At 68.6% G+C, this 57671-nt stretch carries 45 protein-coding genes and 1 tRNA gene (2 of these 46 cut by a window edge); 35 read left to right on the forward strand and 11 right to left on the reverse strand.

Annotation, left to right across the window (positions count from 1 at the left end):
* The 3 genes from VGN58_RS03560 to VGN58_RS03570 form a co-directional block, all read left to right on the forward strand.
* Positions 1–37 carry the final stretch of a hypothetical protein gene (locus tag VGN58_RS03560; protein WP_327481685.1) on the forward strand. Its footprint begins 1547 nt before the window's first position, so 37 of the gene's 1584 nt are visible here — the last part of the coding sequence; its start codon lies off the left edge, out of view; the stop codon is at positions 35–37.
* 164 nt (positions 38–201) lie between these two features.
* Positions 202–2787 (forward strand): ATP-dependent chaperone ClpB, encoded by a 2586-nt coding sequence (gene clpB / locus VGN58_RS03565; protein ID WP_327481687.1) that lies wholly within the window; start codon positions 202–204, stop codon positions 2785–2787.
* 137 nt (positions 2788–2924) lie between these two features.
* Positions 2925–5195, forward strand: a complete 2271-nt coding sequence (locus VGN58_RS03570; protein WP_327481689.1) for a bifunctional diguanylate cyclase/phosphodiesterase — start codon at positions 2925–2927, stop codon at positions 5193–5195.
* Positions 5196–5202: 7 nt separating this feature from the next.
* On the opposite strand, the gene ybaL is transcribed toward VGN58_RS03570, so the two are convergent.
* Together ybaL and VGN58_RS03580 are read right to left on the reverse strand one after the other, a co-directional pair.
* Positions 5203–6891, reverse strand: a complete 1689-nt coding sequence (gene ybaL, locus VGN58_RS03575; protein WP_327481692.1) for a YbaL family putative K(+) efflux transporter — start codon at positions 6889–6891, stop codon at positions 5203–5205.
* 169 nt (positions 6892–7060) lie between these two features.
* Positions 7061–9460, reverse strand: a complete 2400-nt coding sequence (locus tag VGN58_RS03580) for a TonB-dependent receptor (protein ID WP_327481694.1) — start codon at positions 9458–9460, stop codon at positions 7061–7063.
* 205 nt (positions 9461–9665) lie between these two features.
* On the opposite strand from VGN58_RS03580, the gene VGN58_RS03585 reads away from it, so the two are divergent.
* Genes VGN58_RS03585 through VGN58_RS03595 form a run of 3 tightly spaced genes read left to right on the forward strand, consistent with a single transcriptional unit; the run spans position 9666 to position 12572 of the window.
* Positions 9666–11516, forward strand: coding sequence for an ABC-F family ATP-binding cassette domain-containing protein (locus VGN58_RS03585; protein ID WP_327481697.1), 1851 nt, complete (start codon positions 9666–9668; stop codon positions 11514–11516).
* A gap of 57 nt (positions 11517–11573) precedes the next feature.
* Positions 11574–11909, forward strand: a complete 336-nt coding sequence (locus VGN58_RS03590) for a zinc ribbon domain-containing protein (RefSeq protein WP_327481699.1) — start codon at positions 11574–11576, stop codon at positions 11907–11909.
* 45 nt (positions 11910–11954) lie between these two features.
* Positions 11955–12572, forward strand: a complete 618-nt coding sequence (locus tag VGN58_RS03595) for a hypothetical protein (RefSeq protein ID WP_327481701.1) — start codon at positions 11955–11957, stop codon at positions 12570–12572.
* A 340-nt stretch (positions 12573–12912) separates the two neighbouring features.
* Here VGN58_RS03595 and VGN58_RS03600 read toward each other — a convergent pair whose 3' ends face one another.
* On the reverse strand, positions 12913–13836 hold the full coding sequence (locus VGN58_RS03600) for a DUF3011 domain-containing protein (protein ID WP_327481703.1): 924 nt from the start codon (positions 13834–13836) through the stop codon (positions 12913–12915).
* Between the two features lie 151 nt (positions 13837–13987).
* On the opposite strand from VGN58_RS03600, the gene aspS reads away from it, so the two are divergent.
* From aspS to VGN58_RS03615, 3 genes are read left to right on the forward strand one after another with little or no spacing between them, the layout of a single operon-like run.
* Positions 13988–15739: an aspartate--tRNA ligase gene (gene aspS / locus VGN58_RS03605; protein ID WP_327481705.1), complete on the forward strand. Its 1752-nt coding sequence runs from the start codon at positions 13988–13990 to the stop codon at positions 15737–15739.
* A 16-nt stretch (positions 15740–15755) separates the two neighbouring features.
* Entirely contained in the window at positions 15756–16076 is a 321-nt protein-coding gene (locus VGN58_RS03610) for a DNA primase (RefSeq protein WP_327481707.1), read from the forward strand.
* Positions 16073–16600: a GNAT family N-acetyltransferase gene (locus tag VGN58_RS03615; protein ID WP_327481709.1), complete on the forward strand. Its 528-nt coding sequence runs from the start codon at positions 16073–16075 to the stop codon at positions 16598–16600. Before VGN58_RS03610 ends, VGN58_RS03615 begins: the two co-directional genes overlap by 4 nt.
* Positions 16601–17564: 964 nt before the next feature.
* Here VGN58_RS03615 and VGN58_RS03620 read toward each other — a convergent pair.
* Together VGN58_RS03620 and VGN58_RS03625 are read right to left on the reverse strand one after the other, a co-directional pair.
* Complete coding sequence (locus tag VGN58_RS03620) at positions 17565–18506, reverse strand: alpha/beta hydrolase (protein WP_327481711.1); 942 nt, start codon at positions 18504–18506, stop codon at positions 17565–17567.
* A gap of 40 nt (positions 18507–18546) precedes the next feature.
* A complete protein-coding gene (locus VGN58_RS03625; protein ID WP_327481713.1) occupies positions 18547–18975 on the reverse strand; it encodes an organic hydroperoxide resistance protein in 429 nt (142 codons plus the stop codon).
* 122 nt (positions 18976–19097) lie between these two features.
* Here VGN58_RS03625 and VGN58_RS03630 point away from each other — a divergent pair, with 122 nt between their 5' ends.
* The 22 genes from VGN58_RS03630 (at position 19098) to VGN58_RS03735 (ending at position 41117) form a co-directional block, all read left to right on the forward strand.
* On the forward strand, positions 19098–19925 hold the full coding sequence (locus VGN58_RS03630; protein WP_327481715.1) for an AraC family transcriptional regulator: 828 nt from the start codon (positions 19098–19100) through the stop codon (positions 19923–19925).
* A 43-nt stretch (positions 19926–19968) separates the two neighbouring features.
* Positions 19969–20607: an alpha/beta hydrolase gene (locus VGN58_RS03635; protein ID WP_327481717.1), complete on the forward strand. Its 639-nt coding sequence runs from the start codon at positions 19969–19971 to the stop codon at positions 20605–20607.
* A gap of 57 nt (positions 20608–20664) precedes the next feature.
* On the forward strand, positions 20665–21396 hold the full coding sequence (locus VGN58_RS03640) for a YebC/PmpR family DNA-binding transcriptional regulator (protein WP_327481719.1): 732 nt from the start codon (positions 20665–20667) through the stop codon (positions 21394–21396).
* Positions 21397–21516: 120 nt separating this feature from the next.
* Complete coding sequence (gene ruvC / locus VGN58_RS03645; protein ID WP_327481721.1) at positions 21517–22038, forward strand: crossover junction endodeoxyribonuclease RuvC; 522 nt, start codon at positions 21517–21519, stop codon at positions 22036–22038.
* A gap of 196 nt (positions 22039–22234) precedes the next feature.
* A complete protein-coding gene (gene ruvA, locus VGN58_RS03650; protein WP_327481723.1) occupies positions 22235–22822 on the forward strand; it encodes a Holliday junction branch migration protein RuvA in 588 nt (195 codons plus the stop codon).
* A 58-nt stretch (positions 22823–22880) separates the two neighbouring features.
* The gene (locus VGN58_RS03655) at positions 22881–24809 is read left to right on the forward strand and encodes a potassium transporter Kup (RefSeq protein ID WP_414710734.1); all 1929 of its coding nucleotides are present in this window, start codon (positions 22881–22883) and stop codon (positions 24807–24809) included.
* A gap of 60 nt (positions 24810–24869) precedes the next feature.
* Complete coding sequence (locus VGN58_RS03660) at positions 24870–26024, forward strand: DUF418 domain-containing protein (protein WP_327481725.1); 1155 nt, start codon at positions 24870–24872, stop codon at positions 26022–26024.
* 41 nt (positions 26025–26065) lie between these two features.
* The gene (gene ruvB / locus VGN58_RS03665; protein ID WP_327481727.1) at positions 26066–27106 is read left to right on the forward strand and encodes a Holliday junction branch migration DNA helicase RuvB; all 1041 of its coding nucleotides are present in this window, start codon (positions 26066–26068) and stop codon (positions 27104–27106) included.
* 51 nt (positions 27107–27157) lie between these two features.
* Positions 27158–27610, forward strand: coding sequence for a tol-pal system-associated acyl-CoA thioesterase (ybgC, locus tag VGN58_RS03670; RefSeq protein ID WP_327481729.1), 453 nt, complete (start codon positions 27158–27160; stop codon positions 27608–27610).
* Between the two features lie 39 nt (positions 27611–27649).
* Positions 27650–28423, forward strand: coding sequence for a protein TolQ (gene tolQ / locus VGN58_RS03675; protein ID WP_327481731.1), 774 nt, complete (start codon positions 27650–27652; stop codon positions 28421–28423).
* Positions 28424–28435: 12 nt separating this feature from the next.
* The gene (locus tag VGN58_RS03680; RefSeq protein ID WP_296279778.1) at positions 28436–28864 is read left to right on the forward strand and encodes an ExbD/TolR family protein; all 429 of its coding nucleotides are present in this window, start codon (positions 28436–28438) and stop codon (positions 28862–28864) included.
* A gap of 6 nt (positions 28865–28870) precedes the next feature.
* Positions 28871–29911, forward strand: a complete 1041-nt coding sequence (gene tolA, locus VGN58_RS03685; RefSeq protein ID WP_327481737.1) for a cell envelope integrity protein TolA — start codon at positions 28871–28873, stop codon at positions 29909–29911.
* A gap of 101 nt (positions 29912–30012) precedes the next feature.
* Positions 30013–31332, forward strand: coding sequence for a Tol-Pal system beta propeller repeat protein TolB (gene tolB / locus VGN58_RS03690; RefSeq protein ID WP_327481739.1), 1320 nt, complete (start codon positions 30013–30015; stop codon positions 31330–31332).
* A 67-nt stretch (positions 31333–31399) separates the two neighbouring features.
* The gene (gene pal, locus VGN58_RS03695) at positions 31400–31915 is read left to right on the forward strand and encodes a peptidoglycan-associated lipoprotein Pal (protein ID WP_327481741.1); all 516 of its coding nucleotides are present in this window, start codon (positions 31400–31402) and stop codon (positions 31913–31915) included.
* Positions 31916–31930: 15 nt separating this feature from the next.
* Positions 31931–32755, forward strand: coding sequence for a tol-pal system protein YbgF (ybgF, locus tag VGN58_RS03700; protein ID WP_327481743.1), 825 nt, complete (start codon positions 31931–31933; stop codon positions 32753–32755).
* A gap of 64 nt (positions 32756–32819) precedes the next feature.
* Positions 32820–33503 carry a 7-carboxy-7-deazaguanine synthase QueE gene (queE, locus tag VGN58_RS03705; RefSeq protein ID WP_327481745.1) on the forward strand — a complete coding sequence of 228 codons (684 nt, stop codon included), beginning with the start codon at positions 32820–32822 and terminating at the stop codon, positions 33501–33503.
* A gap of 98 nt (positions 33504–33601) precedes the next feature.
* Positions 33602–34267 (forward strand): 7-cyano-7-deazaguanine synthase QueC, encoded by a 666-nt coding sequence (gene queC / locus VGN58_RS03710; protein ID WP_327481747.1) that lies wholly within the window; start codon positions 33602–33604, stop codon positions 34265–34267.
* A 74-nt stretch (positions 34268–34341) separates the two neighbouring features.
* A tRNA-Lys gene (locus VGN58_RS03715) sits at positions 34342–34417 on the forward strand.
* A gap of 67 nt (positions 34418–34484) precedes the next feature.
* Positions 34485–35597: a PLP-dependent cysteine synthase family protein gene (locus tag VGN58_RS03720; RefSeq protein WP_327481749.1), complete on the forward strand. Its 1113-nt coding sequence runs from the start codon at positions 34485–34487 to the stop codon at positions 35595–35597.
* Positions 35598–35622: 25 nt separating this feature from the next.
* Positions 35623–37650, forward strand: a complete 2028-nt coding sequence (locus tag VGN58_RS03725) for a M3 family metallopeptidase (protein WP_327481751.1) — start codon at positions 35623–35625, stop codon at positions 37648–37650.
* A gap of 119 nt (positions 37651–37769) precedes the next feature.
* Positions 37770–39950, forward strand: a complete 2181-nt coding sequence (gene bglX, locus VGN58_RS03730; protein WP_327481753.1) for a beta-glucosidase BglX — start codon at positions 37770–37772, stop codon at positions 39948–39950.
* 6 nt (positions 39951–39956) lie between these two features.
* A complete protein-coding gene (locus VGN58_RS03735) occupies positions 39957–41117 on the forward strand; it encodes an MFS transporter (RefSeq protein ID WP_327481755.1) in 1161 nt (386 codons plus the stop codon).
* A gap of 5 nt (positions 41118–41122) precedes the next feature.
* Here the strand turns inward: VGN58_RS03735 and VGN58_RS03740 are convergent, their stop codons facing one another.
* The 3 genes from VGN58_RS03740 to VGN58_RS03750 all read right to left on the reverse strand — a co-directional run bounded on the left by VGN58_RS03740 (position 41123) and on the right by VGN58_RS03750 (position 45115).
* On the reverse strand, positions 41123–41575 hold the full coding sequence (locus VGN58_RS03740) for a hypothetical protein (RefSeq protein ID WP_327481757.1): 453 nt from the start codon (positions 41573–41575) through the stop codon (positions 41123–41125).
* 103 nt (positions 41576–41678) lie between these two features.
* Positions 41679–43472 (reverse strand): DNA helicase RecQ, encoded by a 1794-nt coding sequence (gene recQ / locus VGN58_RS03745; RefSeq protein WP_327481759.1) that lies wholly within the window; start codon positions 43470–43472, stop codon positions 41679–41681.
* 1085 nt (positions 43473–44557) lie between these two features.
* Positions 44558–45115 (reverse strand): Dps family protein, encoded by a 558-nt coding sequence (locus VGN58_RS03750; protein WP_327481761.1) that lies wholly within the window; start codon positions 45113–45115, stop codon positions 44558–44560.
* An 89-nt stretch (positions 45116–45204) separates the two neighbouring features.
* Here VGN58_RS03750 and hrpA point away from each other — a divergent pair, with 89 nt between their 5' ends.
* Positions 45205–49317 (forward strand): ATP-dependent RNA helicase HrpA, encoded by a 4113-nt coding sequence (gene hrpA / locus VGN58_RS03755; protein ID WP_327481763.1) that lies wholly within the window; start codon positions 45205–45207, stop codon positions 49315–49317.
* A gap of 15 nt (positions 49318–49332) precedes the next feature.
* Here the strand turns inward: hrpA and VGN58_RS03760 are convergent, their stop codons facing one another.
* Positions 49333–49821: a hypothetical protein gene (locus VGN58_RS03760; RefSeq protein ID WP_327481765.1), complete on the reverse strand. Its 489-nt coding sequence runs from the start codon at positions 49819–49821 to the stop codon at positions 49333–49335.
* Positions 49822–49837: 16 nt separating this feature from the next.
* Positions 49838–50344, reverse strand: coding sequence for a hypothetical protein (locus VGN58_RS03765; RefSeq protein ID WP_414710735.1), 507 nt, complete (start codon positions 50342–50344; stop codon positions 49838–49840).
* 71 nt (positions 50345–50415) lie between these two features.
* Between VGN58_RS03765 and VGN58_RS03770 the strand changes: the two genes are divergently transcribed.
* Together VGN58_RS03770 and VGN58_RS03775 are read left to right on the forward strand one after the other, a co-directional pair.
* A complete protein-coding gene (locus tag VGN58_RS03770; RefSeq protein WP_327481769.1) occupies positions 50416–52572 on the forward strand; it encodes a bifunctional (p)ppGpp synthetase/guanosine-3',5'-bis(diphosphate) 3'-pyrophosphohydrolase in 2157 nt (718 codons plus the stop codon).
* A 221-nt stretch (positions 52573–52793) separates the two neighbouring features.
* Positions 52794–54182 (forward strand): hypothetical protein, encoded by a 1389-nt coding sequence (locus VGN58_RS03775; RefSeq protein WP_327482070.1) that lies wholly within the window; start codon positions 52794–52796, stop codon positions 54180–54182.
* 91 nt (positions 54183–54273) lie between these two features.
* On the opposite strand, the gene VGN58_RS03780 is transcribed toward VGN58_RS03775, so the two are convergent.
* Entirely contained in the window at positions 54274–56385 is a 2112-nt protein-coding gene (locus tag VGN58_RS03780) for a glycosyltransferase (protein WP_327481771.1), read from the reverse strand.
* Positions 56386–56481: 96 nt separating this feature from the next.
* Here VGN58_RS03780 and mrcB point away from each other — a divergent pair, with 96 nt between their 5' ends.
* Positions 56482–57671, forward strand: partial view of a penicillin-binding protein 1B gene (gene mrcB / locus VGN58_RS03785; protein ID WP_327481773.1) — the 5' portion only. It continues 1222 nt past the right edge of the window; 1190 of the gene's 2412 nt are visible here — the first part of the coding sequence; its start codon is at positions 56482–56484; its stop codon lies beyond the right edge, outside the window.

Consider the following 57671-nt stretch of genomic DNA (forward strand, 5'->3'; position numbering starts at 1 on the left):
GCTGCTGGGTCTGCTGTCCCTGCAGAAGAAGCCGTAGGGCGGGCCTCGGCCCGCCGTTTCCGATACATGCGCGAAAGCGGTGGGCCAGGGCCCACCCTGCGTGAACTCCGGTCGTTGCCGGACTTGAAACACCGCCGCTTAACCGCATCTGGGTAGCATCGACTGGCGTTCGCCGGCCCCACTTCCCTTGAGGTTCTCCCGATGCGGATGGACAAACTGACCTCGCGTTTCCAGCAGGCGCTGGCCGACGCGCAGTCGCTGGCCGTGGGCCGCGACCACACCATGATCGAACCGGTGCACGTGCTCACCGCATTGCTGGAACAGCAGGGCGGCAGCACGCGTCCGCTGCTGGCGCAGGCCGGCGTCAACGTGCCCGTGCTGCGCGAGCGGCTGGGCGAAGCACTGGAGAAGCTGCCGAAGGTCACCGGCCAGGCCGGCAATCTCTCGATCGGCAACGACCTGTCGCGCCTGCTCAACGTCACCGACAAGCTGGCGCAGGACAGCGGCGATACCTACATCGCCAGCGAGTGGTTCCTGCTGGCCGCTTTGGACGACAGCGGCGCCGCCGGCCAGGAACTGAAGGCCAGTGGTGCAGACAAGCAGAAGCTGCGCGCCGCCATCGAGCGTCTGCGCGGGGGTGAGAAAGTGCAGTCCGAGAATGCCGAGGACCAGCGCCAGGCGCTGGAGAAGTACACCATCGACCTGACCGAGCGCGCCGAGATCGGCAAGCTGGACCCGGTGATCGGCCGCGACGAGGAAATCCGCCGCACCATCCAGGTCCTGCAGCGCCGCACCAAGAACAATCCGGTGCTGATAGGCGAGCCCGGCGTGGGCAAGACCGCCATCGTGGAAGGCCTGGCGCAGCGCATCGTCAACGGCGAGGTACCGGAAGGCCTGCGCGGCAAGCGCGTGCTGTCGCTGGACATGGGCGCGCTGATCGCCGGCGCCAAGTTCCGCGGCGAATTCGAGGAGCGCCTGAAGGCCGTGCTCAACGACCTGGCCAAGAACGAAGGCCAGATCATCCTCTTCATCGACGAGCTGCACACGATGGTCGGCGCGGGCAAGGCCGAGGGCTCGATGGACGCCGGCAACATGCTCAAGCCTGCGCTGGCGCGCGGCGAGCTGCACTGCATCGGCGCCACCACGCTGGACGAATACCGCAAGTACGTCGAGAAGGACGCCGCGCTGGAGCGCCGCTTCCAGAAGGTGTTCGTCGGCGAACCCAGCGTCGAGGACACCATCGCCATCCTGCGCGGGTTGAAGGAGAAGTACGCCGTGCACCACGGCGTTGAGATCACCGACCCGGCCATCGTCGCTGCCGCGACGCTGAGCCATCGCTACATCGCCGACCGCCAGTTGCCGGACAAGGCCATCGACCTGATGGACGAGGCCGCCAGCCGCATCCGCATGGAGATCGACTCCAAGCCGGAGGAAATGGACCGCATGGAGCGCCGGCTGATCCAGCTCAAGATCCAGCGCGAGGCGCTCAAGAAGGAGAAGGACGCGCAGTCGAAACAGCGCCTGGCCGACCTGGAAACCGAGATCGAATCGCTGCAGCGCGAGTTCAACGATCTCGAGGAAATCTGGAAGGCCGAGAAGGCCACGCTGACCGGTGCGACCAAGATCAAGGAGCAGATCGAGCGGGTGAAGCTGGAACTGGAGGCCGCGCAGCGCAAGCAGGACTACGCGCGGATGAGCGAACTGCAATACGGCCAGCTGCCGGAGCTTGAAAAGCAGCTGGCGGCCGCGCAGGAGGCCGAGCAGAAGGGCTTCCGCCTGCTGCAGGACAAGGTCACCGACGAGGAGATCGCCGAGGTCGTCAGCCGCTGGACCGGCATCCCGGTCAGCAAGATGCTGGAGGGCGAGCGCGAGAAGCTGCTGCAGATGGAGCAGTCGCTGCGCGGCCGCGTGATCGGCCAGGAAGAGGCGATCAAGGTGGTGTCCGACGCGGTGCGCCGTTCGCGCGCCGGCATTTCCGATCCCGACCGCCCCAGTGGCTCGTTCCTGTTCCTGGGCCCGACCGGCGTCGGCAAGACCGAGCTGTGCAAGGCGCTGGCCGAATTCCTGTTCGACAGCAGCGACGCGATGGTCCGCATCGACATGAGCGAGTTCATGGAGAAGCATGCGGTGAGCCGCCTGGTCGGCGCGCCCCCGGGCTACGTGGGCTACGAAGAAGGCGGTTACCTGACCGAAGCCGTGCGTCGTCGCCCGTACAGCGTGATCCTGCTGGACGAGGTCGAGAAGGCGCATCCGGACGTGTTCAACATCCTGCTGCAGGTACTGGACGACGGTCGCCTGACCGATGGGCAGGGGCGCACGGTGGACTTCCGCAACACGGTCATCGTGATGACGTCCAACCTCGGCTCCAGCCTGATCCAGGAACTTTCCGACGACACGCCCGAGAGCTACACGCAGATGAAGGCCGCGGTGATGGGCGTGGTGCAGGCGCACTTCCGCCCCGAGTTCATCAACCGGCTGGACGACATCGTGGTGTTCCATCCGCTGGACAAGGCGCAGATCTGCGAGATCGCCCGCATCCAGACACGGTACCTGGCCAAGCGCTTGGCCGAGCGCCAGATCGTGCTGGAACTCGACGACTCGGCGCTGATGCTGCTGGGCAACGTCGGTTTCGATCCTGTCTACGGCGCGCGGCCGTTGAAGCGCGCGATCCAGGCGCAGCTGGAGAATCCGCTGGCGCAGAAGATCCTCGCCGGCGAGTTCGGTACCGGCGACACGGTACGGGTACGCGCCGAGGGCGGGCAGCTGGCGTTCGAGGTGGTCCGCTGACGGACGGTTGTGGCGGGCATGTCCTGCTTCCGTCCCTCAGTGCGTGGTAGTACGTTAAGGGGCGGCCTGCACTTGGGCAGGCGCGCGTCGTGCGGTCTCCGCTCCGGCGGAGCGCGTACAGCGGCAAGGACGGACCGATGGCCGACGATGCAGGGCAGCCGGTGCGTGGCCTGGGCGGGAGCATGCAAGTGCTCCTGCTGGGCGGCATGTGCCTGCTGCTGCAGCAGATCGCGGTGCGTTACCGCATCGACTTCTTCGGCGAGGTCGCCGACGCCTCCCTGATCCATCTCCATACCGGCCTGTTGCTGGCCATCGCCATGCTGGCGCGGGACGCGCGCGTGGTGGCCGGCTGCTTCGTGGTGACGTTCGTCGGCTGGACGTTCCGGCAGATGTACCTGTTCGATGGCGGGCGTCCCACCTGGATGCTGGCGTGGGGGGCGGGGAGCTATCTGCTGCAGTACGCCTGGACGCTGCTGTGCGTGCGCTGGATGGGATGGCCGCGCAGGCGCGGCGCGCGCGTGCAGCGCGATGACCTGATCCGTTTCGCGGGCATCGGCCTGCTGCTCTATCCGCTGGTGACGGCCGTGCTGGGCCTCAGCGTCGTGCTGCTGTCCTCGCCGGCCGACGCGGTGAGTACGGCGTTCCAGATGTTCTTCGCCAAACAGTTCGGCGTGGTGGTCGTGACCCTGCCGCTGGTGATCGGTTGGCAGGAGCGCGCCGCCCTGGCCCCGCGCGCCGACGCCGGCCGGCACTGGGTGTGGCCGGTGGCCTTGGGGCTGGGGCTGGGCATCAGCCTGTGGGCGGCGGTGACGGTGCGGCAGGCGTTCAGCGGTGCGTCCTTCCTGTCGGCGCCGGTGCTGATGGACTACCGGTTCGCCCTGCTGGTCGTGCTGGCCTGGTGCATGCTGCGGCTGCCGCCGCGCTGGGCCATGCTGTCGCTGTCGCTCACCCTGCTCCTGCTGGTCGGCATGGTGGCCGGCACGGCCGAATACGCCAACACCCCGGTCGGCTTCTTCAACCTGCTGCACATCGCGGTGGAGATGAACATCCTGCTGCTGGCGATGCTCTATCTCTGGCTGACCAACCGCGACCGGTCCGCGCTGGCCGACCAGCTGTCCGAGGAAACGCTGCGCGACCAGGTGACCGGCCTGCCCAACCTGAAGGCGATGCGCGAGCGGATGGACCGGCCGCTGCCGCGGCGGGAACTGGGATACCTGCTGCTGGACCAGACCGACACGCTGGTGGCCGGGTTCGGCCTGGATACGCAGGCGCAGGCGATGAATGCCACGGCGCGCCGGCTCGAGGATCTGGTCGAAACCTATTACGTGGGCACCGGCCAGTTCGCGCTGCTGCCGCGTCCCGGGCGCGACGCCGACCTGTGGGAGCGCGTGATGGCGCGCGTGGAGCATGCGGAGATCGATGTCGGCGGCGAACCGATCCGGCTGCTGCCTTACCTCGGCGTCGCCGCGTTCAACGGTACCCATCCCAGCATGATCGACGGCGCGGTGCTGGCGGCCTCGCATCTGGCCTTCGAGGCGCGCCAGCACGGCGAGCTGCGTCCGCGCTACAGCGATGTCGGCGACACCCAGGTGCGGCGCACGCACCGCCGCCAGCTGCACGATGCCACCGAAGCACTGGCCAGCCTGCGCAGCGAGCGCGTGGCGCTGTACTTCCAGCCGATCCGCGAGCTGGTGCCGGACATGCGGGACGAACCGCGTTCGCTGGCGGGCGAGGTGCTGTGCCGGTTGGTGGACGAGAAGGGCGAGATCATGTCGCCGGCCCGCTTCATGGCCCCGCTGGAAGCCGCCGGTCGCGGTGCCGAACTGGATCTTGCGGTGGTGCGCGCGCTGTTCCGGCTGCTGCGGAAGAATCCGGGCGCGCTGCCGTACTGCCGGGAGATCGCGATCAACCTGACCGGACAGAGCCTGGCGTCGATGAGCTTCCAGGTGGAACTGCGCACGTTGCTGGCCGGTTCGCCGCTGCCGATGAGCGCGCTGTGCTTCGAGGTCACCGAGACCGCCGCCATTTCCAACACGGCCGCCGCCAGCCATCTGCTCACCGACCTGCAGGCGCTGGGCTGCCACATCGCCATCGACGATTTCGGCACCGGCATGCAGAGCTTCGCGCGGCTGCGGGAACTGCCGGTCGACGTGATCAAGATCGACGGTTCGTTCGTGCGCAACGTCGCCCAGCTCGGCAAGGACTATGCCGTGGTGCAGGCCTCGGTGGCGGTGGCCAAGGCGTTCGGCGCGACCACCGTGGCCGAATTCGTCGAGGACGAGGACACCGAATTCTGCCTGCGTCGCCTGGGCGTACACCGCGTGCAGGGATACCTCTACGGCGCGCCGCGTCCGCTCGCCGACGTGCTGGCGGAAACGGCCGCCGAAGCCGCCGCCTCCCGCGAATGACGTCGACTCAGATGGCCACGCGCTGGGGACGGTAGGGCGGCGTGGACATCACCATTTCGGCCAGCGAGAACGCCAGTTCGCGTTCGGCCAGTACCGCGCCGTCGGCGCCATGCTCGAGCAGATGCTTCACCTCGCCCTCGCTGTGCGCGCGCGCCAGCAGGGTCAGGCCGGGGTTGATCGCGCGCAGCTTGGCCAGTGCTTCGCCGGCTTCCAGCGGCTGCGGAATCGCCAGCACCGCGATCTTGGCGCGTTCGGGGTGCGCCTCGGCCAGCACCCGGTCGGCGGCGGCGCTGCCGCGGATCGCCGGAATGCCGGCATCGTGCGCGCGGGCGACGTGGTCGCCATTGTCGTCGATGACGATCAGCGGCACGCCGCGGTCGCGCAGCACGCGGGCCAGTTCGCTGCCCACCCGGCCGTAGCCGATGATGATGGCGTGGCCGGTGACGTCCAGCGACGGCCCGGGCCGCACCTCCGGCTCCGCCGGCACCGGTGCCAGCGCTTCCTGCCTCTTCTGCCAGCGGTCCAGCCAAGTGAACAGGAACGGATTGGCGATGATCGACAGCAGCGAGCCGGCCAGGATCAGGTCGCGGCCTTCCGGCGGCAGGATCTTCAGCGCCACGCCCAGCGCGGCGAGGATGAAGGAGAACTCGCCGATCTGCGCCAGGCTCACCGAAATGGTCAGCGCCGTGCCGGTGGGGTGCTTGAACGCCTTGACGATGTAGTAGGCCGCCACCGACTTGCCCAGCACGATGATGGCGAACGTGGCCAGCACCTGCCACGGATGCGCCACCACGATCGCCGGGTTGAACAGCATGCCGACCGACACGAAGAACAGCACCGCGAAGGCATCCCGCAGCGGTAGCGAATCGTTGGCCGCCTTGTGGCTCAGTTCGGATTCGTTGAGCAGCATGCCGGCGAAGAACGCGCCCAGCGCGAACGATACGCCGAACATCGTGGCCGACCCGAACGCCACGCCCAGGGCGATGGCCAGCACCGACAGGGTGAACAGCTCGCGCGAGCCGGTCGCCGCGATCTTTTCCAGCGTCCAGGGAATCGCCCGGCGGCCGACCAGCAGCATGAAGGCCACGAACGCGCCCAGCTTGATGAAGGTCCACGCGATGGCGACGGCGAACGTGCCGAAACTGGCGCCTTCCGTGCCGCTTTCCGGGCCGAAGGTCTCGGCCAGCACCGGCAGCATCACCAGTGCCAGCACCATCACCAGGTCTTCGACGATCAGCCAGCCCACCGCGATGCGGCCGCGCTGCGTCTCCAGCAGGCGGCGCTCCTCCATCGCCCGCAACAGCACCACCGTGCTCGCCACCGACAGCGCCAGGCCGAACACGAAGCCGTTGAGCGGCGTCCAACCCATGCCCCAGGCCAGCGCCCAGCCCAGGCCGGTAGCGACGGCGATCTGCACGATCGCGCCGGGAATGGCGATCGCCTTCACCTCCAGCAGGTCTTCCAGCGAGAAGTGCAGGCCCACGCCGAACATCAGCAGCATCACGCCCAGTTCGGACAACTGCGTGGCGAGTTCCTGGTCGGCGACGAAGCCCGGCGTGAACGGGCCGACGAAGATGCCTGCAAGCAGATAACCGACCAGCGGCGAGAACCGCAGCTTGTGGGCGATCGCACCCAGCACGAAGGCCAGGCCCAGGCCCACCGCGATGATGTTGATCAGGTCGGTGTCATGCGGCATAGATGGCGGCTTTCCTCGTCATGGGGATCGAGTGTCGCCGATGCGAGCGCCCTGCGGCAAACGAAAACTAGCCGCGGGTGCACGCGCGCTCGTGCGCACCTCACTGCGCGCAAACGGAAACGCCCCGCGCGGGGCGGGGCGTTCCGGATGGATCAGGCGATGACGCCCATCACCACTTGTAGGCGATGCGCCCGTAGACATACGCGCCGTTGAACCCGCCCGGTGACTGGCTGCTGTAGGGGAACTGCCCGCTGTTAGAGTTCGGGAAGATCGTCCGGTCAGGGTACTCGTCCAGCAGGTTGTCCGCACCGAGCGTCAGCGTCCAGTTCTCGCTGGGACGGAAACTGGTGGACGCATCCAGGATCCACTTCGCCCCATAGGTCTGGTCGTTGACGGGGTTGCCGGTCTCGCTGACGCGCGTGGTGAACTCGCCATAGCGGGTCGCGCCGAAGGTGAAGTCCCAGCGGGCCAGCTTCCAGGCCGCGGTCAGCGTGGCCTTGTCGCGCGGATAGCCTTCCTCGATGCGGCCCTGCTCGTCGCGGCCGACGCGGAAGAGATTGGCGCCCAGCGCGGTCAGCTCCTGCGGATTCGGCGCGATGCGCTGGATCTCGGTCTTGTTGTAGTTGTAGCCGGCGGTCAGGGCGAGGCTGCTGTTCTCGAACGGCACCGTGTACTGTGCGATCACGTCGACGCCGCGCGTGCGGGTGTCGGCGGCATTGGTGAAGTAGCGCGCGCTGGTGACGCCGTTGACGCCGAGGCTTGCCAGCAGCGCCTGCGCCGCCGCGTTGCCGCCCAGCAGCAGGTTCGACGACAGCACGATGCGGTCGTCGATGTCGATCTGGTAGGCGTCGATGGTGACGTACAGGCTGTCCACCGGCCGCAGCACCAGGCCCAAGCCGTAGGACAGAGAGGTTTCCGCGGTCAGCGCTTCGGCACCGAGGGCCTGCGCGACCGGGCCGGTCGCGGGGAAGGTGCCGGATTCGAAGAAGCGGTCGAGCGACGCGTTGTACTGCGAGGTCACCACCTGGTAGTACTGCTGTGCGAGCGCCGGTGCGCGGAAGCCGCTGGCCACGGTCGCACGCAGGGCCACCGCATCGGTGAAGGCGTAACGCGCGGACAGCTTGCCCGACACCTCGCTGCCGAAGTCGGAGTAATCCTCGTAGCGCCCGGCGATGCCGGCGGAGAACTTCTCGGTCAGATCGGCTTCCAGGCCGATGTACGCCGCATAGCTGTCGCGGTCCGAATGCACCGCATTGACAGGAGTGAAGCCGGCGAATCCCTGCGCGCCGCTGCCGGTGTACGAGTTGAGTTCGCCCGGCGACTGGTTCCACTTCTCCTGCCGGTATTCGGCGCCGAACGACAGCGTTGCCGGGTAGGCCAGGCCGATCTCCAGCGGCTTGCTGACATCGGCATTCAACACGTTCTGGGTGTACTCCAGCGCGCCGTCGTAGAAGCGGTGCGGGCTGCTCGCGCCCAGGCTGTAGTTGATGCTGTTCTGGGTGTAGAACTTAAGGTGGTTGTAGCCGTAGTTGTAGCTGACGTCCCACTTCCAGCCGCTCTCGGTGTCGCCCTTGATGCCTGCGACCAGCGAACGGTCCTGTGACAGCTGGTTGATCTCGGGCACGTAGCCGTCCGGGTAGACCTGGGCCAGCAGCGCGCCCTGGCTGCTGTGGTTGCGCGAGCGATAGAAGGCGAAGGACACAATGTCGCGATTGCTGGCGATCGCGGTGGCGTACGCGCTGACGTTGTCGCTAAAGTCGAAACCGGCATTGGCCGAGACGGCGCCGGCATCGACCTGGGGATCGCCGTAGACGAAGGCGACCTGGCCCACCGCGGGATTGTTGCCCGTGTTCGGTGCCGTGCCCTGGTACGGGCCGGCGCGGTTGGTTTCGTCCTGCTGGGTCAGCTGCCCGGCGACATGGACGAAGCCGCGGCCGTCGCCGAACGACACGCCGGTATCGCCGGAGAGTTGTGTATTGCCGCCGTCACCGGCGGAGTAGCCGCCCACGTCGATCGCCAGGCTGCCGCCCTTGCCGGCGCCCTTCAGCACGATGTTGACCACGCCGGCGATGGCGTCGGAGCCGTATTGCGCAGAGGCGCCGTCGCGCAGCACCTCCACGCGCTCGATCGCCGACACCGGGATGGCGTTGAGGTCGACCGCCGACGAGCCGCGGCCGATGCTGCCGTTGACGTTGACCAGCGCCGAGATGTGGCGGCGCTTGCCGTTGACCAGGATCAGGACCTGGTCGGGCGACAGGCCGCGCAGCTGCGCCGGGCGCACGCCGCTGGTGCCGTCGGTGACGGCGGGACGCGGGAAGTTCAGCGAGGGCAGCGCGCGGGCCAGCGCCGTGGCCAGCTCGGTGGTGCCGGTCGATTGCAGGACTTCCGGCGTGATGATGTCGATGGGCGACTGCGATTCGGCCACCGTACGGTCGGAGACGCGGGTGCCGGTGACGATCAGGGTATCGAGAGTGCGGGCCTCGGCGGGGGCCGACTCCTGCGCGAACGTGGCGGGGGTGACCAGGGCCAAGCTGATGGCGAGGGTCAGGGGGGACAGCGAACGGGTCATGGGGGAAGCTCCGGGAAGGACAGCGAAGTACGACTTCAAGTGGATCAGGGCTTGCAAAGTTTCCTTTGAAACCATGGACTTAGGTGCTACCTGTTCTGGTTACAGGGGCGGGAAGGGCGTGTCAATGCTTTGTTAACAAGTGTGAGCGGGTGCGCTATCGATAAACTACGTGGCCGCTTCCGCCCAAATCCCCTTAGGTTGTTTCTTGATCTCCCTTCGTAATTTCGCGCTCCGTCGTGGCGAGCGCCTGCTGCTGTCAAATGTCGACCTCACCCTGCATGCGGGCTATCGCGTGGGCGTGGTGGGCCGCAACGGCGCGGGCAAGTCCAGCCTGTTCGCCGCCGTGCAGGGCGAACTGGAAGCCGACAAGGGCGACCTCGACCTGCCGGGCAAGGTGCGCATCGCCAGCGTCGCGCAGGAGACTCCCTCGCTGCCCGATCCGGCGCTGTCGTTCGTGCTGGGGGGCGACACCGAGGTCGCGGCGGTCCTGCAGGCCGAGGCCGACGCCTCCGCGCGCGAGGATTGGGAAGCCGTGGCCAACGCGCACCAGAAGATGGCCGAAATCGGCGCCTACGACGCCGAAGCGCGCGCCGGCAAGCTGCTGCACGGCCTGGGCTTCCCGGCCGATACGCACCACCGTCCGGTGTCGTCCTTCTCCGGTGGCTGGCGCGTGCGCCTGAACCTGGCGCGCGCGCTGATGATGCCCAGCGACCTGCTGTTGCTCGACGAACCCACCAACCACCTCGACATGGACGCGGTGCTGTGGCTGGAGCAGTGGCTGCTGAAATATCCCGGCACGCTGCTGCTGATCTCGCACGACCGCGAATTCCTCGACAACGTGGCCACGCATACGCTGCACCTGCACGGCGGCGGCGCCAAGCTGTACCCCGGCGGTTACACCGACTTCGAGCGCCAGCGCGCCGAGCAGCTCCGCCAGCAGCAGATCGCGCACGAGAAGGAGCAGGCCGAACGCGCGCACCTGCAGAGCTTCATCGACCGCTTCAAGGCCAAGGCCTCGAAGGCGGCGCAGGCGCAGAGCCGCATGAAGCGACTGGCCAAGCTGGCCGGTACCGAGGCGGTGCGTGCCGAGCGCGAATTCCGCATCGAGTTCGCCCCGCCGGCCAAGCTGCCGTTTTCGCTGATCCGCCTGAACCACGTGGAGGCCGGCTACGGTCCGGACGCGGTGATCCTGCACAACGTCGGCTTCGGCCTGGAGGCCGGCCAGCGCATCGGCCTGTTGGGCCCCAACGGCGCCGGCAAGACCACACTGGTGAAGTCGCTGGTCGGCGAACTGCCGGTGCTGGCGGGCGACCGCATGGCGCATCCGGACCTGCGCATCGGTTACTTCGCCCAGCACACGGTCGAGTCGCTGCACGAGGGCCAGTCGCCGATGGACCACTTCCGCGACCTGTCGCCGGACGCCAGCAACCAGTCGTTCCGCGATTTCCTGGGCAAGTGGAATTTCCCCGGCGATCGCGCGTTCGAGCCGGTCGACGGCTTCTCCGGCGGCGAGCGCGCGCGACTCGCGCTGGCGCTGATCGCCTGGCAGCAGCCGAACGTGCTGTTGCTCGACGAACCGACCAACCACCTCGATCTGGAAATGCGCGAAGCATTGGCCGAAGCGCTCAGCGACTTCGATGGCGCCATCGTCATGGTCTCGCACGACCGCCACCTGATCGGCCTGGTCTGCGACACGTTCTGGCGGGTGGCCGACGGCAAGGTCGAACCGTTCGCCGGCGACCTGGACGAATACGCGGCCTGGCTGCGCACCCGCTCCACCGCACAGGGCAGCAAGCCGCTGCGCAGCGAACCGGCGCCGGCGCCCAAGCCTGCCCCCGCACCCGCGAAGAAGGTCAATCCCGTCAAGCTGGCCGCCGCCGAGGCCAAGGTCGCCGAACTGGAAGCCAAGCTGGCCGAGGTGGACGCGCAGCTCGCGGACCCGTCCAGCTACGCCGATGCCGATCTCGCCGCACGCCTGGGCCGCGACCGGGAGGCGCTGCAACAGCAGCTCGCCAAGGCCGAAGAGGCCTGGTCGGCGCTGTACGACGAGGCTTGATTCTCGCCTTTCCCGACCCCAGACACGTGCCGGTTCACTCCGCTTCCCAAACCTGTCATGCCCATCTACGCCTTCGAATGCACCCAGTGCGGCCACAGTTTCGACCGGCTGCAGAAGCTGTCCGATCCGGATCCCGACACCTGCCCGGCCTGCAGTGCGCAGGCGGTGAAGCGGCAGGTGACGGCGCCGTCGTTCCGGCTGGCCGGCAGCGGCTGGTACGAGACCGACTTCAAGAAGGACGGCGACAAGAAGCGCAACCTGGCCGACGGTGGCGAGGGCGCCAAGCCGTCCAGCGAGGCCAAGCCGGCGGAGTCGTCGCCCGCGAAAGCCGAAAGCGCGCCGGCGAAGACCGAGTCCAAGCCGGCGGCCCCGTCCTCGACATCCTCGACCTGAGGCCAGCGGTGTAAGGTGCATCCCTTCCTGCCACGAAGGGATGCCATGAAGAAGACCCTGATCGCGTGTGCGGCGTTGCTCGCCGCCGGCTGCGCCACGTCGACTGCGGATGTGCCGGCGTCGACGCCGGCCGATGCGTTCCTCGCGTCGCTGGCCGATCACTGCGGCAAGGCCTACGCCGGCCGCATCACCGCCAACCAGCCCGCCTCGACCACGCCCGATCCGTTCGAGGGCAAGGCCTTGGTCATGCATGTGCGCGGTTGCGACGACCCGACGCGCGAGATCCGCGTGCCGTTCCATGTCGGCGACGACCACTCGCGGACGTGGGTGCTGACGCGGACAGGATCGGGTCTGCGGCTGAAACACGACCACCGCCACGAGGACGGCAGTCCGGATGCGGTGACGATGTACGGCGGCGACACGGCGGTCGCGGGGACGGCCCAGCGACAGGCGTTTCCGGTGGATGCGGAATCCATCGCGATGTTCCGGCGCGGGGGTCTGACAGCCTCGGTGACCAATACCTGGGCGATGGAACTGGTGCCGGCGGAGACCTTCGTCTACGAACTCAGCCGCCCGAACGGGCGCTTGTTCCGCGTGGAGTTCGACCTGACCACGCCTGTCGCGCTGCCGCTGGCGCCGTGGGGCAGCAGCGAGGACGGGTGAGGGAGAGGCCTCACTGCGTTGCGCTTGCGAGCAACAGCCGCAATGGGTCCCAGCGTTCGCTGGGACGACGAAAGTCAGCGCCAATTCAACGCCGTCGTCCCGGCGAACGCTGGGACCCAAGCGGACGTTGTATGCCCTTCCTGTCGTGCAACGCCGTCAAAGCAAGTCGCTGGGTCCCGGCGTTCGCCGGGATGACGGGTCCGGGTCGGCTCCGGCGTTATCGATCGGTAGCGTGCGCCGTGCGCACGACGCCGTATCGTACGGTTCCGTCAAAGCGGGTCCCTGGATCCAGGCCTGCGCCGGGATGACGGGCACGGGCCCCAGCGCTCCCTCACCGGACTCAGCGTGGCCCGAAGCGGCCGCGGCAGCCGCGGTCCACCCACACCTGGGTGCCCGTGTAGCCCCAGCTGTAGCCCTCGCGGCAGCTGTTGTTCGAGAGTTGCTGCTGCAGGATCGGCCGGCCCTGGCGCGGGTCGTAGGCGCAGGTCCTGCGGCGGTTGTCGTCGCTGCTGCAGGTGATGGTGTAGCCGCTGTTGCCGCCGCCGCCCCCGCCATTGCCCGAGTCGCGGAACTCCGCCCGGCAGCCGCCGCGCACCCAGATCATGCCCTGGCGCTGGCCCCAGTTCTGGTTCTCGCTGCAGCGGGTCGATGACAGGTTGCGCTGCACCACCGCGCGTCCACGGAAGGGGGTGCGGCATTCGCGATAGGCATTGTTGGCGCTCTCGCACACCACCGTGGAGCCGCTGCCGCCGCCCCAGCCGCCTCCCGAGCCCTCCGCGAACCGGCCGCGGCAACCGCGGTCCACCCACACCACCCCATTGCCGCTGCCCCAGTTCTGACCCTCGACGCAGCGCGTGCCGGACAGGTTCTGTACCAGGACCGCATGCCGGCGGAACCCGGTCGTGCATTCCCGGCGGCGGTTGTCCTTGCTCTCGCAGGTGACCTGGCCGCCGGAAGGCGGCGGGTTCGGGTTCCAGCCCCCGGTGTTGCCGCCGAGCGACTGGGCGATGTCCTGCTTGATGCGGCTGAAGGTCCAGTTGGAGCGGTTGACCTGGTCCAGGTAGAACCGCAGTTGGTCGTCCGGAATGCGGCGGCCGCGCGACTGTTCGGAGTACTCCAGGCTGATCACGCGGGTCTGGTCCTGCACCGACAGCGTGCGCAGGTTCTCGGGCGCGTAGGCCCTGGGCGCGATCTGGGCGAAGGCACTGCCGGCCGCCAGGGCCAGCAACAGTACGAAAACGGACTGCAACAACGGCTTCTTCATGGCGGCACCCTCCTGGGGAGGCGCCAGCATACGCCGGGAATGTTAATCCGGAGCAGAGGCCGGTCGGGGGAGCAGGTAAACTAGCCGGCTAGGACGGCCGACGGCCGTTGCACCCCTTCCGGCGATGTCCGGATGACCCCCTGGAGTTCCCATGCGTACCCATTTCTGCGGCCTCGTCGACGAGGCCATGATCGGCCAGACCGTGACCCTCTGCGGCTGGACCGACGTCGCCCGCAACCTCGGCGGCGTCTGCTTCATCGACCTGCGCGACCACGAAGGCATCGTGCAGGTGACGGTGGACCCGTCCAATGCCGAGGTGTTCAAGGTGGCCGCATCGCTGGGTTACGAGGACGTGCTGCAGGTCGAGGGCGTCGTGCGTACGCGCGAGGCCGTCAACACCAAGATCCGTACCGGCCAGGTGGAAGTGATCGCCACGAACATCACCGTGCTCAACAAGGCCGAGCCGCTGCCGTTCCACCACCACGAGAACCCGGGCGAGGACATCCGCCTGAAGTACCGTTACCTCGACCTGCGCAGCGCCGACATGCAGCGCAAGCAGCGCACGCGCATCCGCCTGGTGCAGGCACTGCGCCGCTGGCTGGACGCGCGCGGTTTCCAGGACATCGAGACGCCGATCCTGACCAAGGCCACGCCCGAGGGTGCGCGCGACTTCCTGGTGCCGGCGCGCATGCATCCGGGCGAGTTCTACGCGCTGCCGCAGTCGCCGCAGCTGTTCAAGCAGATCCTGATGGTGGCCGGCTTCGACCGCTACTACCAGATCGCGCGCTGCTTCCGCGACGAGGCGTTGCGCGCCGACCGCCAGCTGGAATTCACCCAGCTGGACATGGAGTTCGCCTTCGTGCGCGAGCGCGACGTGCAGGACGCCGTGGAAGGCATGATCCGCGACATCTTCAAGGGCGTGATGGACGTCGAGCTGGCCAACCCGTTCCCGCGCATGACGTGGGCGGAGGCGATGCGTCGCTACGGCTCGGACAAGCCGGACCTGCGCATCGCGCTGGAACTGGTCGACGTGGCCGAGCTGGTGAAATCCAGCGAATTCGCGGTGTTCACCGCCGCGGCCAGCGATCCGGACGGACGCGTCGCCGCGCTGCGGATCCCCGGCGGGGCGTCGCTCAGCCGCAAGCAGATCGACGAGTACGCCGCGCACGCCGCCAAGTACGGTGCCAAGGGCCTGGCCTACATCAAGATCGACGAGGCTGGCGAAATCTCCTCGCCGATCCGGAAGTTCTTCGCCGAAGACGCTTTCGCGGCGCTGGTGAAGCACGTCGGCGCCGGCAACGGCGACATCGTGTTCTTCGGTGCGGGCGGCTACAACAAGGTCAGCGACTTCATGGGCGCGCTGCGCCTGAAGGCCGGCAAGGACTTCGGCCTGGTGCAGGACGGCTGGAAGCCCCTGTGGGTCACCGACTTCCCGATGTTCGAATGGGACGACGAGGCGCAGCGCTATGTCGCGCTCCACCATCCCTTCACCGCACCCGCGGTGGACGACATCGACGACCTGCGTGCGAACGCGAAGACGGCGGTATCGCGCGGTTACGACATGGTGTTGAACGGCAACGAGATCGGTGGTGGTTCGATCCGTATCCACCGCCCCGACATGCAGAGTGCGGTGTTCGAGCTGCTCGGCATCGGTGCGGAAGAGGCGGAAGCCAAGTTCGGCTTCCTGCTGGACGCGCTGCGCTTCGGCGCGCCGCCGCACGGCGGCATCGCGTTCGGCATCGACCGCATCGCCGCGCTGATGGCGGGTACCGAGTCGATCCGCGACGTCATCCCGTTCCCCAAGACCACCAGCGCCCAGTGCCTGATGACCGGCGCGCCGTCGCCGATCCCGGATGAGCAGCTGGCGGAAGTGCACATCCAAGTGCGTCCGAAGAAAGACTGATCGAGAGAACCGCGCAATGACCGAGTTTGCTTTTTCGCTGGAGTGGGAACGCCTGGGCAATGAAGGCGCCGATGCGGGCCTGGTGACGGAACGCGCGCGCGTGTTCGGTGGCTGGCTGGTGCGTGTCGGCACGTCGCCGGCGTCGATGGCGGTGACCTTCGTGCCGGACGGCCAGGGCCGCTGGGACGGCGAGGACTTCGGCGAAGACGATTACGAGGAAGAAGACGAAGAAGAGTACGAAGAGGAAGAGGACGAGGATTCCGACGAGGAGGACGAGTCCGAGGAAGGGGACGAGGAAGGGGACGAGGAAGGGGACGAGGAAGAAGAGGACGCGTGAGCGTGGGGATCCGCCGCGCCACCGTCGAGGACGCCGCGCTCCTGTCGGACTTGGCGTCTCGCACGTTCACCGAGACCTTCGGGCATCTGTATCCGGCCGAGGATCTTGCGGCCTTTCTTGCCGATGCCTATGCGGTCGAGAAGCAGCGGGTCATCCTGGCCCACTCGGATTACGCGGTGTGGCTGCTGGAGGATGATGGCGTCGCGGTCGGCCATGCGGCGGCCGGGCCGTGCGGGCTGCCGCATCCGGATGTGCAGTCCGGCGATGGCGAGCTGAAGCGGCTGTATGTGCTGGCGTCGCACCAGAACGGTGGCTGGGGCGGGAAGCTGTTCGCAGAGGCCGAGCGGTGGTTGTTGAAGGACGGGCCGCGGACGGTGTGGATCGGGGTGTGGTCGGAGAACTTCGGTGCGCAGCGGTTCTATGAGCGGCAGGGATTCGTACGGGTGGGGGAGTACAAGTTCCCGGTGGGGAAGACGCTGGATGATGAGTTCATCCTGAGGCGTGCGGCTTCTGCCGATGTCTGACCGACAAGAGCGTTCCGCTGGCCCTTCGGGTCAGCGTGTAATTTTTATTTGTCTGGCCGCGCCCCGCGTTAAGCAGCTACCTCGAATCGTCGCGCGCCGCAGCGCGTCCAAAAGTTTCCGGCAATGGGCTTCCGCTTGCCCTTCGGGCCAGCGGGTAACTTTTCTTTGTCTGGCCAAAGAAAAGTCACCAAAAGAAAGGCCATTCCCCGACGAAGCAATCCCACCGTGTCATTGCTAACGGGATTTTCCGACTCGCCATCCTGGCGAGGCGGAAAACGGCGGACATCCCTGTCCGCCGCCCTCCGGGTCTGTTGGGCTTGTGGGTGCATTGGGGGCGCAGCAAGCGGAGCAGCTACCGTCATCCCCGCGAAGGCGGGGACCCAGCGACTTCCGGCTATGGAAAGCAAAGACACTGGGTTCCCGCCTTCGCGGGAACGACGAACAACCGCCGGATTGTCCGGAAGATCGTTGATGGTTTGCGGAAAACGGCGCAGCCGAATCCGCCTCCTTTCAGGTTTAACGGGCCAGCTGGCGCGTGGGGTGGCTAAGTGGTGCTTGAACAACAGCCGTCTTCCCCGCGAAGGCGGGATCCAGCGACTTCAGGCCACTGAAGGCAAAGACACTGGGTTCCCGCCTTCGCGGGAACGACGAGCGAAAGCCGGGTTGTTCGGAAAGTCGCTGATGGTTTGCGGAAAACGGTCGGCAGTCTTGTCCGTCCCCTTTCCGGTCTGGCGGGTCCACTGGGGCATCGACTTGGCGAACGTATCGGTCTCACCGAGAGTCCGGGCAACGGCCGTCATCCCCGCGAAGGCGGGGATCCAGCGACTTCCGGCCATGGAAAGCACCGGCACGGGGTTCCCGCCTTCGCGGGAATGACCAGCAGAAGCTGGCTGTTTAGAGAGTCACCGAAGATCAAAAGCGAACGGCCGCATGTGCGGCCGTTGCTTTGTCTTCGTGTCCGAACTTACTTCTGGAGGAAGTCGAGCAGGTCCTGGTTGACGCGATCCTTGTGCGTATCCGTCAGGCCGTGGGGTGCGCCGGAGTAGACGATCAGCTTGGCGTTCTTGATCAGGGCGGCCGAGGCCTTGCCGGAGGCGTCGATGGGGACGATCTGGTCGTCGTCGCCGTGGATGACCAGGGTCGGGATGTCGAACTTCTTCAGGTCGCTGCGGAAGTCGGTGGCCGAGAACGCGGCGATGGAGTCGTACGTGTTCTTGTGACCGGCCTGCATGCCCTGCGCCCACCAGCTGTCGATCAGGGCCTGCGAGACCTTCGCGCCGGGGCGGTTGAAGCCGTAGAAGGGGCCCGACGCGATGTCCAGGTAGAGCTGCGAGCGGTTCGCCAGCGAGCCGTTGCGGATGCCGTCGAACACCTCGATCGGCAGGCCGCCGGGGTTGTCGGCGGTCTTCAGCATCAGCGGCGGCACGGCGCTGATCAGCACGGCCTTCCTGACGCGGCCGGTGCCATGGCGGCCGATGTAGCGCGCCACTTCGCCGCCGCCGGTGGAGAAGCCGACCGCGGTGACGTCCTTCAGGTCCAGCGTGTTGATCACGGTGGCCAGGTCGTCGGCGTAGTGGTCCATGTCGTTGCCGTCCCAGGGCTGGCTGGAGCGGCCATGGCCGCGGCGGTCGTGGGCGACCACGCGGTAGCCCTTGGAGGCCAGGAAGATCATCTGCGATTCCCAGCTGTCCGAGGACAGCGGCCAGCCGTGGCTGAAGGTGACGACCGGGCCGTCCTTCGGGCCCCAGTCCTTGTAGTAGAGCTGCACGCCGTCGGCGGTGGTCAGGGTGCTGGCGGTGCGTTCGACGGCGACCGGCGCGGTCGCCGGTGCGGCATGGGCGGTGAGGCTGGCCTGGGTGGCGACGGCCAGCAGCGTGGTGGCGATAGTGCGGGTCAGAGCGTTCATCGGTGCGGTTCCTGCGAAAGGTGGTGGGTCAGGAAAGAGGTCAGTCGGCGAGCACCAGCGTCACGTCGATGTTGCCGCGCGTGGCGTTGGAGTACGGGCAGACGATGTGGGCGGCGTCGACGAGGGCCTGCAGCTGTTCGCGATCCACGCCCGGGGCGGCGATGGTCAGTTCGGCCTGGATGCCGAAGCCGGTGGGGATCGGGCCGATGCCGACCTTGCCGGTGATGGTGGTGGACGCGGGCAGGGCGACCTTCTGCTTGCCGGCCACGAACTTCAGTGCGCCCAGGAAGCAGGCCGAATAACCGGCCGCGAACAGCTGCTCCGGGTTGGTGCCGTCGCCGCCGGCGCCGCCCAGCTCGCGCGGGGTGGTCAGCTTGACGTCCAGCGCGCCGTCGGACGAGGTGGCCTGGCCTTCGCGGCCGCCCGAGGCGGTGGCGGTGGCGGTGTAGAGGATCTTTTCGATGGACATGGCGGTTTCCTTGGGTGGGTTGGGGTGGTCCGGCGGGTGGCCGTCCGGTGAGGTGTACTTTGCGCCGTCGTCCTGTACGCATGGTGATGTAGAATCCTGAAAACTTGATCAGGAGTTTCGCCATGGTGGACCGCCTTGCCGTCCTGCTGGACCGGTTCTCGGTCAGCGCGCAGGTGTTCAATGCCGGTGCGCTGTGCGGCATCAACACGCTCGAGGCCGAGCCCGGGGCGGGCCAGTTGCATCTGATCCGGCGCGGGCCGCTGGAGGTCTTCCATGGCAGCACCTCGCTGCGGATCGACGAACCCAGCCTGCTGCTGTTCCCGCGCGCGCTGACGCACCGGTTCGTCAGCGACGACGTGCGCGGCGCCGACATGACCTGCGCCACGCTGCGGTTCGAGGGCGGCGAGCAGAACCCGATCTGCGCCGCGCTGCCCGAGGTCGTCTGCCTGCCGCTGGACCAGCTGCACGGTGCGCAGGACGTGCTGGCGTTGCTGTTCGAGGAGGCTTTCACCCAGCGCTGCGGACGCACGGCGCTGGTCAACCGCCTGTTCGAGGTGGTGATGATCCAGGTGCTGCGCCAGCTGATGGAAAGCGGCGAGGTGAAGGGCGGCATGCTGGCCGGCCTGGGCCATCCGCGCTTGCGCAACGCGATCGTCGCCATGCACGAAGCGCCGGCGAAGGAGTGGACGCTGGAGGAACTGGCGCGCGTGGCCGGCATGTCGCGCAGCGTGTTCGCCACGCAGTTCCGCGAGGCGCTCGGCATCACGCCGGGGCAGTACCTGCAGGGTTGGCGCGTGGGCCTGGCGCAGCAGGCGCTGCGTCACGGCAAGCCGTTAAAGGTGGTGGCGTCGGACGTGGGTTACGGCAGCGAGGCGGCGCTGTCGCGCGCGTTCAAGGCGCACACCGGCGCGTCGCCACGCGAGTGGAAGCGGCAGCAGGTCGTGCACTGAACCACGCTGGCGCATGCATGCCGCTTCGCAGACACTGCGTCACATGAAAGCGAACCGGGAATCTCCGCCGCGCGTCGTGCTGGTACATGGCATCTGGAATGCGAAGTCATGGCTGACGCCGTTGGCCCGGCGCCTGCGTCAGGAGGGCTTCGAGGTCGAGGTCTTCGGCTATCCCAGCATCCTGGGCGGGCCGGAGCCCGCCATCGCCGCGCTCATCGCCCAGCTCAGGGACGGCCCGCCGGTGCACCTGGTCGGGCACAGCCTCGGTGGACTGATCGGGCTGGAGGCGCTGCGTCGGTGCCCCGATCTGCCCGTACAGCGGATGGTCTGTCTCGGCTCGCCCCTGTGCGGCAGCCGCACCGCCCGCAGTCTAGGGCGCTGGCCGTGGACGGCGCCGGTGCTGGGGCGCAGTGGCCCGTTGCTGCAGACGGGGTGTCCGCCCTGGGAGGGCGGCGTGGCGGTCGGCATGGTGGCGGGCAACGTCGCGCGCGGTGTCGGGCGCCTGCTGACGCGGTTCGAGGGTGCGTCCGACGGCACGGTGGGGCTCGACGAAACCCGCTTGCCCGGGTTGGCGGCGCACTGCGTGGTGCCGTCCAGCCATACCGGCCTGGTGTTTTCCGCCGAGGCCGCGCGCCAGGCGGCGCGTTTCCTGCGGGATGGCCGGTTCGATGGCCAGGACTGACGGCTGCATGCGGGCGCGTATAATCCGCGCCCTTGTCAGTGCACTCCGGAATCCCCCATGGGCAGAGGCCCGTCGATCGAAGCCCGCAAGAACGCCACCGACGCCAAGCGCGGCAAGATCTTCACCAAGATCATCCGCGAGATCGGCGTGGCGGCCCGCGCCGGCGGTGGCGAGCCGGCCAACAACCCCCGCCTGCGCGCGGCGGTGGACAAGGGCCTGTCGGCGAACATGTCGAAGGACGTAATCGAGCGCGCCATCAAGAAGGCGACCGGTGAGCTGGAAGGCGTGGTGTTCGAGGAGATCCGCTACGAAGGCTATGCGCCCGGCGGCGTCGCGGTGATCGTCGACTGCCTGACCGACAACCGCGTGCGCACCGTGGCCGAAGTGCGCCACGCCTTCGGCAAGCACGGCGGCAACATGGGTACCGAAGGCTCGGTGGCCTTCATGTTCAAGCGCCTCGGCGTGCTGAGCTACGCGCCCGGCGCCGACGAAGAGAAGATCACCGAAGCCGCCATCGAGGCGGGCGCCGACGACATCGTGGTGTATCCGGACGATGGGTCGATCGATGTCGTCACCACGCCCGACGCCTTCCAGGCGGTGAAGGACGCGATGACCGCCGCCGGCCTGGCGCCGGACCATGCCGAGACCACCTATCGCGCCGACAACGACATCCGCGTCGAGGGCGAGACGGCCCTGCAGGTGAAGAAGCTGCTGGACATGCTGGAAGACCTGGACGACGTGCAGAACGTCTATTCCAACACCGACCTGGGCGCGGATGCGTATGCCTGACGGATGGGATTGGGGATTCGGGATTGGAGATTCGCAACAGCGTTCTCCCCTGGCCCTGGCGTCGAGTTCCGCGTCCGCCGGTTTCGAATCCCGAATCTCGAATCCCCAATCCCGGCTCCCATGACCCGCATCCTCGGCATCGATCCTGGTTCGCAGCGCACCGGCATCGGCATCATCGATGTCGACGCGGCGGGCAAGACCACGCATGTCTACCACGCACCGCTGGTGCTGCTGGGCGAGGGCGACTTTCCGTTGCGGTTGCGTCGTTTGCTGGACGGGCTGGGTGAGATCATCGCCACGTGGGCACCTGACGAAGTGGCGATCGAAAGAGTGTTCATGGCCCGCAATCCGGATTCGGCACTGAAGCTGGGGCAGGCGCGGGGCGCCGCCATCAGCGCGGTGGTGCTGCGCGACCTGCCGGTGCACGAGTACGCCGCCACCGAAGTGAAGCTGGCCGTGGTGGGCCGCGGCAGCGCCGAGAAGGCGCAGATACAGCACATGGTCGGCCTGCTGCTCAGCCTGCAGGGCAAACTGCAGGCCGATGCCGCCGACGCACTGGCCGTCGCCATCACCCACGCGCATGTACGCGCCACCGCCAAACGACTGGGTGTGGGGTCGCAACTGGCCTGGAGCAGGAAATGATGGGGCGGCGGCCGCAGAGCGAGCCCCTCTCCCGGCGGGAGAGGGGTTGGGGAGAGGGCAGCCGGAGTCTGGATGGCACCCGATCCGTGTCGTTGGCCGCGTTCCGCTGTTCGCCGCTGCGAACTCGGCTCGGCCCTCATCCGGCGCGTTGCGCCACCTTCTCCCGGTGGGAGAAGGGAAACGCAGGAGCTTTTCCATGATCGGACGTCTGCGCGGCATCCTAGCGTACAAGTCGCCGCCCTGGCTGGTGATCGACGTGGGTGGCGTGGGCTACGAACTGGAAGCGCCGATGAGCACGTTCTACGACCTGCCGGATGTCGGTCGCGAGGTGCTGCTGTTCACCCACTATGCGCAGAAGGAAGACAGCGTGTCGCTGTACGGTTTCCTGCGCGAGGGCGAGCGGCGGCTGTTCCGCGACGTGCAGAAGGTCACCGGCATCGGCGCGAAGATCGCGCTGGCCGTGCTGTCCGGCGCCAGCGTGGACGAGTTCGCGCGCATGGTGCAGGCCGGCGACATCACCGCGCTGACGCGCATCCCCGGCATCGGCAAGAAGACCGCCGAGCGCATGGTGGTGGAACTGCGCGACCGCGCGGCCGACCTGATGGGCACCGGCGTGGGCGGCATCACCGCGCTGCCGGCCGATCCGCAGTCCGAAGCCACCATCGCCCTGCAACAGCTGGGTTACAAGCCGGCCGAAGCCACGCGGATGGCGCGCGACGCCACCGCGCCCGGCGACGATGCCGCGACGATCATCCGCAAGGCCCTGCAGGCCGCGCTGCGCTGACCGTCGTCCTCGTCCTAGAGCATCCCTTCACTTTCCCAGCGCTACCCTGCCGGCCGCCATGTCCACCCCACATCCTTCCCCCGCCGAGTCCGGCAGCGCCGGCCCGCACGGTCATTCGCAGGCAGGCATGGTCGCGCTGGTGGCTGGCGCGGTCGGCGTGGTGTTCGGCGACATCGGCACCAGCCCGCTGTACACGATCAAGGAGATGTTCCACCCGCACTTCGGCCTGACGCCGGATCCGGACACCGTGCGTGGTCTCCTGTCGCTGGGCTTCTGGTCGCTGCTGCTGGTGGTGACGCTCAAGTACGTCATCGTGATCATGCGCGCCGACAACGAAGGCGAGGGCGGCATCATGGCGCTCACCGCGCTGGCCCAGCGCAGCCTGGCCAAGGGCTCGCGCATGAGCTACACGGTGGGCATCCTGGGCATCTTCGGCGCGGCCCTGTTCTTCGGCGACGGCATGATCACGCCGCCGATCACGGTGCTGGGCGCGGTCGAAGGACTGGAGGTGGTGTCGCCCGTCTTCAAGCAATGGGTGGTGCCGATCAGCCTGCTGATCCTGACCGGCCTGTTCGCCTTCCAGCGCTTCGGGACGGCCAAGGTCGGCAAGGCCTTCGGTCCGGTGATGATCACCTGGTTCATCGTGCTGGCCGGGTTCGGGCTGTACAACATCGCCCACAATCCGTCGGTACTCGCGGCGCTCAATCCGTACTGGGCGTGGCACTTCTTCACCACCCACGACTGGCATGCAGTACTGATCCTGGGCGCGGTGGTGCTGACCGTGACCGGCGGCGAGGCGCTGTACGCGGACATGGGGCATTTCGGCAAGCGTCCGATCCGCTGGGGCTGGTTCGGCTTCGTGCTGCCCGCGCTGGTACTGAACTACTACGGCCAGGGCGCCGTGCTGCTGCGCCATCCCGAAGCGGTGGCCAATCCCTTCTATCTGTCCATTCCGGACTGGGCGCAGATCCCGATGCTGGTGCTGGCCACGACCGCCGCTGCAGTGGCCTCGCAGGCCGTGATCACCGGCGCGTTCTCCGTGACGCGTCAGGCCATCCAGCTCGGCTATCTGCCGCGCCTGCACATCAAGTACACCTCCAAGGACACCATCGGCCAGATCTACGTGCCGTCGGTCAACCTGGTGCTGTATCTGGCGGTGATCGTGCTGGTGCTGAGCTTCCAGAGTTCCGGGGCGCTGGCCACGGCCTACGGCCTGTCGGTGACCGGCACCATGCTGATCGACACGCTGCTGCTGGCGATCGTGGCGTATACGCGCTGGCCCGACTCGCGCAAGTGGGTGTTGCCGTTGTGCGCGGTGTTCCTGCTGATCGACTTGGCGTTCCTGTTCGCCAACGGGGCGAAACTGCTGACCGGTATCGGTGCCTGGGTGCCGCTGTTCATCGGCATTTCCGCCTTCACCATGATGCGTACCTGGCGCCGCGGCCGCGAACTGCTGCATGGCGAAGTGCAGAAGGAAGGCATCCGGCTCGATACATTCCTGCCCGGCCTGATGCTGGCGCCGCCGGTGCGCGTGCCCGGCACGGCGATCTTCCTGACCGCCGACAAGGGCGTGGTGCCGCACGCGCTGCTGCACAACCTCAAGCACAACAAGGTGCTGCACGAGCGCAACGTGTTCCTGACGGTCGAGACGCTGACCGTGCCGTATGCGCCGAAGAAGAAGCGGCTGAAGATCGATCCGATCGGCGACGACTTCTACCGCGTGGTCATCAGCTATGGCTTCGCCGAAACGCCGGATGTGCCGCAGGCGCTGATGAGCTCCTGCGATCAGGGAGGCGTGTACTTCGATCCGATGGAAACCACGTACTTCGCCAGCCGCGAAACCGTGGTCGCGCGGCGCCAGGGCGGCATGCCGTTCTGGCGCGACAAGCTGTTCGCCGCGATGCACCGCAATGCCGCGCCGGCGACCGGGTTCTTCCGCATTCCCGGCAACCGGCTGGTGGAACTGGGCGCGCAGGTCGAGATCTGACCGCGCGGAAAGGCGCGGGATCGGCCGTAAACTCGGCTCTCGCCCACGCAAGGACGCAGGATGCTGCCGCATGACCGCCTGACCGTGCTCGACGTGCTGCGGGGCATCGCCATCCTCGGCACGCTGGGTACCAACATCTGGATCTTCATGTACCCGGGCGGCCTGCTTGGTTACCTGGAGACCGGCTGGGGCCAGTCGGACGGCATGCACTGGGGCACGCTGGCGCTGCAGCAGCTGACCCAGGGCAAGTTCCTCGGCCTGCTGGCGCTGATGTTCGGCATGGGCATCGCCCTGCAGCAGCGATCGGCGATCGCGGCCGGCATCCGCTGGCCGGGTCCTTACCTGGTGCGCGCAGCGTTGCTGTTCGTCGATGGCGTGCTGAACTATCTGTTCGTGGTCGAGTTCGACGTGCTGATGGGCTATGCACTCACCTCGGTGGTCGTGGCCTTCATGCTGCGTCTGGGAAGCCGTGGCAGGACTGCCTGGCTGGCGGCTGCCGCCGCTGTGCATTTCCTGCTTCTGGGCCTGATCGTGCTGGCACTGGCGATCTTCGGTGGCGACATCTCGAGTGGAGTGACCGCTGTCGCGTCGACGGGCTGGTGGGACATGGTGCGCTCGCGCATCGACAATGTCTGGCTGTTCCGCGAAGAGATGTTCTTCATCGCGCCGATGAGCGTGGCGTTGTTCCTGCTGGGTGCGCGGCTGCTCGACGCGGGCGTGTTCGAGGCGCGCGGTGCGCGCCTGCGCCGCTGGCTGATGGGGATGGGGCTGGGCATCGCATGGCCCCTCGACATGGCGCTGGGCGTGTTCGGCGGCGACGCCGGCATCATGGCCGGTCGCTACGGCACGGCGCCGATCGTCGCGATGGGCCTGCTCGCCGCGGTGGCTGAGGCCTTCCACCACCGTCCGCAGCCGGGTGTAGGGGGGCGCCGCCTTGCCGAGGTGGGTCGCATGGCCCTGACCGGATATGTGCTGCAGAACCTGCTTGCGTCGGCGCTCTGCTACGACTGGGGTCTGGGGCTGGCGCGACGCGTGCCGGATGCCTGGGCGGTGTCGGCCACCGTGGGAATCTACCTGCTGGTCGCGGCCTGCGTGATGCTGTTCTGCCACATATGGCAGCGGCGCTGGAAGCGGGGGCCGCTCGAGTGGTTGTGGCACGTGTCGTACCGCCGGCTGACCCGCAGGTCGGGCACGAGTGGCAACGTGGCGGCCTGATCGAAGGGTCGCGGGACGGATCCGTCCGTCATAATGGCCGCATGACCGCCGACCGCATCATCACTTCCTCCGCCACGCGCGAAGACGACGCCATCGAGGCCAGCATCCGGCCCAAGCGGCTGGACGAATACCTGGGCCAGAAGCCGGTGCGCGAGCAGCTGGACATCTATATCCAGGCGGCGAAGGGACGCGGCGAAGCGCTCGACCACGTGCTGATCTTCGGACCGCCGGGCCTGGGCAAGACCACGCTGAGCCACGTGATCGCCAACGAGCTGGGCGTGAACCTGCGCGTCACCTCCGGTCCGGTGATCGAGAAGGCCGGCGACCTGGCCGCGCTGCTGACCAACCTGCAGCCGCACGACGTACTGTTCGTAGACGAGATCCATCGCCTGTCGCCGGTGGTCGAGGAAGTGCTGTACCCGGCGATGGAGGATTTCCAGATCGACATCATGATCGGCGAGGGCCCGGCCGCGCGGTCGATCAAGCTGGACCTGCCGCCGTTCACCCTGATCGGCGCCACCACCCGCGCCGGCCTGCTGACCGCGCCGCTGCGCGACCGCTTCGGCATCGTGCAGCGGCTCGAGTTCTACTCGCCCGAAGAGCTGACCCGCATCGTGCAGCGCTCGGCGCGCATCCTGGGCATGGACTGCGTGCCGGAGGGCGCCGCCGAGATCGCGCGCCGCGCCCGCGGCACGCCGCGCATCGCCAACCGCCTGCTGCGGCGTGTGCGCGACTACGCCCAGGTCAAGGCCGACGGGCACATCGACGTCGAGGTCGCGCGTGCGGCGATGCAGATGCTCAAGGTCGACCCCGAAGGCTTCGACGAACTGGACCGCCGCATGCTGCGCACCATCATCGACAGCTTCGACGGCGGGCCGGTCGGCGTGGAGTCGCTGGCGGCGGCGCTCAGCGAGGAGCGCGGCACGCTGGAAGACGTGATCGAGCCTTATCTGATCCAGCAGGGCTTCCTGATCCGTACCGCGCGTGGCCGCATGGCGACCCGTAAGGCCTACCTGCACCTCGGACTGACGCCGAAGGGCAGGGTGCCGGACGCGAACGACGCGTCGGGCGATCTCTTCTGAGCGCCACTGGTTTCCGGTTGGTATGCATCACAACGTGCGGGAGTGCGCGCTTTGACGACTGAATCGAAGACGATCGCCGGGGATGCGGCGCCGTTCATCTTTCCGACACGCGTCTATTGGGAAGATACCGACGCCGGTGGCGTGGTGTACCACGCGCAATACGTCGCTTTCCTGGAACGGACCCGCACCGAATGGCTGCGGGCCCAGGGCTACGCCCAGGAGCGGCTGCGCCAGACCCACGACCTGGTGTTCGCCGTCCGCGCGATGCGTCTGGATTTCCTGCGCCCCGCCCGGTTGGACGATCTGCTGCACGTCAGCGCGCGCATCCACCAGTGCAAGCGGGCCAGCGTGGTCTTCGCCCAGTCCATCGAACGGGACGGCGAAGTCCTGCTGACCGCCGAGGTGAAGGTGGCCGCGCTGAGCGCGTCCGGATTCAGACCCGTCGGGTTGCCCGAGACGTTGTACGAAGCATTCCGCCGGCTCGAGCATCCGCGCCAGCACTGACCCGATACGCAACACGAACCGAAAGACGAGGAACGACGGATGATCGCAACGCTGCTGGCCTTCCAGGAAGTCGTGACGGAGGCGCTGCCGCCGGAGGCCGCCGCTGCCGCCGCCGAGGCCTCGGCCGCCACCGTGCACAGCGGCATCAACTACATCGACCTGATGCTCAAGGCCAGCCTGCCGGTGCAGTTGATCGTGCTGCTGCTGCTGGCCGGGTCGCTGATCAGCTGGGTGATCATTTTCCGCAAGGGTCGCGTCTTCAAGAATGCCAACCGCGATGCCGACGAGTTCGAGGGTCGCTTCTGGTCGGGCGCCGAGCTGCACAAGCTCTACGCCGGCGCCGCCGACCGCAACCGCGTGGTCACCGGACTGGAAGCCATTTTCGAAGCCGGCTTCCGCGAATTCACCCGACTGCGCGACAAGCGTGGTCTCGATGGCCGCGCGCAGCTGGAAGGCGCCCAGCGCGCGATGCGCGTGACCTACACGCGCGAGGTCGACCAGCTGGAACGCAACCTGGAACTGCTGGCCAACATCGGCTCCACCGCGCCCTACGTGGGCCTGGTCGGCACGGTGTTCGGCATCATGGTGACCATGCACGACATGCTCAACAGCGGCGAGCAGGCGGGCATCGCCGCGGTGGCGCCGGGTATTTCGGAGGCCCTGTTCGCCACCGCCATCGGCCTGTTCGTGGCGATTCCCGCTGTGTGGGCCTACAACCGCTTCACCACCCGCGTCGAGCGGCTGGCCGTGCGCTACGAGAGCTTCGCCGAGGAGTTCAGTTCCATCCTGCAGCGCCAGAACGCGGCCGAGTAAGCGGAGCCCACCATGGCCGGAAGCATCGTCCACCGCAAGCGGCGCAAGCTGAAATCCGAGATCAACGTCGTGCCTTACATCGACGTGATGCTGGTGCTGCTGATCATCTTCATGGTGACCGCGCCGCTGCTCACGCTGAGCGTGGACGTGAAGCTGCCGTCGTCCACGGCCAAGGCCGTGGAAACCAAGAACGACCCGATCATCGTCGTCGCCTACCCGGATGGCCGGCTGGGCCTGCAGCTGCCCGGCGACAAGGCGCCGCGCACCGTCGACGCGGCGCAGCTCGAGGCCATGCTGGCGCCGATCAAGGCCGAGCAGGGCAACGAATTGCGCGTGTTGCTCGCAGGCGACGCGGATGCGCCGTACCAGCGGGTGATCGACGCCACCGAGGCGCTGAAGAAGGCCAAGGTCACCAACGTCGTGCTGTGGACCAAGCAGTAACGCGCCATGCACGCTGAAGCCTTCCAGCGACAGACGCCGACGCAGGACGACGGGCTGGGCCGGGCGGTCGCGTGGGCCATCGGCCTGCACGTGCTGCTGCTCGTGGTGCTGCTGGTGTCGCCGTACTTCAAGTGGGACCGCGAGCGCCTGAATGCCGCAGGCTCGCAATCGATGGAGGCCACGCTCGACGTGTCGTCTTCCGATGCGCGCGCGGTCGAACGGGCGCTCGATTTCCAGCCGCCGCCGATGCCCGAGCCCGTGCAGGAGCCGGCGCCTGAAGACACCATCCCGCCGCCCCAGCCAATCCCCGAGCCGGCGCCGCAGGACGCTCCGGTCGAACGCCAGGCCCAGGCACAGGAGCGCATTCCCGTCCCGGACGAGGTCGACCAGGACGAAGCGCGTCGCGAGGCCATCTCGCAGGAAAAGGCGCTGCAGGAACAGGAGGCCAAGCGTCGCCAGGAACAGATCGACCTGACCGAACGCAAGCGGCAGGAGCAGGCCGAGCAGCAGCGCCGGCTGGCCGCCCAGCAGGAAGAAGACCGGCAGAAGCGCATCGCCGCCGAGGCCGCGCAGAAGGCGGAGGCCGACAAGAAGCGGCTGGAGGACATCCGTCGCCAGCGTGCCCAGGCGCAGCGTGAGCAGCAACTGGCCGAGCAGAAGCTGCGCCAGCTCGCGGATGCGCGTGCGCGCCAGGCGGCGGCATCGGCCAACCAGGCCCAGTACGGCGCGCCTGCCGGACCGGCCGGCGCCGGCGGCACCGACGAAGACCTGCGGGGCCGCTATGCCGCCGCCATCCAGGAGGCGGTGCTGCGCCAATGGACGCGACCGGAATCCGTGCCCGTCGGCACCCGCTGCCGCGTGGTGATCCGCCAGTTGCCGGGCGGCGACGTGGTCAGTGCCGAAGTGCAGCCGGGCTGCGCCATGGATGCGGCCGGCCAGGACTCGATCGAACGCGCGGTGCTCAAGGCGCGTCCCCTGCCGTATCGGGGGTTCGAGCCGGTGTTCGCCCGCACTCTCACCCTGAATTTCGAGGCGCGGGACCGCTGATTTCACATCGCGTTTCGCCGGCTTCCGTTCACAATTGTTAAAACGTTCACGCGCGGGCTGGTATCCCTTTGCCGCCCCGTTCAACTCCAGAGCCGTTGCCCATGAAGAAACCGCTGCGCTGGTTTGCCCTGCTCCTGTTCACCCTCGCCCCGGTCCTGGCCTCGGCCCAACAACAGGGCCTGGAAATCGACATCATCGGCGGCAACGCGTCGGCGCTGCCGATCGCCATCGTGCCGATGCCCTACCAGGGCAGTGCCGGCACCCCGCCGACCGATGTCTCCGCCGTGGTCCGTGCCGACCTGGAGCGCTCCGGCGCGTTCCGTACGCTGCCCGAAGCCCGCATCACCGAGCGCCCGACGCGCGGCGGTGAGATCCAGTACCCCACCTGGCAGGCGTTGCGGCAGGACTACATCGTGGTCGGCCGCGTGGTCGATGCCGGCGATGGCGGCTACCGGGTGGAGTACGAGCTGTTCGACGTGGCCAAGCAGGAACGCATGCTCGGCCTGGCGATGACCGCCCGCTCCAACGCGCTGCGCGATGTCGCCCACCAGATGGCCGATGCCATCTACGAGAAGATCCTCGGCGTGCGCGGCGCGTTCTGGACCCGCATCGCCTACATCACCGCCGCCGGCACCGGCAAGGCCACGCGGTATGCGCTGATGGTCGCCGATTCCGATGGCTTCAACCCGCAGACCGTGGTGCGCTCGGCCGAGCCGCTGCTGTCGCCGTCGTGGAGTCCGGATGGCCGCAAGCTGGCCTACGTCAGCTTCGAGGGCGGCAACTCGGCCATCTACATCCAGGACATCTCGACCGGGGCACGCGAGAAGGTCGCCAGCTTCCGCGGCATCAACGGTGCGCCCGCGTTCTCGCCCGACGGCCGCCAGCTCGCGCTGACCCTGTCGCGCAGCGGCAACCCTGAGATCTACGTCATGGACCTGGGCAGCCGCTCGCTGCGCCAGCTGACCAACACCTCCGCGATCGACACCGAGCCGGTCTGGAGTGCGGACGGCGGCACGATCTACTTCACCTCCGACCGCGGCGGCCGCCCGCAGATCTACCGCGTGCCGGCCGCCGGTGGCAGCGCCAGCCGGGTGACCTTCGAGGGCAACTACAACGCCACCGCCAGCGTGTCGTTCGACGGCAAGAAGATCGCGGTGGTGCAGGGCAGCGGCAACAATTACCGCATCGCCCTGATGGACAGCAGCCTGGGCGGCGCCCGGTGGACCTCGCTGTCGCCGGGCTCGCTGGACGAGTCGCCGAGTTTCGCCCCCAATGCCAGCATGGTGCTATACGCCGCCCGCGAAGGCGGGCGGGGCGTGCTGTACGCCGTCTCGGCCGATGCGCGCGTCCGCCAGCGCCTGGTCGTGGCCAACGCCGACGTGCGCGAGCCGGCATGGTCGCCCTACCGTACCGCCCGTTAAGTTTCTGTCTACAATGTGACCCCTCGCTCCACCTGTCTCCCCTGTTCCAATGACGCAAGGAATGACCATGAACAACACCACCCGTGTTCTGATGCTGTCCCTGATGTCCGTCGCCGTGCTGGCGGGCTGCAAGAAGGACGTCAAGCCGACCCCGCCGGCTGACACCACCACCACCGCGCCGACCACCCCGACCGGTCCGACCACCTCGGGCATGTACGGTCCGGGCGACCTCGACACCGATGCCTGCCTGCGCCAGCGCGTGGTCTACTTCGACCTCGACCAGGACGCCCTGAAGCCGGAGTTCCAGGCCATCATGGGTTGCCATGCCAAGTACCTGCGCGACCGTCCGTCCTCGCGCATCACGCTGGAAGGCCATGCCGACGAGCGCGGCAGCCGCGAGTACAACCTCGGCCTGGGCGAGCGTCGCGGCAACGCCGTGAATTCGGCCCTGCAGGCCAACGGCGGTTCGGCCAGCCAGCTGACCGTGGTCAGCTACGGCGAAGAGCGTCCGGTCGCCACCGGCTCGGACGAAGCGTCCTGGTCGCAGAACCGTCGCGTCGAGATCGTCTACACGGCGAAGTAAGCCGACATCGTCACGATGATCGCGAAGAAGACGTACCTGCTGGTTCTCGCGGCGGCCCTCGTGGCCGCCGCTCCCGCGCACGCGCAGCGCGTCAGCCTGGCTGATCGCGTGGCCGCGTTGGAAGCGAAAGCCAATAACCCGCAGCAGAACCTGGACCTGCTCAACCGCGTCACCCAGCAGGAAGCGGAACTGCGTGAGCTGCGCGCGCAGCTCGAGCAGCTGCAGAACGAGAACGAGCAGCTCAAGCAGCGCGGCCGCGACCAGTACCTCGACCTGGATGGTCGCCTCAACCGCCTGGAAGGTGGCACGGCCCCGGCTCCGGCCGCTGCACCGCCGCTGGGCAATGCCCCCGTCGCCGCGCCGGCCACCGTGCCGGCGCCCGTCGTGGCGGCCGCAGCGGACGAACGTCCGCCAGCAGTCCACGGCGACATGGGCGCCCTGTCCGCCGCCGGCGACGAGCGCACCGCGTACAACGTGGCCTTCGACAAGCTCAAGGCCGGCGATTACGCCGATGCCGCGCAGCTGTTCACCAGTTTCCTCCAGCTCTATCCCAGCGGCGTGTACGCGCCCAATGCGCTGTACTGGCTGGGCGAGAGCTATTACGTCACCCAGAATTACGCGCTGGCCGCGGACCAGTTCCGCGCGCTGCTGGCGCAGTATCCGACCCACGACAAGGCGCCCGGGGCGCTGCTGAAGATCGGCCTGTGCGACTACGGCCTGGGCAAGCTGCCGGAGGCCGAGCGCACGCTGGGCGAGGTCATCGCCAAGTACCCCGGCACCGATGTCGCCCGCACCGCCGACGACCGCCTGCGCGCCATCCAGCTCGGCCGCCTGCGCTGAGTCCAGGACGTCCGGCGCTCCGTAGCGGAGGCGCCGGGCCGGCAGGGCGTATCATGCGCACCCCATGAACGACGCCGCCCGCCCCAGCGAGATCGTCCAGTCCCCGCTGGAACGCCTCAAGATCACCGAAATCTTCCTGTCCCTGCAGGGCGAGGCGAACACGGTCGGCTGGCCCACGGTCTTCGTCCGCCTGACCGGCTGCCCGCTGCGCTGCCAGTACTGCGACACCGCCTACGCCTTCCACGGCGGCGAGTGGCGCGAGATCGACGACATCGTCGCCGAGGTGGTCCGCCATGGCGTGCGCCATGTCTGCGTGACCGGCGGTGAACCGCTGGCGCAGAAGCGCTGCCTGCTGCTGTTGAGGAAGCTCTGCGACGCCGGGCTCGACGTCTCGCTCGAAACCTCCGGTGCGCTCGACATCGCCGACGTCGACCCGCGCGTGTCGCGCGTGGTGGACCTGAAGACGCCCGACTCGAAGGAAATGGCGCGCAACCGGCTGGAAAACCTGCCGCTGCTCACCGCGCGGGACCAGGTGAAGTTCGTGCTCTGCGGCCGCGCCGACTACGAGTGGGCACGCGGCATGGTCGCCGAACACCGGCTGGCCGAACGCTGCGACGTGCTGTTCTCGCCCAGCAAGTCCGACCTGTCGCCGCGCGAACTGGCGGACTGGATCGTCGAGGACCGCCTGCCGGTGCGCTTCCAGATGCAGCTGCACAAGCTGCTGTGGAACGACGAGCCGGGGAGGTGAGGCAGTGATTGGTCATTGGTGATTCGTGATTCGGAAAATCGGTCTTCATTGGCCGGAACCCGAATCACGAATCACGAATCACGAATCACGACCATCCAATGAAAAACGCCGTTGTCCTTCTTTCCGGTGGCATGGACTCCGCCGTCGTCGTCGCCATCGCCCGTGAGCAGGGTTTCGCGGTGCATGCATTGAGCGTGCGTTATGGCCAGCGCCACACCTCCGAACTCGACGCCGCCGCGCGCGTGGCCGCCACGCTCGGCGTCGCCGCGCACAAGACCGTGCACGTGGACCTGCGCAGCATCGGCGGCTCGGCGCTGACCGACGATATCGACGTGCCGGAAGCCGGCGGCCCGGGCATCCCGGTGACCTACGTGCCGGCGCGCAACACCATCATGCTGTCGGTGGCGCTGGGCTGGGCGGAAGTGCTGGGCGCCAGCGACATCTTCTGCGGCGTCAACGCGGTGGACTATTCGGGGTATCCGGATTGCCGGCCCGAATTCATCGAGGCGTTCGAGCGGCTGGCCAACGTGGCGACCAAGGCCGGCGTGGAAGGCGCGGGCCTGCGCATCCACGCGCCGCTGCTGCGCATGAGCAAGGCCGACATCGTGCGCGAGGGCGTGCGCCTGGGCGTGGACTTCGCCCAGACCGTGTCCTGCTATCGCGCCGACGAGCAGGGCCGCGCCTGCGGACACTGCGATGCCTGCCGCCTGCGCGCTGCCGGCTTCGCCGATGCCGGCGTGCCGGATCCCACGCACTACGCGTGAGCCGGGCGGATTTCGCCCCCTCGCGGACGATGCGCTAGAATGCACACCCCGGCGCAAGGCCGGGATGCGTTTCCGGGCCGTTAGCTCAGTCGGTAGAGCAGAAGACTTTTAATCTTTTGGTCGAAGGTTCGAATCCTTCACGGCCCACCACGCACATCCCGACGACGCGCCATCACTGCGCCGCGTTCGCGTCGGCGCCCGGCAGGGAATCCCACGAGTGACCACGGCAGCGCGTGACTGGACGGCGCAGGCGATCCAGCGCATCGAAGCGGACTTCAACCGGTCCGCCGACACCCACCTGATCCCGCTGCCGCTGCCCGGCTTTCCCGGCATCGATGTCTACCTCAAGGACGAATCCAGCCATCCGACCGGCAGCCTGAAGCACCGGCTGGCGCGCTCGCTGTTCCTGTACTCGCTGGCCAATGGCTGGCTGCGCGAGGGCGCGCCGGTCATCGAGGCGTCCAGCGGTTCGACGGCCGTATCCGAGGCGTACTTCGCGCGCCTGCTCGGTCTGCCCTTCATCGCCGTGATGCCGTCGTCCACCTCGCCCGACAAGATCGCGGCCATCCAGTTCCAGGGTGGGCGTTGCCACCTGGTCGAGCAGGCGGCGGAGATCAACGAAGTCTCGCGGCGGCTGGCGCAGGAAAGCGGCGGCCACTTCATGGACCAGTTCACCTATGCCGAGCGCGCCACCGACTGGCGGGCGAACAACAACATCGCCGAATCGATCTTCAAGCAGATGGAGGCCGAACCGCATCCCGTGCCGGCGTGGATCGTCTGCAGCCCCGGCACCGGCGGGACCAGCGCCACGCTGGGGCGCTACGTGCGCTATCGCCGCCATCCGACGCGGGTGCTGTGCGCCGATCCGGAGCACTCGGTGTTCTTCGACCAGTATCGCGGCGCCTGCGACGGCTGCGACGACACCACGCTGACCTGCGCACGCGGCTCGGGCATCGAAGGCATCGGCCGGCCGCACTGCGAGCCCAGTTTCATCCCCGCCTGCATCGACGCGATGGTGAAGGTGCCGGATGCGCTGAGCCTGGCGGCCATGCGTCACGTCAGTGCGGTACTGGGGCGACGCGTGGGCGGATCCACCGGCACCAACTTCGTCGGCATCCTGGCGGCGGCCTCGCGCATGCGCGAGGCCGGCGAATCCGGTTCCATCGTCAGCATCCTGTGCGACAGCGGTGAACGCTACGCACACAGCTACTACAACCGGGACTGGTATCTGCAGCGCGGCATCCCCATCGTGGAAAGCGACGACGCCATCGCCACGGCGGTGGCCGGGCGCGGCCTCCCGCCGCTGACCCAGGCCGACTGGCCGAACTGAACCCCTTTCCGAACGAGGCACGCCCATGACCAATCCGCTGCTCGACTTCTCCGGACTGCCGCATTTCGATGCCATCCGCCCCGAGCACATCGCGCCCGCCATCGACCGGTTGCTCGCCGAGGCCGAGGCGGCCGTGAAGACGGCGGAAACCGTGGCGCCGGTGACGTGGGAGACCTTCGTCGTGCCGCTGGACGACGCCACCGAGCGCCTGGCGCGCGCCTGGAACCAGGTGGTCCATCTGGAAGCGGTGACCAACACGCCTGCATTGCGCAGCGCCTACAACGCCCAGTTGCCCAAGGTGACGCGCTTCTGGAGCGCGCTGGGCCAGAATCTGGCGCTGTACAGACAGTACCGCGCATTGGCCGATGCGGCGGAAGCCGCGCAGTACGACGACGCACGCCGCAAGGTGCTGGACAACGCCCTGCGCGATTTCCGCCTCGGCGGTGCCGAGTTGCCCGACGGGCAGAAGGCGCGCTTCGCGGCCGTGAAGGAAGAACTGGCGAGCCTGTCGGCCAGGTTCTCGCAGAACGTGCTGGATGCCACCGACGAGTACGAGTTCTGGATCAAGGACAAGCAGCACCTCGGGGGCCTGCCGGCCGACGTGGTGTCGGCGGCGCGCGCGGCGGCCAAGGCCGACGACGAGCCGGGCTGGAAGTTCACACTGCAGATGCCGTGCTACCTGCCGGTGCAGGCGTATGCGGACGACCGCGCGCTGCGCGAGACGCTGTACCACGCCAATGCGGTGCGCGCGTCCGAACTCGCCGACAACGAGGCGCTCGACAACTCCGCGCTGATCGACCGCATCCTCGCCCTGCGTGCTGAACTCGCCGCATTGCTCGGCTTCGCCAGCTATGCCGACTACTCGCTGGCCACCAAGATGACCGATACGCCGGACGAGGTACTCGCGTTCCTGCGCGACCTCGCCGCGCGCGCCAAACCGCATGCGCAGCGCGACCGCGAGGAACTGGAAACCTTCGCCCGTGAGCAGCTCGGGCTGGAGACGCTGGAAGCGTGGGACCTGGCCTACGCCAGCGAGAAGCTGAAGCAGGCGCGCTACAGCTTCTCCGCGCAGGAGGTGAAGCAGTACTTCACCGAGGCGGCGGTGCTGGCCGGCCTGTTCGGCGTGATCGGCGACCTGTACGGCCTGCGCGTGGAACAGGACGAAGCGCCCACCTGGCATCCCGACGTCCGCTTCTATCGGCTGGTGGATGGCGACGGCGCACTGGTTGGGCAGTTCTATCTCGACCTGTATGCGCGCGAGGGCAAGCGCGGCGGTGCGTGGATGGATGACTGCCGCAACCGCCGCGATACCGCGCGCGGCACGCAGACCCCGCTGGTGTACCTGGTGTGCAACTTCGGCAAGGGCCAGGACGGCAAGCCGGCCACCTTCAGCCACAGCGACGTGACCACGCTGTTCCATGAAATGGGCCATGGCCTGCACCAGCTGCTGACCCAGGTCGGCGAACTGGGCGTGGCCGGCATCAACGGCGTGGAATGGGATGCGGTGGAGCTGCCCAGCCAGTTCATGGAGAACTTCTGCTGGGAATGGGAACGCGTGCGGGCGATGACCGCGCACGTGGAGACCGGCGAGCCGCTGCCGCGGGAACTGTTCGATCGCATGGTGGCGGCGAAGAACTACCAGAGCGGCATGGCGACCGTGCGCCAGCTCGAGTTCGGGCTGTTCGACATGCTGCTGCACAGCGGCTTCGACGCGGCGCAGGACGGCGTGCTGGCGCTGCTGGACCGCGTACGCGCCGAGGTGGCCGTCAACATCCCGCCCGCGTTCAACCGCTTCCCGCACCAGTTCAGCCACATCTTCGCCGGCGGTTACGGGGCCGGGTACTACAGCTACAAATGGGCCGAAGTGCTCAGCGCGGACGCCTATGCGGCCTTCGAGGAGGCCCCGGCGCAGGTGGCCGACACCGGCGCGCGTTTCCGGCACGAGGTGCTGGCCCGCGGCGGCAGCCGGTCGGCGGCGGAGAACTTCCGAGCGTTCCGTGGGCGTGCGCCCCGGATCGACGCGCTGCTGCGTCATTCCGGCATGGCCGGATGAGCCGCGTCCACGCGGCCGGCCTGCGGCCGGAAAGCCCGCCGCACAGGGTTTGACCCGACCTGTAAACGTTTTCATAATGTCGCTCCCGTGACACCTGCGTTCCTGGGAGGACCGCCTACATGCCGCATCAGCGAAGGATCGAAGGCCTGATCGCCGAGATGACGCTGGAGGAGAAGATCGGCCAGCTCGGTGCCTTCGCCGACGCACTGCGGCCGTTCGCCTTCGACGTGAATCCGGAGACCTTCGCCCGCGATGCCGAGCAGGTCCGCGAGCAGATCCGCGCCGGTCGCGTCGGTGCGCTGTTCAACGGCGTGGGCGCGGCGGAGGGTCGCGAGGCGCAGCGCATCGCGGTGGAGGAGAGCCGGCTCGGTATTCCGCTGCTGCTGGGCGCCGACGTCATCCACGGCATGCGCACCGTGTTCCCGATCCCGCTGGGCGAAGCCGCCAGCTTCGAGCCCGACCTGGCCGAGCGCACCGCGCGCGCCACCGCGAAGGAAGCCACCGCCGCCGGCATCCAATGGACGTTCGCGCCGATGGTCGATATCGCGCGCGACCAGCGCTGGGGCCGCGTCGCGGAGACTTCGGGCGAGGACGTGCACCTGTCGTGCGAGTTCGCCGCTGCCCGTGTGCGCGGCTTCCAGGGCGACGACCTGACCGCGCCGGATTCGCTGCTGACCACGCCCAAGCACTTCGCCGCCTACGGCGCGATCTCGGCGGGACTGGACTACAACTTCGTGGACATGGCGCCGCAGACGCTGCGCGACGTGCACCTGCCGCCGTTCAAGGCGGCCATCGGCGCTGGTGCGCTGACGCTGATGAGTTCGTTCAACGACATCAACGGCGTGCCGGCCTCGGCCAACCGCGAACTGCTGACCGACATCCTGCGCGGCGAGTGGAAGTTCGAGGGCTTCGTCGTCTCCGACTACACCTCCGACCTGGAGCTGATCGCGCACGGCTACGCCAGCGACGAAGCCGACGCGGCGCAGAAGGCGCTGTCGGCCGGCCTGGACATGAGCCTGCAGAGCGGCATCTACGCCGGCCATGTCGCCACGCTGGTCGAGGAGGGCCGGCTGACGATGGACGAGGTGGACGAAGCCGTGCGCCGCGTGCTGCACGTGAAGGCCGCGGTCGGCCTGTTCGACGATCCGTATCGCTGCCTCGACGCCGGACGCGAAGCCGATCAGTCGCACCTTCCGGCGCACGACGCGCTGGCGCGCGACTGCGCGCGCCGCTCGATCGTGCTGCTGAAGAACGACGGCGACCTGCTGCCGTTGAAGAAGGCCGGCCAGCGCATCGCGCTGATCGGTCCCTTCGCGCAGGACACCGCCAACCTCGGCGGCTGCTGGAACATCTTCGGCGACGCCTCCCGCATGGTGGATGTCGAAACCGGCGTGCGCGCCGCGCTGGACGACCCTTCCGCGCTGGTGGTCGTGCCGGGCAGCGGGATCGAGGAGGCCATCGACGGCGGTATAGACGCCGCCGTCGCAGCGGCACGCGATGCCGATGTGGTGCTGCTCGCGGTGGGCGAGCCGCACGAGTTCTCCGGCGAGGCGCAGTCGCGCACGCAGATCGTGCTGCCCGCCGCGCAGCAGGCGCTGGCCGAGGCGGTCGCCGCCACCGGTACGCCGATCGTCGTGGTGCTGCGCAATGGCCGCGCGCTGGCGCTGGAAGGCGCGGTGCGCGACGCGCAGGCGATCCTGGTGGGCTGGTTCCTGGGTACGCAGACCGGACCGGCCATCGCCGACGTCGTGTTCGGCGACTACAACCCGTCCGCGCGCCTGCCGGTGAGCTTCCCGCAGGACGCCGGCCAGCAGCCGTACTTCTACAACCATCCGGCCACCGGCCGTCCCAACGTGCCGGGCACGCCGCGCTTCTTCCAGACGCGCTGGCGCGAAGTCAGCCACGCCGCGCTGTATCCGTTCGGCCATGGCCTGTCGTACACCCGTTTCGACTACGGCGTGCCGCAGCTCGATACGCAGACGCTGGGCTGGGACGACACGCTGACCATCCGCACGCGCATCGCCAACGTCGGCACGCGGGCAGGCGAGGAGGTCGTGCAGCTGTACCTGCGCGACCGCACCGCCAGCCGTGTGCGTCCGGTGCGCGAGCTGAAGCGCTTCCGCAAGATCGCGCTGGCCGCCGGCGAGTCGCAGGAGGTCGAGTTCGCCCTGACGCGCGCCGATCTGGAATTCCACGGCGTGGACAATCGCCCGATCGCCGAGCCGGGCCTGTTCGATCTGTGGGTCGCGCCATCCAGTGCGGTCGGCGACGCGGTGACGTTCGAACTCCGGGCGCCCTGATACCGCATGACGGCTGTGCCTTCGGTCCCGTCCGATCCCGCCATGCCCGGCCGGCGCGAGGCGGTGGCCACCCGGATCGTCTTCTTCATCGCCGGTTGCGCCGTCTCGGCCTGGGCGCCGCTGATTCCGTTCGCCAAGCGCCGGCTGCTACTGGATGACGGGCAGCTGGGGCTGATGCTGCTGTGCCTGGGCGTGGGCTCGGTGCTGATGATGCCGCTGGCCGGTGGCCTGGCCGCGCGCTTCGGTTGCCGGCGCACGCTGCTGGTCGCCGGCGCGGCCCTGTGCGTGTGCATGCCGGCGCTGATGCTCGCGCCCGGCGTGCCTGCCATGGCACTGGTGCTGGCGGTGTTCGGCGCGAGCCTGGGCGTGCTGGACGTGGTGGTGAACGTGCAGGCCGTGATCGTCGAGCGCGCCAGCGGTCGGGCGATGATGTCCGGCTTCCACGGCATGTACAGCGTGGGCGGCATCGCCGGTGCCGGCGGCGTGGCGGCCGCGCTGGCGCTGGGCGCGTCGCCGCTGCTGGCGATCGGCACGACGGCGATCATCGCGTCGCTGCTGCTGGCTGTGTCGCGTGGTGGCCTGCTGACCTACGGTGGCGAGGCCGATCATCCGGCGTTCGTGCTGCCGCGTGGGCGCGTGCTGCTGATCGGCGCCGTGTGCTTCGCGATGTTCCTGTCCGAAGGCGCGGTGCTGGACTGGAGCGCGGTCTTCCTCAGCTCCGTGCGCAACGCCGATCCGGCCACGGCCGGTTTCGGTTACGTCGCCTTCGCGGTGACGATGACGCTCGGCCGCCTGACCGGCGACCGCATCGTGCAGGCGCTGGGGGCGTTCCGTGTGGTGCTGGGCGGTGCGTTGATCGCGGCGGCGGGCTTCGCGGTGGCGATCCTGGTGCCGTCACCGCTCGCGGGGCTGGCCGGCTTCGCGCTGGTCGGTGCCGGTGCGGCGAACGTGGTGCCGGTGATGTTCTCCGCCGCCGGCCGCCAGCACGCCATGCCCACGCACCTGGCGGTCGCGGCGGTCACCACGATGGGCTATGCGGGGATACTGCTGGGGCCGGCCGCGCTTGGCTTCATCGCCCGGCTTGCATCGCTGTCGGCCGCACTGGGGCTGCTGGTCGTGCTGCTGGTGGCGGTGGCGCTGGTCGCACGCCTCGCTACCCGCGACTGAGCGGGTTACTGGCGCGGTGCGCCGCGCATCATCGGGCCGGCGGGGTAGCCGCCATAGGGCCCGTAATACCCGCCGGGGCCGTCGTAACGGTCCACGTTGATGTTGAAGTTGAACGTACGCGGCTTGCCCTCGTCGTCGTACGTGGTCTTGCAGAGATTGAGGTTGGCCGAGTTGTAGGTACTGCGGCCATGGCCCTTGCTGTAGCCGATGCCGGTGGTGACGCTGCCGGACACGCCGTCGCCGTCGTCATCGCCGTAATACACGCAGGGATCGACCGGCGCGGGCGATGCAGTGTCCTTCACGCGCGCGGGCTGCCGGTCGCCGTACCAGGTGCCGGGCGGATCCTTCGCGTGGGTCGCGGATGCGGGCAGGCTGAGGTCCAGGGCTTCCGCCGTGGATTGCGCCAGCGCGGGCGCCGTGGACAGCAGGACCAGCAAGGCGGCGGACAGGGTCTTCATGGGGAGTCCCGGAGCGGCGGGCCACCGGCTGGCGGACCTCGCAGGCAACGTAACAGTCGTGGATTGAACGTCGGCTGATACGGATGCCTGCGGGCAGGGAACTTCATCCCGCCGCGCCCAGCGCTTCCAGCACGCGCTGGCCATAACGCTCCAGCTTGGCGCCGCCGATGCCGCCGACCCGCGCCAGGTCGTCCAGCGTGGCAGGCTGCTGCTCGGCGATGTTGCGCAGCGTGCTGTCGTGGAAGATGACGTAGGCGGGCACGTTCTGTTCGCGCGCCAGTCGCGCGCGCAGGTCGCGCAGCACCTGGAAACGCGGCAGGTCGGCGGGCTGCACCGGCACGCCGCTGCGCGCGCCGCGGTCGCGTTCCCGCCGCTCGCGCTGTTCCTTGCGCAACTGCAGGCGGCGCTCGCCCCGCAGCACGGCGCGACTGCCCTCGGTCAGTCGCAGGCTGCCGAATTCGGCCTCGACTTCCAGCAGCCCGCAAGCGACCAACTGGCGGAACACGCTGCGCCACGTCGTGGCGTCCAGGTCCCTGCCGATGCCGTAGGTGGTCAGGTGGTCGTGCCCGCACTGGCGGATGCGTTCGCTCTCGCTGCCGCGCAGCACGTCGATCACGTGGTTCACGCCGAAGCGCTGGCCGCTGCGGTACACGCAGCTCAGGGCCTTCTGCGCGGCTTCCGTCGCATCCCAGGTCTCGGCCGGGCTCAGGCAGTTGTCGCAGTTGCCGCAGTCGTGCGGGTAGGTCTCGCCGAAGCCCGCCAGCAACACCTGCCGGCGGCATTGCGTGGACTCGCAGTAGCCCAGCAGCTGGTCCAGCTTGCGGCGTTCCAGGCGCTTGCGCTCCTCGCCGGCCTCGCCCTGTTCGATCATCTGCTTGAGCAGCACCACGTCGCCCAGGCCGTAGCACAGCCAGGCTTCGGCGGCCTCGCCGTCGCGGCCGGCGCGGCCGGTCTCCTGGTAATACCCTTCCATCGACTTGGGCAGGTCCATGTGCGCGACGAAGCGCACGTCGGGCTTGTCGATGCCCATGCCGAAGGCGATGGTCGCGACCATGACGATGCCGTCCTCGCGCAGGAAGCGGCGCTGGTTGTGCGCACGCACGCCGGCGTCGAGGCCGGCGTGGTAGGGCAGGGCGTTGAAGCCCTGCTCGGCCAGGTAATCGGCGAACTGTTCCACCCGCTTGCGCGACAGGCAGTAGACGATGCCGGCCTCGCCGCGGCGATTGCGCAGGAAATCGCGCAACTGGTGGCGCGCGTTGTCCTTCTGCACCACGGTGTAGCGGATGTTGGGCCGGTCGAACGAGCTGACGAACTTCTCGGCCTCGACCAGGTTCAGCCGCTCGGCGATCTCGCGCTGGGTCGGCGGGTCGGCGGTCGCGGTCAGCGCGATGCGCGGCACGTCCGGCCAGCGTTCGTGCAGCAGGGCCAGTTCCAGGTATTCGCGACGGAAGTCGTGGCCCCACGCGGAGACGCAGTGCGCTTCGTCGATGGCGAACAGGGCGATCCGGCTGCGGTCCAGCAGCGACAGGAAACGCCCGGTCAGCAGCCGCTCCGGGGCGACGTACAGCAGGTCCAACTCGCCGCGCAGCAGGGCCTGTTCGACCTGCTGGGCCTCATCCGCCGCGAGCGAGGAATTCAGGAACGCCGCACGCACGCCCAGCTGGCGCAGGGCATCCACCTGGTCCTGCATCAGCGCGATCAGCGGCGAGACCACGATGCCGGTGCCCTCGCGCAGCAGCGCGGGCACCTGGTAGCACAGGGACTTGCCGGCGCCGGTCGGCATGAGCACCAGGGCATCGTGGCCGGCGGCGAGGTGTTCGACGATGGCCTGCTGGTGACCGCGGAAGGCGTTGTAACCGAAGACGCGCTGGAGGGTTTCGAGTGCGGGGGACGACATGGGGACAAGGATAACGCGGTGAAGGGTGTCGGCCCGCTTCGAGTGCGCGGTGGGCGATCGGAAATCGGTGTGGAGTGGGGTAGGAGTTCATCCTGATACGAGCAGGCCGCCTCAAGCCCCTCTCCCTGTGGGAGAGGGGTCGGGGTGAGGGGTAACGGAGTCCGCTTCTTCGCTCTCCATGGGGTGCCACAACATCCGCGATGGCTTTGGGGTCCCTGGCCTTGCGGGATTGGTCCTCTTCTCTGACATATGCTGCCGCTCGCCGCGGAGGCCTTACTTTTCTTTGCTTGTGCAAAGAAAAGTAAGCAAAAGAAAGCACACCCCGGCGGTCCGCCCGCCGCAAGCGGCGGGTGCGCAGTCCCGGCGGGAATTTTCGTGCAGGGCATCCTGCCCTGTACGAAAACGGCGCACATCCTTGTGCGCCGCCCTGCGGGTTGTACCCGCCGGGACTGCCGGACCTCAGTGGGCCCAAGAGCAAAAGCAGAAGCGTCCGAGCGCCGCGTTTGTCTTTGCTTGCTTCAGGGTCCCCATGAGGCACGGTGAGTGGGCCGGGTAAAACCCGAAGGGCGCCGCCCCGGATGGGCGGCGTTTTCGTATGACACATGGATGTGCCTTACGAAAATCCCGGACCACTCGCGGACCCGGAGCGCGCAGCGCGGAGGGCGTGCCGCCTGGGGTGTGTTTCTTTGATTCTTTCTTTGCACAAGCAAAGAAAGAATGCCGCCGCGGCGAGCGGCACTACCTTCAATGAGAAAAAAGCGCCTCCCGTCAGGCCATCAAAAACAGAGCCCGTCGCGGATCTGGTGGCCGCGACCGCAGGGCGAAAGCACGGACTTCGTTGGCCGTCACCCTAACCCCTCTCTCCCACGGGGACTTCCTTCGGTCGCCGCAGGGAGAGGGGCTTCAGGGGCCCGAGCGGCCAGCGAAACGTCATGGCGGATGTGGTGTCGACTACGGGCGGATCGAAGACATGGACTCCGTTGGCCCTCACCCCAACCCCTCTCCCGCGGGGAGAGGGGCTCAGAGGGCCGACAGCAAAACGCCCGGACCAGCCGGGCGTTTCGAGGGAACCGCAAGCGTCGCGATTACTGCAGCAGCGAGCGCAGCATCCACGCGTACTTCTCGTGCGTCTGCAGACGCTGGGTCAGCAGGTCCTCGGTCGGGGCATCGTCGGCGTCGTCGGCGATGTCCAGCACTTTGCGGGCCGTGCGGCAGACCGCCTCGTTGCCCACCACCAGCTGGCGCACCATCTCGCGCCAGTCGGCGCTGTCGGTCAGCCCCGGCTCCTCGGGGATCGAGGTCAGGCTGACGAACTCGCGGTACGAACCCGGCGCATTGAAGCCCAGCGCGCGGATGCGCTCGGCGATCTCGTCCAGCGCCGTCCACTGCTCGGTGTACTGGGTCTCGAACATCGTGTGCAGCGAGTTGAACATCGCGCCGGTGATGTTCCAGTGGAAGTTGTGGGTCTTCAGGTAGAGCGTGTAGCTGTCGGCCAGGAAGCGCGACAGGCCGTCGGCGATCTTCTTGCGTTCGCCGCTGCTGATCCCGATATCGATGTTCGGTGCCGAGGGCGCCGCCGCGAGCGGAGCCGCTACGGAGGGGGCCTTGGTCTTCTTGGCGGGCTTGGACTTGGTCTTGGCCATGCGGAATCTCCTGAGGGTGGGTTGAGGCGGCACAATAGACACACTAGAACATGTGGCGTGAGCGAAAAGTTTCAACCGTTTGCCGAAGAATGACGACCTCCCGTGACCTTTCCCCCGCCGGACCCGACCGCACCGCCCTGGAGCAGGGCCGGCGCGCGCTCGACCGTGCGCTGAGCCGCGACCGCGGCCGCCTGCACGGACTGTGGTCACGCTGGCAGGGCAAGCCGGCCGACGACGGGGTGCGGCAGGCGTTCGAACAGGCATTGGACGCGTCGATCGCCGGCCGCGAGCGCCGCCTGTCGACGGTGCCGGCGGTGACACTCGACGAATCCCTGCCGATCGCCCGGGAAGGCGCACGCATCGTCGAACTGATCCGCAACCACCAGGTCGTCGTCATCGCCGGCGAGACCGGCTCGGGCAAGACCACCCAGTTGCCCAAGCTGTGCCTGGCCGCCGGCCGCGGCGTGGCCGGCATGATCGGCTGCACGCAGCCGCGCCGCATCGCCGCGCGCGCGGTGGCGCGCCGCGTGGCCGAGGAACTGAACACCGAACTCGGCCGCAGCGTCGGTTTCCAGGTGCGTTTCAACGACCAGGTCGGCGACGACACCCACATCAAGTTCATGACCGACGGCATCCTGCTGGCGGAAATCGCGCGCGACCGCTGGCTGTCGGCCTACGACACCATCATCGTCGACGAGGCGCACGAGCGCAGCCTCAACATCGACTTCCTGCTCGGCTACCTGAAGCAGCTGTTGCGCAAGCGCCGCGACCTCAAGGTCATCGTCACCTCGGCCACCATCGATACCGGGCGTTTCTCGACGCATTTCGACGACGCGCCGGTGATCAGCGTGGAGGGGCGCACCTATCCGGTGGAGGTGCGCTACCGGCCGCTGGAGGGCGAGGGCGAACAGGAAGGCGACCGCACCGTCAACGATGCCATCGTCGGCGCCATCGACGAGATCACCCGGCTGGACGCACGCGGCGACGTGCTGGTCTTCCTGCCCGGCGAACGCGAGATCCGCGACGCGCACCAGTCGCTGGAGCGCCGCAAGTACCGGAACACCGAGGTGCTGCCGCTGTATGCGCGGCTCTCCAACCAAGACCAGGACCGCGTGTTCAATCCGGGTCCTGGCCGCAGGATCGTGCTGGCCACCAACGTGGCCGAGACCTCGTTGACGGTGCCGCGCATCCGCTACGTGGTCGATCCCGGGTTCGCGCGCGTCAAGCGCTACAGCCCGCGCAACAAGCTGGACCGCCTGCATATCGAGCCCATCTCGCAGGCCAGCGCCAACCAGCGCAAGGGCCGCTGTGGACGCATCGCCGAGGGCATCTGCTACCGGCTGTATGCAGAAGCCGATTTCCAGGCGCGCGCGGAATTCACCGATCCCGAGATCCGTCGCTCCAGCCTGGCCGGGGTGATCCTGCGCATGCTGCAGCTGGGCCTGGGCCGGATCGAGGACTTTCCGTTCCTGGAAGCACCGGACGAACGCGCCGTGGCCGATGGCTGGCAGCAGCTGGCCGAACTCGGTGCGATCGACGGCGAGCGCCGCATGACCGCCGTCGGCAGGCAGATGGCCCGCCTGCCGGTGGACGTGAAGCTGGCGCGCATGCTGGTGGCGGCGCAGGCCGCCGGCTGCCTACGGCCGATGCTGGTGATCGCTTCCTTCCTCGGCATCCAGGATCCGCGCGAGCGTCCCGCCGATGCGCGCGGTGCCGCCGATGCCGCGCATGCGCAGTTCGCCGATGGCCGCTCCGAGTTCGTCGGCGTGCTGCGGCTGTGGGACGCCTACCGCCAGGCGCATGAGGACCTGACCCAGTCCAAGCTGCGCGACTGGTGCGGCCGTCATTTCCTCGGCTTCCTGCGCATGCGCGAATGGCGCGAGCTGCATCGCCAGCTGCGCCTGCTGTGCGAGGAACTGGGCTGGAAGGAAGAGGCCATCGAGGCATCGCTGGCGCCGCTGCTCGCCGGCAGCAGTGCGCCCCCCGCCGCACGCGATGACAGCGCCGCGGCGGTGAAGGCCACGCGCGGCCAGCAGCATCGTGCCGCGCGCCTGGCGCGCGAAGGCAAGGCCGAGCCTGCACCCGCACCCGTGGCCGCGCGCGCGCAGGCGGAAAAGGTGTCTGCCAGCGGCGGTTTCAGCGAGCGGGCGCGCGCCGGCGCTTACCAGACCTTGCATCGCGCGCTGGTGGCCGGCCTGCCCACGCAGATCGGCCATCGCACCGACAAGGGCGATTTCCAGGCGCCACGGCAGCGCCGCTTCCTGCCGTTCCCCGGTTCGCCGCTGTCCAAGCGGCCGCCGCCGTGGCTGCTGGCGGCCAACCTGCTGGATACGCAGAAGGTGTGGGGCATGACGCTGGCGTCGATCGAACCGGACTGGGTGATCGCCGAACTGCCGCACCTGCTGCTGCGCAAGCACTTCGATCCCCACTGGTCGCGCGCGCAGGGCCAGGTGCTGGCGTCGGAGCAGATCAGCCTGTTCGGGCTGGTGCTGGCACCGAAGAAGCCGGTGCACTACGGCCGCATCGCGCCCGGCGAAGCGCACGATCTGTTCGTGCGCCAGGGCCTGGTGACCGGCGAGATCAATACGCGCGCATCCTTCGTCGCCGACAACCTGAAGACGCTGGAGCAGGCGCGCGAAGAAGAAGCAAAGCTGCGACGCGCCGGCCTGGTCGCCGACGAGGACTGGCAGGCACGCTGGTACCTGGACCGCATCCCGTCCGAGATTCATTCGGCCGCCGGTCTGGACGCGTGGTGGAAGGCCTTGCCGGCCGACAAGCGCCGCGCGCTGCACTGGTCGCTGGCGGACCTGCTGCCGGGCGAAGGCAGCGAAGAAGACCGCTACCCCAAGTATTTCGCACTGGGCGATGCGCGCCTGCCGCTGCACTACCGTTTCGAGCCCGGCGCTGCCGACGATGGCGTGACGCTGGACGTGCCGCTGCACCTGCTCAACGCGCTCGATCCGGCGCGGCTGTCGTGGCTGGCGCCGGGCTTCGTCGCCGACAAGGCGGCCGGCTTGATCCGCAGCCTGCCCAAGGCGATGCGCCGCAACTACGTGCCGGCACCGGATTTCGGACGCGCGTTCTTCGAGGCCTTCGCGAAACCGACGGCCGACGACCTCCGTGGCGAACTGGCGCGCTTCCTGTCGCGCGCGACCGGCGTGGCAGTCACCGCACTCGACTTCGACGAAGCGGCGCTGGAGCCGCACCTGCGCATGAACCTGCGCCTGCGCGAAGACCCGCGCGGTGGCGGCGACGGCCGCGTGCTGGCGGAGTCGCGCGACCTCGACGCGTTGCGCGCGCGCTTCGGCGCCAAGGCGGGGCAGGCCTTCGCCGCGCGTGCCGGACGCGAGATGGCAGCGACGGGGCTGCGCGACTTTCCCGCGCAGCCGATTCCGCGCGAGGTGCCGGGCGAAGCCGGCGTGCCCGCGTACCCGGCGCTGCGCGACGACGGCGAGACGGTGGCGCTGCAGGTGTTCGCCGACCGCGCGGAAGCGGCTGCCGCGCATCCGGGCGGCGTCCGCCGGCTGCTGGAGATCGCGCTGGCCGACAAGGTGAAGCAGGCGCGCAAGCAGTTGCCGGTATCGCCGAAGACCGGTCTGCTGTATGCCGCCATCGAGTCGCAGGAGCGGCTGCGTGGCGACATCGTGGAGGCAGCGATGAATGCAGTGCTGGCCGACGGCCTGGACGCCGTCCGCGATCGCGCCGCGTTCGAGCACCGCCGCGACGATGCCGGCAAGCGGCTGTTCGGCGAGGCGATGGAGCGGCTGAAACTGGCCGAGGCGATCCTGTCCGCGGTCGCGGACCTGAAGCCGCAACTGGAGGCGCCGTTGATGGGCTGGGCGCGCGGCAACCTCGACGACCTGAAGGCGCAGCTGGCGTCCCTCGTGCATCCGGGCTTCCTGCGCCACACGCCCGCCGAGGCGCTGGCGCAGCTGCCGCGCTACCTGAAGGCGATGACCCTGCGCGCCGAGCGCGCCAAGCGCGACCCCGCGAAGGACCAGGCGCGCATGCTGGAGCTCAAGCCGTTCGCCGATGCGCTGGCGCAGGCCGACGAGCAAGGCGTCGCGCAGGCGCCGGACTGGCAGGCGCTGCGCTGGGAACTGGAAGAACTGCGGGTCTCGGTGTTCGCGCAGGAGCTGGGCGCGAAGAGCGGCGTCTCGCCGAAGAAACTCGCGCAGCGCCTTCAGGCACTGCGCGGGTGAAGTACGGCGCGCGCGTCAGTCGGCGCGCTGCACCTTCGGCCTGGGGTTGTGGCCGTCGACCTGCAGGTACCAGCCGCTGATCTTGCCTGGCGATACCACCACCCTGGCATTGCCCAGGGGCTTGCTGGCGTAGTACTCGCCATCGATGACGCGCCAGCGCTGGCCGTTCTCCAGCACGAAGACGGTGCCGCGCGACCAGCCGCGCAGGTTGCCGGTGAGCGTGCTGGTGACGGGCTCGAGTCCGTCGCCGCCGAACAGCGTGCCGGTGACGCGCGGACCGTCGTTCCCGCGCTCCTTGCGGACCTCCTCGGCGACCGCCTTGCGGTCCTCGTCGAGCAGGCGGTTCAGCAGGCGCAGCTGCTCGGTGGTCAACTGGTCCAGGCCGGTGGCCTTCATCTGTTCGGGCGTGAGGCGCTGTTCCAGCGGGACATGGTCGCGTGCCGCGAAGGCGGACGGGCAGATGGCCAGCAGCAGTCCGAAAGCGAGCAGTCGTGGTGTCGTCATGGGCGTGTCCTCCTCGTCACTCGATCCGGCGCACGGAGGCGGCGGAGTTGTAGCCGTCGATCCGGAAGTACCAGTTGTTGCCGACGCGCGAGGGAGTGATCTTCACGCCCGGCTTCTGCCGCACCACGCCCGACAGTGTCGCGTTGTCCACCTGTTCCCAGACCTGTCCGTTCTCCAGCGTGTAGCGCCGGCCCTTGGCGAAGCCACGGAACTCGCCCGCGAGCACGGTGACGATCGGCTCGGCGCTGCCGAAATCGAAGAAGCCGCGCGTGGACTGCTGCACCTCGCGTCGTCCGGCCTCCTTGGCCTCGGTCACGGCCTGCGCGGTCTCCTGTTCGATCCGGCGTCCCAGCCACGCATCCAGGGCCGCCAGTTCGGCGGGTGTCAGCTTGTCCAGGCCGGCGGCCTTGAACTCGCTGTCGCTCATCGCCTCGCGCAACGGTTGGTCCGCGCGGTCCTGGGCGAAGGCGCACGTGGCGGCGACCGACAAGGCGAGGGACAGAAACCAGCGGCTCATCTTCATGGTTGTTCCTTCAGTCGACTGGCCGGTAGTGTAGTCATTCCGGCGACGCTTGGTCGCGCCTTCGCACGGCCATGATTTCCCCCGTCCACGACATCGCCACGCTGCTGCAACGGCCCGCCCAGCAGGCGCTGCCGGCAGGGCTGCGCCGCACGCTCGCCGAGGCGGCGTCCGTGGCGGGCTCGGGGGAGGGCATGCCCGATGCCGTCGGCGTCCTGGCCGATACTCTCGACACGCTGAGCGCCCTCGGCGCCGATGCCGAGGTGATCCTCGCGGCCACGTTGCACGGGCTGCCGGCGTTGCAGCCGGCGCTGGTCGCGGCGGCCGGCAAATCGATGCCCGGTCTGGCCGACCTGCTGGAGGGCCAGGTCGCCGCGGCCCAGGTCTGGGCGCTGCATGCGGAACAGTCGCGCGGCCTGAACACCGAGGGACTGCGCCGGCTGCTGCTGGCGATCGTGCGCGACCTGCGCGTGGTGACGATCCTGCTGGCCCGCCAGCTCGCCCGCATGCGCGCGGCCGCCGCGCTGCCGGACGAGCAGCGCCTGACGCTGGCACGGCTCACGCGCGACATCCATGCACCGCTGGCGAATCGCCTGGGCATCTGGCAGCTGAAGTGGGAGCTGGAAGACCTGGCGTTCCGCTATCTGCAGCCGCAGGTCTACAAGCAGATCGCCACGCAGCTGGACGAGAAGCGCCTTGGCCGCGAGCGCTACATCGGGGCTGTTCTCGATGCCCTGCGCACGGCGCTGGCCGACCACGGCATCGCGGCGGACGTCAGCGGGCGGCCGAAGCACATCTACAGCATCTGGCGGAAGATGCAGCGCAAGCAGGTCGGGTTCGACGAGCTGTACGACCTGCGCGCGGTGCGCATCGCCGTGGACGATGTCGCCGCCTGCTACGCCGCGCTGGGTGTCGTGCATGCCCTGTGGGTCCCGATCCCCAGCGAGTTCGACGACTACATCGCGCGGCCGAAGGCCAACGACTACCGTTCGCTGCACACCGCCGTGGTCGGCCCGGAGGGCCGCACGCTGGAAGTGCAGATCCGCACGCACGAAATGCACGCGCAGGCCGAGCTGGGCGTGGCCGCGCACTGGAAATACAAGGAAGGCAAGGCGGGCGGCGATGCCTTCGACCGCAAGATCGCCTGGATGCGCCGGTTGCTGGAAGGTGCGGCCGACGGCGCCGGCGGCGACGGTACCCTGGCGGGCGAACTCGATGCCGAACTGGTCGAGGACCGCGTCTACGCACTGACGCCGAAGGGCGAAGTGGTCGACCTGCCGCAGGGCGGCACGGTGCTCGATTTCGCCTACCACGTGCACACGATGGTGGGCCACCGCACGCGCGGCGCGAAGGTCAACGGCCGCATCGTGCCGTTGAACCATGTGCTGCGCAGCGGCGACCGCGTCGAGATCCTCACGTCGAAGGAACCGGAGCCGCGCCGCGACTGGCTGCTGCAGGCCAACGGCTTCCTCGCCAGCGGGCGTTCGCGCGACAAGGTGCGCGCGTGGTTCCACAAGCTGGACCGCGCACGCAACCTGCAGGCCGGACGCGACCTGCTGGAAAAGGAGCTGAAGCGGCTGGGGCTGCACCACGCCGACCTGACCGGCGTGGCCAGGAAGTTCCATGCCGACAGCATCGAGGAGCTCTACATCCAGGTGGCGCTGGGCGACGTGGGCCCGCACCAGGTCGGGCGTGCGCTTCACGAAGAGCAGCGTGCCGCCGCCGAGCCGGATGCGGTGTCGCTGCCGGTGCTGCGGCCGCCGCGCAGGGTCGCCAAGCCCGGCAAGTCCAAGTTCACCGTGCAGGGTGTGGGCAACCTGCTGGTGCAACTCGCCCGCTGCTGCCAGCCGGTGCCGGGCGAACCGATCGCCGGCTACCTGACGCGCGTGCGCGGCGTCACCGTGCATCGCACCGACTGCGCGGCGTTCGCGCGGCTGGCCGCCACCAGTCCCCAGCGCGTGCTGCCGGTGGAATGGGGCCAGGCCGGCGGCGGCTACGAAGTCGACGTGCAGGTCACCGCGCTCGACCGCAAGTGGTTGCTCAAGGACATCATCACGCTGATCGCGCAGGAAGAGGCCAACGTGCTGGACATCAACAGCCAGGGCAATCGCGCGAGCGGCCGCGTCCACCTGCGTCTGCGCCTGAAGGTCGCCGATTTCGGCCAGCTGTCGACGCTGCTCGGCAAGCTCGACGCGCTGCCGGGGGTCGAGGACGCACGACGTTCAGGCTGAGTGGGTATGCTGCGGGCGTGACCCGCGAAGACCACCCCGGGGCCGGACCGGACCGACGCATCGAGCCGCGCATCGACTGGACGCGTGCCGTCCAGGCGGATGCCGCCTCGCGCCGTGTTGCGGTTCCGGCATGGCGCGACAGGCGCCATGGGCGCTGGGCAGCGGTCGGTATCGTCGTTTTCCTCCTGCTGATCGTCGTCCTGCGCCAGCCGCTGGCGGACATGCTGTGGCCGCAGACCCGCGTGCAGGTACTGCTCGAACAGGCCGACCAGGCCCTGCGCGACGGGCGGCTGGATGCCGCGGACGGCACCGGTGCGCGCCAGCTGTACGAGGCGGCGCAGGCCCTGGACACCGACCGCACCGAGGCGACCGCGGGACTGCGTCGCGTGGCGCAGGCGGCGCTTGTCGCGGCGGAGGACGCGCTGCGGCAGGACCGGTTCGACGACGCACGCGAGCGACTGGCGCTGGCGCGCGAACTGCAGGTTCCCCGGCCGCAGGCGGATGCGCTGGCGGCCCGGCTGCGCGCGCGCGAGGCCGAACACGCCGGGATCGACGGTTTGCTGGCAGCGGCTGCGCGCGCGCAGGCCGATCGACGGCTGTGGGGCGATGATGCCGCCGCCTTGCCGCTGTACCGACGCGTGCTTGCGCTGCAGCCCACCCGCATCGAAGCGCTCGAAGGCAGGGAAGATGCGTTGTCGGACCTGTTGCAGGAGGCCGAAAGGCAACTCTCGCGTGGCGCACTGGGCGAGGCGGCCGCGCGGGTCGCCGCCGCCCGCAGCTTCGATCCCGGTCATGTCGATCTGCCCAGGGTCGAGGCGGCCCTGGCGGCGGCGGTGGATGCGCGTCGCCGCACTGCCGCCCGCGACATGGCGCGGGGCCGGCTGTCGTCGGCGCGCTCCGCCTACGAGGCGATCCTGTCGGCGATGCCCGAGGACCGTGCGGCGCGGCAGGGCTTGGAGCAGGTCGGCGTTGCCTACGCGCGGCAAGCGGAACGTCATGCGGGCGACTTCCGCTTCGTGGAGGCGCAGCAGGAGCTCGAACTCGCGCGCGCGTTGGCGCCGCAATCCCCGGTCGTCGCGCAGGCGGCTCACGCGCTGGCCCGTGCGCGCGACGTGCGGCAGCGACAGGAACTAGCGCAGTCGATCCCTGCGCGCGAGCGTCAACGGCGCGTCACCGCCCTGCTTGCGCGCATGGCCCAGGCCGAAGCGCAGGGCCACTGGCTCACGCCGCCTGGCGAGAGCGCGTACGACACCCTGCGCGCGGCGCAGGCGCTGGCGCCGGAGAGTGTCGACGTGAAGCAGGCAGCCACGCGCCTGCTGCCCGCGGTCCGCCGCTGTTACGAGGATGAACTGCGCGCCAACCGCATCCGCCGTGCGCAGGCGTGCCAGCAGGCATGGCAGACCCTGGAGCCGCGGGACCCGGCGTTGCCGGACGCGCGCCGGCGACTGGCGGAAAAATGGATCGCGGTGGGCACCGAGCGGCTGGGCGCGGGTGATGTGGCGTTCGCGGCCCAGTCACTGCAGGAGGCGCGAAGGCTGGATGGTGCCGTGCCGGGTCTGGAAGACTTCGCGACCCGTGTGCGCGTCGCCCAGGCGGGCACCGTGCCTTAGGGATCCTCTGAACAACACGGCATTGGCCGTCATTCCCGCGACTCCGGGAACCCGGTGCCTTTGCCTGGCAATGCGTCGGGGACGACGGCCGTTATCCAGACCGTCCCCGACGCCGGAAGACGCGTTGCACCGTGTCGCGCGCCGCTTCCATGGAGAAATGGTGCGCGATGTTCTCGCGGCCATGGTCGGAGAGCCTCTGCCACAGTGCCGCATCGTTATACAGACGCAACACGGCTTCGGCGAAGGCGTCGGCCTCATCGGCGACCAGCACGTCGTGGCCGTCGGTCAGATGCATGCCTTCGACCGCGCAGGAAGTGGCCACGACGGGCTGGCCGTGCGCCATGCTCAGATTGATCTTGCCCTTGACGCCCGCGCCGAAGCGCAGCGGCGCGATCGCGACGCGCGCGCCATCCATGTAGGGGCCGACATCCGCCACGTGTCCATGCACCACGATGCCCGGTTGCGACTGCAGCGCCAGCACCTCGGCAGGCGGACTCATTCCGATGCAGTGGAATCGGATCTGCGGCTGCCGCGCATGGATCGCCGGGAAGACATGGCGACCGAACCATCGAACGGCATCGACATTCGGCGGGTGGCGGAAACCGCCGACGAAGACCAGATCGTGCCGCTGCTCGAACGGAAGGCCGGTGGCTGCGATCTCGTGGAGGTTCGCCACCACCTCCACATGGACCTCGGGCAGCAGCGTCGACAGCATGCCGCGCTCCACCGGGCTCACCACCAGCGTGGTATCGGCCTGCCGCATCAGGGCGAACTCGCGGTCGCGCGTGCGCTCGGCGGCGCGACGGAGATGCGCATCGTCCGCCAGTTCGGCGCCGCGCAGTTCCCGCAGGAAATGCAGGTCGACCGTGTCGAATACCACCCGCGCCTGTGGCGCGAAGCGACGGACCAGCGGCAGGAACTCGGCCGCGACGTAGTGACGGGACAGCATCACCACGTCGAAGCGGGGCCCATGTTCGCGAAGCCACGCCGCCGGACGCGTCGCGAACGGTGCATGCCACGCTTCGATGCCATGACGGCGCAGGCGCCCGGTGCCGGCGTCCACGTAACGGAGGTCTGCAGGCAGGAAGACCACGTGCGCATCGTCTTCCACCAGCAGTCGCATTAGGTTGACCAGGCGCAGGGACGCGGAGTCATGGTCGGGGCGCGGTGTCTCCGCATCGATGACCAGGACCTGGCGTCGTGGGCGCGCCACCGAACCGGCCGTCGGCATGTTGCCCGCAGGGGGCTGGCGGACGAGGGCATCCTTCCACTTCGCCGCGAACACCTCGCGGTTGCGGACCTGGTAGGCCTTGGTCCCGCTGCCGGTGTCGGTGCCGGAGGTGATACCCTCCAGATGCACGACGCGCGACGCGGGTTGGTAGAGCACGCGCAGGCCGTGCGCGCGCACGGCGAAGGCGAGGTCGGTGTCCTCGTAGTAGGCCGGCGCGTAGCGCGTGTCGAAGCCGCCCAGGTCGCGGAACACCGGCGCGGGAATCGCGATCGCCGCGCCCGAGCAATAGTCCGTGTCGCGCATGCTGGCGTAGCGCGGATCGTCGGGCGAGTCGAAGCGGCCGTAGTTCCAGGCCGACCCGTCGTCGAACACCACGCCGCCGGCTTCCTGCAGGCGGCCGTCGGGATACACCAGTTGCGCGCCGGTCAGGCCGACGCCCGCCTGCGTATCGAAGGTCGCCAGCAAGGCATCGAGCCAGCCCGGCTGCGGCACGGTGTCGTTGTTGAGGAAGACCAGGTAGTCGCCCCTCGCCAGCGCCGCGCCGTCGTTGCACGCCGCGATGAAACCGCCATTCGCGGAACGCCGGTGGTAGCGCAGGCCGGCGACCTGTGGCATCCACTCGCCGGTTTCGTCGCTGGACCCGTCGTCGATCACAAGGATCTCGCAGGTTGCGACCGGCGGATGTTCGGCGAGCGCGCGCAGACACGCGAGCGTATGGGCCGCCTGGTTGTAGACCGGGATCACGATGCTGGCGCGCGGCGTGTCGCTGACCGGCACCGCAAACGGCGCGAAGGCACTCGCGGGCGGGAAGTACAGCGGTACCGCGGAAGGAGGTGCGGACCGCGCGAACTGCCGCCGCACCCGCGCCCACGTCGGTCCAACACCACGCATACGCAGGCTGGCCACGCCTCGACGGATCAGGCCGCGCGCGCGTTCCAGCATGAAGCGCACGTCGGCCCACGACATCGACATTCCGTTTGCAACTCCAGCTGAGCGAAGGGGGAGCGGGCCGGGCGCACCCTCGGCGGCTGCGCTAGACTCGCCCGAATTCCCATTGTCGCATTCCCTGTGGCCCGCAACGACTACGACGACGAAGCACTGGACGACGACATCGACGACGGCGACGACGACGGTCCCGGCTGGCGGCAGCGCCTGCTGACCTGGGGTCTGGCCGTGGTGGGCCTGGGCCTGGGATTCCTCATTCCCTACACGATGTACCTGAACCACCAGGTCACCGAGCGCTTCGGCGAACTGCGTTGGCAGATTCCCACCCGCGTCTACGCACGACCGCTGCAGCTCGCGCCGGGGCTGGCGATGGATGCGCAGACGCTGAAGACCGAACTCGATGCCGCGTCCTACCGCGACGATGGCGTCGGCGAGCGGCCGGGCACCTATGCGCGCGACGGCGGTCGCTTCACCATCTCCAGCCGCGGCTACATCGATGTGGACGGGCGGGTGGCCCCGCGTCGCGTGCAGGTCAGCCTGTCCGGCGGCCGTGTCGCCTCGGTGCGCGACCTCGCGCGCAAGCAGAACCTGAGGGCGGCGCGGCTGGATCCGGCGCGCATCGCCACGCTGTACGGGCAGAAGCAGGAAGAGCGCCGGCTGGTGAGGCTGGAGGAGGTTCCGGAACTGCTGGTCACCGGGCTGCAGGCGGTCGAGGACCGCGACTTCAAGGACCATCACGGCATCGACCTGTCGGGCATGGTGCGCGCGGCGTGGCTGCTGGTGCGCTCGGGCGGCGACACGCGCCAGGGTGCCAGCACCCTGACCCAGCAGCTCGCACGCAGCGGCCTGCTCGGCATCGGCAAGGAACAGACGCCGACGCGCAAGTTCAACGAGATCCTGTATGCGCTGATCCTGGAGGCGCGCTACGACAAGCGCACGATCCTGGAGGCGTACTTCAACCAGGTGGACCTGGGCCAGCGCGGCAGCCAGGCGATCCACGGCGTCGCGGCCGGCGCCGAGTTCTGGTTCGGGCGCGACCTGGACAGCCTGACCACCGAGCAGGTCGCCCTGCTGATCGGGCTGGTCAAGGGGCCATCCTGGTACAACCCGCGGCGCAATCCCGAGCGTGCCAAGCAGCGGCGCGACTACGTACTGTCGAAGTTGCACGAGACCGGCCTCATCGACGACGCCGAATACAAGCGTGCGCAGGCCGCGCCCCTCGGCGTCACCCAGACCCCCGGCATGGCCGCGGCCAACCGCTTTCCCGCCTACGTGGACCTCGTGCGCCGCCAGCTGGCCCGCGATTACCCCGA

Origin of the sequence: Pseudoxanthomonas sp. (assembly GCF_035999195.1) — a bacterium.
GTDB lineage: Bacteria > Pseudomonadota > Gammaproteobacteria > Xanthomonadales > Xanthomonadaceae > Pseudoxanthomonas_A.

Bases quoted from the DNA above. Each gene is read 5' to 3' on its own strand.
- VGN58_RS03760 (WP_327481765.1), bottom strand. From the start codon at position 49,821: ATGACGACACCACGACTGCTCGCTTTCGGACTGCTGCTGGCCATCTGC.
- VGN58_RS03780 (WP_327481771.1), bottom strand. From the start codon at position 56,385: ATGTCGATGTCGTGGGCCGACGTGCGCTTCATGCTGGAACGCGCGCGC.
- VGN58_RS03680 (WP_296279778.1), top strand. From the start codon at position 28,436: ATGGCCGGAAGCATCGTCCACCGCAAGCGGCGCAAGCTGAAATCCGAG.
- queC (WP_327481747.1), top strand. From the start codon at position 33,602: ATGAAAAACGCCGTTGTCCTTCTTTCCGGTGGCATGGACTCCGCCGTC.
- VGN58_RS03765 (WP_414710735.1), bottom strand. From the start codon at position 50,344: ATGAAGATGAGCCGCTGGTTTCTGTCCCTCGCCTTGTCGGTCGCCGCC.
- VGN58_RS03725 (WP_327481751.1), top strand. From the start codon at position 35,623: ATGACCAATCCGCTGCTCGACTTCTCCGGACTGCCGCATTTCGATGCC.
- tolB (WP_327481739.1), top strand. From the start codon at position 30,013: ATGAAGAAACCGCTGCGCTGGTTTGCCCTGCTCCTGTTCACCCTCGCC.
- VGN58_RS03660 (WP_327481725.1), top strand. From the start codon at position 24,870: ATGCTGCCGCATGACCGCCTGACCGTGCTCGACGTGCTGCGGGGCATC.
- queE (WP_327481745.1), top strand. From the start codon at position 32,820: ATGAACGACGCCGCCCGCCCCAGCGAGATCGTCCAGTCCCCGCTGGAA.
- VGN58_RS03750 (WP_327481761.1), bottom strand. From the start codon at position 45,115: ATGGCCAAGACCAAGTCCAAGCCCGCCAAGAAGACCAAGGCCCCCTCC.
- tolA (WP_327481737.1), top strand. From the start codon at position 28,871: ATGCACGCTGAAGCCTTCCAGCGACAGACGCCGACGCAGGACGACGGG.
- VGN58_RS03610 (WP_327481707.1), top strand. From the start codon at position 15,756: ATGACCGAGTTTGCTTTTTCGCTGGAGTGGGAACGCCTGGGCAATGAA.
- VGN58_RS03580 (WP_327481694.1), bottom strand. From the start codon at position 9,460: ATGACCCGTTCGCTGTCCCCCCTGACCCTCGCCATCAGCTTGGCCCTG.
- VGN58_RS03775 (WP_327482070.1), top strand. From the start codon at position 52,794: ATGCTGTGGCCGCAGACCCGCGTGCAGGTACTGCTCGAACAGGCCGAC.
- VGN58_RS03640 (WP_327481719.1), top strand. From the start codon at position 20,665: ATGGGCAGAGGCCCGTCGATCGAAGCCCGCAAGAACGCCACCGACGCC.
- hrpA (WP_327481763.1), top strand. From the start codon at position 45,205: ATGACGACCTCCCGTGACCTTTCCCCCGCCGGACCCGACCGCACCGCC.
- ruvA (WP_327481723.1), top strand. From the start codon at position 22,235: ATGATCGGACGTCTGCGCGGCATCCTAGCGTACAAGTCGCCGCCCTGG.
- clpB (WP_327481687.1), top strand. From the start codon at position 202: ATGCGGATGGACAAACTGACCTCGCGTTTCCAGCAGGCGCTGGCCGAC.
- pal (WP_327481741.1), top strand. From the start codon at position 31,400: ATGAACAACACCACCCGTGTTCTGATGCTGTCCCTGATGTCCGTCGCC.
- VGN58_RS03625 (WP_327481713.1), bottom strand. From the start codon at position 18,975: ATGTCCATCGAAAAGATCCTCTACACCGCCACCGCCACCGCCTCGGGC.
- VGN58_RS03740 (WP_327481757.1), bottom strand. From the start codon at position 41,575: ATGAAGACCCTGTCCGCCGCCTTGCTGGTCCTGCTGTCCACGGCGCCC.
- ruvC (WP_327481721.1), top strand. From the start codon at position 21,517: ATGACCCGCATCCTCGGCATCGATCCTGGTTCGCAGCGCACCGGCATC.
- VGN58_RS03635 (WP_327481717.1), top strand. From the start codon at position 19,969: ATGAAAGCGAACCGGGAATCTCCGCCGCGCGTCGTGCTGGTACATGGC.
- bglX (WP_327481753.1), top strand. From the start codon at position 37,770: ATGCCGCATCAGCGAAGGATCGAAGGCCTGATCGCCGAGATGACGCTG.
- VGN58_RS03590 (WP_327481699.1), top strand. From the start codon at position 11,574: ATGCCCATCTACGCCTTCGAATGCACCCAGTGCGGCCACAGTTTCGAC.
- VGN58_RS03630 (WP_327481715.1), top strand. From the start codon at position 19,098: ATGGTGGACCGCCTTGCCGTCCTGCTGGACCGGTTCTCGGTCAGCGCG.
- ybgF (WP_327481743.1), top strand. From the start codon at position 31,931: ATGATCGCGAAGAAGACGTACCTGCTGGTTCTCGCGGCGGCCCTCGTG.
- VGN58_RS03570 (WP_327481689.1), top strand. From the start codon at position 2,925: ATGGCCGACGATGCAGGGCAGCCGGTGCGTGGCCTGGGCGGGAGCATG.
- VGN58_RS03770 (WP_327481769.1), top strand. From the start codon at position 50,416: ATGATTTCCCCCGTCCACGACATCGCCACGCTGCTGCAACGGCCCGCC.
- VGN58_RS03600 (WP_327481703.1), bottom strand. From the start codon at position 13,836: ATGAAGAAGCCGTTGTTGCAGTCCGTTTTCGTACTGTTGCTGGCCCTG.
- VGN58_RS03620 (WP_327481711.1), bottom strand. From the start codon at position 18,506: ATGAACGCTCTGACCCGCACTATCGCCACCACGCTGCTGGCCGTCGCC.
- ruvB (WP_327481727.1), top strand. From the start codon at position 26,066: ATGACCGCCGACCGCATCATCACTTCCTCCGCCACGCGCGAAGACGAC.
- recQ (WP_327481759.1), bottom strand. From the start codon at position 43,472: ATGTCGTCCCCCGCACTCGAAACCCTCCAGCGCGTCTTCGGTTACAAC.
- VGN58_RS03655 (WP_414710734.1), top strand. From the start codon at position 22,881: ATGTCCACCCCACATCCTTCCCCCGCCGAGTCCGGCAGCGCCGGCCCG.
- VGN58_RS03735 (WP_327481755.1), top strand. From the start codon at position 39,957: ATGACGGCTGTGCCTTCGGTCCCGTCCGATCCCGCCATGCCCGGCCGG.
- tolQ (WP_327481731.1), top strand. From the start codon at position 27,650: ATGATCGCAACGCTGCTGGCCTTCCAGGAAGTCGTGACGGAGGCGCTG.
- aspS (WP_327481705.1), top strand. From the start codon at position 13,988: ATGCGTACCCATTTCTGCGGCCTCGTCGACGAGGCCATGATCGGCCAG.
- ybaL (WP_327481692.1), bottom strand. From the start codon at position 6,891: ATGCCGCATGACACCGACCTGATCAACATCATCGCGGTGGGCCTGGGC.
- VGN58_RS03595 (WP_327481701.1), top strand. From the start codon at position 11,955: ATGAAGAAGACCCTGATCGCGTGTGCGGCGTTGCTCGCCGCCGGCTGC.